This window comes from Pasteurella sp. P03HT (assembly GCF_054052285.1).
Window position 1 is genome coordinate 1 of the sequence record NZ_JBSIUM010000009.1, and the last position, 55,764, is coordinate 55,764.

The following is a 55,764-nucleotide window of genomic DNA, read 5'->3' on the forward strand; positions in this document are numbered from 1 at the left end:
GGCGCGTTATCGATTTGGTCGAATGCACGTGCTGCACCACCAAAGTGTTTTGATAATACTGTAGTGATTGCTGCTGTTAAAGTTGTTTTACCATGGTCAACGTGGCCGATTGTACCCACGTTTACGTGCGGTTTTGTACGTTCAAATTTTTCTTTAGACACGATTAAGTTTCCTCAGTAGATACCACAAGCCATTATAGCTTGTGGTTTGTTAAACAAAATTATTTTTTGCGAGCTTCAATGATTGCATCAGCAACGTTTTTCGGCGCTTCTGCATACTTCAATGGTTCCATTGAGTATGAAGCACGACCTTGAGTTTGTGAACGAAGGTCAGTTGCATAACCAAACATCTCTGAAAGTGGTACTTCTGCATTGATCTTCACAACAAATTCATTTGCTTCTTGGCCGTTAACCATCGCACGACGACGGCTTAAATCACCAATTACATCACCCACGTAGTCTGGTGGTGTTTCTACTTCTACTTTCATGATCGGCTCAAGTAGAACTGGGTTTGCTTTGTTAAATGCTGCTTTAAATGCTAAAGATGCAGCAAGTTTAAACGCAAGTTCAGATGAGTCAACATCATGGTATGAACCGAAGTGTAAACGTACACCTAAATCTACTACTGGGTAACCCGCTAATGGACCAGATTTAAGTTGTTCTTGAATACCTTTATCAACCGCTGGGATATATTCACCAGGAATTACACCACCTTTGATTTCATTCACGAACTCATAACCTGGACCTTCCGGCTCTAATGGGTATAAGTCGATAACAACATGACCATATTGACCACGACCACCAGATTGTTTTGCGTGTTTACCTTCAACATCATTCACGCGAGTACGGATTGTTTCACGGTAAGATACTTGTGGTTTACCGATGTTCGCTTCAACTTTAAATTCACGACGCATACGATCAACGATAATATCTAAGTGTAACTCACCCATACCAGAGATAATTGTTTCACCTGACTCTTCATCTGTATGAACACGGAATGAAGGGTCTTCTTGAGCAAGACGACCTAATGCAATACCCATTTTTTCTTGGTCGGCTTTCGTTTTTGGTTCAACAGCAACAGAAATTACTGGCTCTGGGAACTCCATACGCTCAAGAATGATTGGTGCATCTTGTGCACATAATGTATCACCAGTACCCACATCTTTCAAACCAATTGCTGCTGCGATATCGCCTGCACGAACTTCTTTGATTTCTTCACGTTTATTTGCGTGCATTTGTACGATACGACCAAAACGCTCACGTTTATCTTTAACAGAGTTTAATACTGTATCACCTGAATTAATCACACCAGAATAAACGCGGAAGAACGTTAAGTTACCAACAAATGGGTCTGTTGCAATTTTGAATGCAAGTGCTGCAAATGGTTCATCATCATTCGCGTGACGTTCACCTTCAGTCTCGTCAGGGTTAATCCCTTTGATTGCTGGAATATCTGTTGGTGCTGGTAAATAATCGATGACTGCATCAAGCATTGCTTGAACACCTTTATTTTTAAAGGCAGAACCACAACAAACAGGAATAATTTCGCCTGCTAATACGCGCTGACGTAAACCCGTTTTGATTTCCTCTTCAGTTAACTCTTCACCGCCAAGGTATTTTTCCATTAAGTCTTCTGAAGCTTCAGCCGCTGACTCAACTAAATTTTGACGCCATTCTTCACATGCATCTAACATATCAGCTGGAATATCTTCATAGGTAAATGTCATACCTTGATCTGCTTCATTCCAGTTAATTGCTTTCATTTTGATAAGGTCAACAACACCTTTGAAATTATCTTCTGAACCAATTGGTAATTGTAGAGGAACTGAGTTACCACCTAAACGTGTTTTGATTTGCTCAACTACACGTAAGAAGTTAGCACCTGTACGGTCCATTTTGTTTACGAAAGCAACACGTGGAACTTGGTATTTATTTGCTTGACGCCATACTGTTTCAGATTGTGGTTGAACCCCACCTACTGCACAGTAAACCATCACTGCACCGTCAAGAACACGCATAGAACGTTCTACTTCGATAGTAAAGTCAACGTGTCCTGGAGTATCGATTACATTGATACGGTGTTGTGGGTATTGTTTAGACATACCAGACCAGAATGCTGTTGTCGCTGCAGATGTGATAGTGATACCACGCTCTTGCTCTTGTTCCATCCAGTCCATAGTGGCTGCACCATCGTGCACCTCACCAAGTTTGTGACTCACACCTGTATAAAAAAGGATACGCTCGGAGGTTGTTGTCTTACCTGCGTCGATGTGAGCACTGATACCAATATTACGGTATCTTTCAATAGGGGTTGTACGTGCCATTCTTATTTCCTTGCTGGAATTAAATATGAAATTTTAAATATGTATAAGGCTTCACCACATAATTAAATGAGATGAAGCCTAAAAAACGTAGTTGCTTTAACCAATTACCAGCGGTAATGAGCAAACGCTTTGTTAGCTTCAGCCATACGGTGAACGTCTTCACGTTTTTTCACTGCTGCACCTTTGTTTTCTGATGCATCAGATAACTCGTTAGCTAAACGTAAAGCCATTGATTTGTCACCGCGTTTACGTGCAGCTTCAACAATCCAACGCATACCTAATGCGTTGCGACGAACTGGACGCACTTCAACAGGAACTTGATAAGTTGAACCACCTACACGGCGAGATTTAACCTCAACAGTAGGGCGTACATTGTCAAGCGCTGCTTCAAAAGCTTCTAACGCTTCTTTACCAGTGCGTTGTGATAAAGTATCTAATGCACTGTAAACAATTTTTTCTGCGATAGATTTTTTACCATCTACCATTAACACATTGATGAATTTTGCAAGTAATTCTGATCCGAACTTTGGATCTGGAAGAATCTTGCGTGGTTCAATACTACGACGACGTGGCATTGCGAATTTCTCCGTAATTAATCTTCAGGATTTTCCAAAACTCTACATTTTGCGATAAATATCGCCTTTTGACTGGAGTTTATGGTTTAAATAGTTTTACTAATTTAGACGTTTGGCCTTACTTAACGGAGAACCATTAAGATTTAGGACGTTTAACGCCGTATTTAGAACGACCTTGTTTACGATCTTTAACGCCAGCACAGTCTAATGCACCGCGTACAGTGTGATAACGCACACCTGGTAAGTCTTTAACACGACCGCCACGGATAAGCACAACACTGTGCTCTTGAAGGTTGTGACCTTCACCGCCGATATAAGAAGTTACTTCGTAACCGTTAGTTAAACGAATACGGCATACTTTACGTAATGCTGAGTTCGGTTTTTTAGGTGTAGTTGTGTATACACGTGTGCACACACCACGTTTCTGCGGGCAAGCCTCTAATGCAGGAACGTTACTTTTTACAACCTTTTTCACACGCGGTTTGCGTACTAGCTGGTTGATAGTTGCCATTAAAAAAGCTCCAGTATTAACAATTATTCATAAAAGAATGTTTATATTCAAAATCTATTCTATAGAAGAATAGACGCTGAATTTTAATCTTCAATAAAGATGATGTCAAGAAATAAGCAGCAACTCTTTGGAGATTGCACGTTGAGTGTGCTTTGAATTTACGATAAGAGATCGGGGGTAAATGAGCTTATAGCGCCAGTTGAGGAAAATATCTTTCTGTTAATTGCACAAACTCAAGCAGTGAGATGACAGTGATCGATGCGTGTGGCTCTATTAATGTATTGAGATGACGCGCTTGTAGATCTGGCTCTAAAATAAAAACGCGTGTATTCAATTGCTTAAATAGCATGGGGTATTTTAACGGTAGTAGCACGCCATCTTGCCATAAGACAATCACATCCTTTTCTGTTAGATGTTGAAAATATTGAGTGAGTTGTAACGTGTCATAACTTGCTTGCGAAAAGGTATAAAGCATATATCCTCTTAAAAGGTCAGTACTTTTTCTGCTTGTTGTAATTTTTCTACTAGTTCTGTACGGTCAAGTGTTTCACAGTACAGAATAAGTGGCTGCGTTTCCAATCCTACACGCGCTAAGGATTCACGACAAATATAACGCTGTTCGATGTCATATAATTCGAGTAACTTAAAAGTGCGAATAAAATCTTTTTGTAAAATACATTCTGGCTGCTGCTCGCTGAGTAAGTTAAACACGCCATCATCAAGAAAAAAAACAGCGATGTCTTCTTCATGACAAAATGCTGTTGCCGCTAATAATGCTTCTAAGCCTTCTCGACAACTTGATGTACCATGAGGCGCTGAACGGAAAACAAAAGCAAGCTTAATCATAAAGTCAATACCCGTTCTGCTTCTAAAATCGCTTTAGTAAATTCACCCAAACCCGCAAGAATAAAAGAAGATGCTAAGTTGGCTTGGTTGTGATTTGATGAGGTCTGTTCACTCACGACCCCTCGTCTTTGTGCAGCTGCAATACATAAATGTAAAGGGATGTGATATTGCTGTGCTAACGCTTGCCATGCTTTTTGTAAAGCAAACTCATCATTTGCTGGATAAACAAAGGCATTAGCAGTTGTCACGCCCTCTTGGAAGAAAAAGACTTGCGTGATTTGATGTCCTTGTTGCACGAGCGTTTGTGCAATTTGATAGGCTAAGTAGCCACCTTGTGTGCCATAAACTGACTGTGTTATACAAAGTACATAACGCATTATTTAGGCTCATCTGAATCTTGTTTAACTTGACGGATGTATAAGTAAACGGTATGACGAGAGATCGCTAAACGTTCAGCCACTAAGTTAATCGCATCTTTAATATCAAAAATGCCTTTTTCATATAAAGAAATCACAATTTGGCGATTCTTGTTATTATTCGATACCATGCGATCTGCCGTGACTTCTTCGATAGTTTTTTCTACAGTTTGTGCCACTAATTCTTCTACTGAACTAGCAAAATTTACCACTGAAGTTTCTGTCTGTTCTGAGGCAGGCATAAACGCCTGCATAAACTCTGAGACAGGCACATCTAAGTTAATGTTGATACACAATAAGCCTATAATACGCTGACTTTTATTGCGTATTGCAATTGTGACTGATTTCATTAACCCCTTACTTTTGGCACGTGTAAAGTAAGGTTTGGATACACTTTCAGTTTGCATATTATGCAATGACTTTAGCGCAAGATCCGTGATTGGTGATCCAATTTGTCGATTAGTATTATGCCCATTTGCAATACAAATCGTGGAATGTTCTAAATCCTCTAAAGAATGCAACACAATTTCACAATGACGACCAATAAGTGCGCTAACCCCATCCACTACTGCTGTATAAGAATGTAAAATGGCTTTATCATCATCTGTAAAAGGTTGTTTGTCCGTTAACATGCCCAACTCTCAATTTTTTATCATGACCGCACAGTTTGCTTAAAGCACAAAGTGCGGTCTTTTTTCAATTATTTCTTTTTCACATCAACCACTTCAACTTCAAAATAAAGTGTTGAATTTGGTGCAATTTTACCTGAGCCTTGTTCACCGTATGCTAATTCTGGTGGTAACACTAATTCAATTTTTCCACCTTTTTTGACCAGTTGTAAACCTTCAGTCCATCCAGGCACAACTTGACTTAATTGAAAAGAGACAGGATTACCACGTGAGCTATCAAATACGTCACCATTCGGTAGCTTACCCGTATAATTTACAGTCACGATATCTGTTGGCTTAATTTTTTTACCTTTACCCTGATTTTCAATACGATATAACAGACCTGATTTCGTTTGTTTTACATCAGCTTTTTTCGCAAATTCGGCACGGAAATTATCCCCTTCCTCTTTTGCTTTTTGAGCAATCTCAGCGATTTTTTTCTGTTCCGCCTGTTGAATTTTTTCTTGTACAGTTAATAACGTTTGCATTACGGCTTGGTTTGAAGCTAATTCAACTTTTCCATTCAATACATCTTCAACACCTGTTAATAAACGCGCATGATTATAGTCAATTAGTCCTTTTTGTGATTCAATGACTTCTTTCACATTTGAACCTAATAACACACCCACGGCATAAGAAGCCTCATCATTAAAACTAGGTTGCTCAGGAGCAGTTGTTGTATTCGCTAAAACAGAACCTGAAAACAGGGCACTCATCATGAGTGCGGCAACAGAAAACTTTTGAATTTTAAACATAATGTCTAATCCTTTATAATGAACAAATGAAATTTGAGTTTAAATAGGTTAAAACGGAATGGACAAATTCACAACATTTATTTGGAGTTTATCATGCAAATTGAACAAAAGTTAGAACAGCGAATTGCAGAATTAGAAATGAAAATTACATTTCAAGAGAATTTATTGGATACGCTCAATCAAGCTTTAATTGAACAACAATTTACACTGGACAAAATGCAATTACAGCTACGTTATGTGGTGAATAAATTGAAAGATGTCCAACCTTCTAATATTGCGAGTCAAGCAGAAGAAACCCCACCACCTCATTATTAGACCAATAAAAAAGTGCGGTCATTCACCGCACTTAGATTGTCTCTTTACATTAAGACTAAGCGAAATATTTTTCGAGATCTTCACTACCGCCAATATATTGACCGCCAATAAAGACTTGTGGCACGCTCGTTTTACCTGTGATTGCTCGAACAGAAATAGTACTTGCATCACGTCCTAACACAATTTCTTCAAAAGTATAGCCTTTTGCTTTGAGTAATGTTTTCGCTTTTGCACAGAAAGGGCAACCTGGTTTAGTAATGATTGATACCGAAGGTTTTGCTTTCCAGTCAGGTTTCAAGTATTTGATCATGGTGTCTGCATCAGAAACTTTGAATGGATCGCCTGGCTCTTGTGGTTCAATAAACATTTTCTCAACCACACCATTACGAACTAACATCGAATAACGCCAAGAACGTTTACCAAAACCTAAGTCTTCTTTACCGACAAGCATTCCCATGCCTTCCGTAAACTCACCATTACCATCTGGAATGACAACAACATTTTCACATTCTTGATCAGCTTTCCAAGCATTCATAACGAATGTATCATTCACAGACATACAAATAATGCTATCTACACCTAATGCTTTAAACTCACAAGCTAACTCGTTATAACGTGGTAAGTGAGTAGAAGAACAGGTTGGCGTAAATGCGCCTGGTAATGAGAACAATACGACTGTTTTATTATCAAATAACTCTGCGCTGGTGACATCAACCCATTGATCACCTTGACGAGTATGAAATGTAACTTGGGGAACTTTCTTCCCTTCCATTGTTGACATAAGAATTCTCCTATATGTTAATTAAATTTGTATACCTTGACTAACAGATATGAAATCAATCTTACTACTTTATGAATTATAGTCAAATTTATGATATAGTTTACAACAATCGGTTTGATTTTTTTAATTGTTTCTTTCGATAATGAGGTCAAAATGAATATCCGTGATTTAGAATATTTTGTCGCACTTGCAGAACATAAACATTTTCGTCGTGCCGCAGATTCCTGTCATGTCAGCCAACCTACATTAAGTGGTCAAATTCGTAAGCTAGAAGATGAATTAGGAATCATCTTACTGGAAAGAACAAGCCGTAAAGTACTTTTCACGCAATCTGGGTTACTATTAGTGGATCAAGCACGCGCTGTATTACGAGAAGTAAAACTGCTTAAAGAAATGGCAAGCAACCAAGGAAAAGATATGACGGGTCCAATACATATTGGTGTGATTCCAACGGTTGGACCTTATTTACTTCCTTATATTATGCCTGTCTTAAAAGAGGCGTTTCCTGATTTAGAATTGTTCCTTTATGAAGCACAAACGACCTCTCTATTAGAACAGCTTGAAACAGGTCATTTAGATTGTGCCATCATTGCTTCAGTACGTGAAGCAGAACCTTTTATTGAAGTCCCTATTTTTAAAGAAAAAATGTTACTTGCAGTAAGTGATGCACATAGCTGGGCAGCAGAAAAATCCATTGATATGAATAGCTTGAATGGTTACGAAATGCTCATGTTAGATGATGGTCATTGTTTGCGTGATCAAACTATTGGCTACTGTTTTAGTGCGGGTGCTAAAGAGAATATTCATTTCCAAGCAACTAGCTTAGAAACCTTACGCAATATGGTCGCTGCCAATGCAGGTATCACCTTAATGCCAGAACTGGCTGTCATCAATGATGGTAATCGAACTGGCGTAAAATACATTCCTTGTCACTCTCCCGAACCTGCACGCGATATTACCTTAGTTTATCGCCCTGGTTCACCACTACGTAACCGCTATGAAAAAATAGCCCAAACCATTAGTCTTGCAGTGAATACGATTTTAGCTGAATAGGAATCAAGAGCATATGGCAGGTGTAAGAGCATTACAAAAAGAGAAAACCAGACGGGCGTTAATTGATGCTGCATTTAATCAATTGACTGCGGAACAAAGTTTTTCTAACTTAAGTTTGCGAGAAGTCGCTCGCGAGGCAGGCATCGCCCCGACGTCTTTTTATCGCCATTTTAAAGACATGGATGAACTTGGTTTGACCATGGTTGATGAAGCGGGACTCGTTTTGCGTCAACTCATGCGTCAAGCACGTAAACGTTTAGAAAAAGGTGGAAGTGTGATTGTCATCTCAGTCGAAACCTTTTTTGAGTTTATTAATAATAACCCGAATATGTTTCGCCTGTTATTGCGTGAGAGTTCAGGAACATCACAAGCATTTCGTACCGCTACAGCACGCGAAATAAAGCACTTTGTCGATGAATTAACGGAATATATTGCTTATCGTAATCACTATTCACAACATATTGCTCATGTCCAAGCGGAAGGGATGGTCACAATTGTCTTTACCGCGGGCGCGAATGCGTTGGACATGGGGAAAATAGAGCGTGATCAATTAAAGCAACGCGTCATTTTACAGCTACGAATGTTAGCAAAAGGTGCGGAACAAATTACATCTTGAGTAGCATAAGCTAGATATATGTATGATGATCAATAAGATTCGTAACGCATTAACTTCACTCCTATCACTCTTACTCACTTTCATTGTGATGAGTATCATTGTTGATCAGATAAGAAAACCCAATGTGCCTGACAATGCCATAACTACCGCACTTGTTGACTTAGCACAACAACCCTTTTTTCTTGCGCAATTGAGTCAAACACGCCCCATGATTCTCTATTTTTGGGGAAGTTGGTGTGGTTATTGTCAGTATACCTCGCCTATCATTCATACTCTCGCACAAGAAGGTTACCCCGTAGTATCCGTCGCATTGCATTCTGGCGATAATATGAGCGTGCAAGCCTATTTAGCTCAACATCATTATGAATTTACAACAGTAAATGATCCCGATGGCACCATCGGAAAACAATGGGATGTGTCTGTGACACCGACAATCCTTGTGATTGATAAAGGGAAAATGGATTTTGCTACGACTGGGCTGACAACGTATTGGGGGATGAAAGTGCGGTTGTTTCTCGCAACGTTTTTTTAAATTTATGGTGTTGTAATAAAAGACGTAATCTGCTCTGGGAAGTCCGTAGGTAACGGACGATCGCAAATTAAGAGATCAAAGTCTGATAAATCTGCAATGTACGCTTGTTCAACTTGGTGATACTTATCATGATCAACGACTAAAATTGCTTGTTGCGTTTTTGCCATGGCTTGTTGCTTTACTTTCGCCTCTTCAAAATTGAAACATGTTACTCCTTGTTTCACATCGAGGCCTGCTGCTGAAATAAATGCGCGATTGGAACAAATCATGCTTAATTCTGATTTTGCTTGCATAGGGGTTAAGAATGCATTATGACGAGAATAGCGACCGCCACATAAAATTACGTCACAATTGGGTTTTTCTTGCAAAACAAGAAATACATTAATAGAACAGCAAAGTGCGGTAAACTTTAAATGATGATCAATCTCTGCTGCAATGAACGGGATTGTCGAACCACAATCAAAAAACACAACGTCCCCTTCTTCAACTAAACTGGCTGCTAATTTACCCAGTTTCATTTTTTCCGTCGTATTTTTACCTTGATGCTCAAAAATTTGATACTGCTTTCGACTTTGTTTTTTAGGATCTTTAACGATATAACCACCTAATAAAATAATTGAGCTTGCACAGGAACTCAGATCTCGGCGAATAGTCATTTCTGACACATTTAAAATTTCTGCCGCTTCTCGCAAGTGAATTTTGTCCATTTGCTTCAATAAAAATTCCAATTTTTGAATACGAGAAGTCATCTTTTCCATAGCAAGCTCAATCATTTATTAATAGGTACTACTTACATCCTGTAAACCGTTAATAATTGCAATCCCTGCACTTGCGCCAATACGAGTTGCCCCCGCTTTAATCATTGCTACAGCTGTCTCCGTATCGCGCACCCCGCCAGACGCTTTCACTCCAATGTCGCCCACGGTTTGTTTCATCAGAGCAACATCTTCCACCGTTGCACCACCACTGTTGAAACCTGTTGACGTTTTTACAAACGCCACATTTAATTGTTTACAAATTTCACATGCTTTCACAATTTCTTCTTTGCTCAGTAAGCATGTTTCTAAAATCACTTTCAATGGCGTCCCTGCACAAGCCGTTAATACAGCTGCGATATCCGCTTCTACTGCATCCCATTTATTTGACTTGATTAAGCCAACATTGATTACCATATCAATTTCGTCAGCGCCCGCTTGAATTGCCTCGCGGGTTTCAAATGCTTTAACAGAACTTAAATTCGCACCAAGTGGAAAGCCTACTACTGTACAGATTTTCACGTCTGTTCCCGCTAACTTTTCTTTTGCTAATGGAATGTAGCCAGAGTTAATGCATACAGACCAAAATCTATTCTCAATTGCTTCATCGCATAATTTGAGAATATCTTGTTCTGTTTTTTCTGCGGTTAGCGCCGTATGATCGATAAATTGTGCAATTTCTTTTGCGTTCATGTCTAATCCTTAATAACAACTTGTATATAAAATAAACCATGTGAATATATTATACACTAAAATTATAACAAAAATGTGATGAAGATAACAAAAAAATTTTTTAATGTGAGAAAAGTCACATTTAATGCAGCATTCTAGTTCGTTTTTAAACGTTGGCGAGTAAGCGATATCAAGATAATTTAATCAAAATCATCCAATTCACATCTTGTTGAAGAGAAAAACAGAGTTACACGTAAAATACTTAAACACAACCAATATAAAATCCATTACAATATTCAGAATATTAACCAACAGAGGACATATTATGATTATCGTAACTGGCGGTGCTGGATTTATTGGGAGTAACATTGTCAAAGCCTTAAATGACTTAGGACGTACTGATATTTTAGTGGTAGATAATTTAAAAGATGGAACGAAATTTGCGAATTTAGTGGATCTTGATATTGCAGATTATTGTGATAAAGAAGACTTTATTGCGTCGATTATTGCAGGGGATGACTTGGGTGATATCGATGTTGTTTTCCATGAAGGTGCTTGCTCTGCTACAACAGAGTGGGACGGTAAATATATGATGCAAAACAACTATGAATATTCAAAAGAATTACTACATTATTGTTTAGACCGTGAAATTCCGTTCTTCTATGCGTCATCTGCTGCTACCTATGGTGACAAAACAGCGTTTCGTGAAGAACGCGAATTTGAGGCACCATTAAATGTATACGGGTATTCAAAATTCTTGTTTGACCAATATGTACGTGCCATTTTACCTGAAGCAAATTCGCCAGTATGTGGCTTCCGTTATTTCAATGTATATGGTCCACGCGAAAACCACAAAGGCTCCATGGCAAGTGTGGCATTCCACTTAAATAACCAAATTTTAAAAGGCGAAAATCCAAAATTATTTGCGGGTAGCGAAGGTTTTCGTCGTGATTTTGTGTATGTAGGCGATGTCGCTGCTGTGAATATTTGGTGCTGGCAAAACCACATTTCAGGCATTTATAACTTAGGTACGGGTAATGCGGAATCATTCAAAGAAGTGGCAAAAGCCGTCGTGAAATTCCATGGTAAAACGGAAGCAGATATTGAAACTATTCCTTTCCCAGACCATCTGAAAAGCCGTTATCAAGAATACACTCAAGCGAATTTAGAAAAATTACGCGCAACAGGTTATGACAAGCCTTTCAAAACTGTTGCAGAAGGGGTAGCAGAATATCTGGCGTGGTTAAATCGTAAATAATTTCTGGTCAATTTCCCCTAATAAACAACGTGCGGTTAACATATTTAATTTTTTAACCGCACTTTTTATTATAACAAACTCAACACGGCTTCTTTGGTGATTGCATAACCACTTTTTAAAATAAAGAGGCTTAAAATCAAACTCGCCACGGCATCAACCCATATCCAACCAAACAAAAGCAAACTCAATCCCGCCACAATGGCGACAATCGACCCCAATAAATCTGCTAACACATGTAAATACGCGGCACGAAGATTCAAATTATGCTGATCGCCTTTCAACATGAACCATGCAACTAAGGCATTAACCACCAATCCCATTACTGCCACAAGCAGCATAGGTAAGGATTGAATGGTTTGTGGATGTTGCCAACGTTCAATCGCCTCCCAAATAATGTATAACGCCACGACGATCAACGACAACCCATTCAACACCGCAATACGTTGTTGGTTTTTTTCACTCAAATACAGTGCAATCAACGCAATCAGCAAAGCAAAACTGTCATTTGCCATATGCCCTGCGTCTGCCATTAGTGCTAAACTGTTAAAATAGTAACCGCTTAAAAATTCAATCACCATAAAACTGGTAATCAGTAACACGCTGATAAGCAAGACTTGGCGATTGTCAGTATGCACATGCCGAGATTTATGGGCATGCCCATGAGGAGAATGTTGGTGTGACATAATGCTTTCCTTTTATCCGCTACTTTCATTACAATGGTAAAGTCTGTAGCAACTACAAGGTCAAGCCATATGACAACGTTTTTCAAAATAAATGAATTAAGTCAGAAAGTGGGCATTCACCGTGAAACCATTCGTTATTATGAAAAAATTGGTCTACTTTCCCAACCACAACGAACGGCAAGTGGTTATCGTTTATATGATGAAAGTGCGCTGCAATGTTTAACATTTATTAAAAGCTGTCGTACTCTGGGCTTAAGTCTAGAAGAAATAAAACAGCTTTATCAAATACAAACGACTCCTCAAGCTGATTGCCAAGATGCAGATGAAATGATCCAACATCATTTACAACAAGTGCAAAGCAAAATTCGTCAGCTAAAAAAAATAGAAAAACTGTTAAAAAAGATGGCGCATTGCGGCAAGCATAATGTTGAACAATGTAATGTGATGATAGGATTGCGTCCCAATAACCTCTAAAAAGTGCGGTAAAATCATATAATTATTCTACCGCACGTTTCGACTCTATTAAGGCTATTTAATTTGAGTTTCGATCACTCCCCCACCAAGACAAACTTCCCCTTGGTAGAAAACAGCAGATTGACCTGGTGTGACGGCAATTTGAGGTTCATCAAACACCACGCGAATTGTTTCATCGTCGATAGGCTGAATTTCACAAGGGATATCTTCCTGACGATAACGGGTTTTGACAGTGCAGCGCAAAGGCTGACGAATCACTTGGCGATCGACCCAATGTAACTGACTTGCAATCAGACCAGAAGAAAGCAATGCAGAGTTATCATGCCCCTGAGCAACCACTAATACATTGTTCACTAAATCTTTTTCTACGACGTAAAATGGGTCTTCACTCATTCCTTTTATGCCACCGATGCCCAAGCCTTTGCGTTGTCCAAGGGTGTGATACATTAAACCATCGTGACGTCCTACAACAACCCCATCAACCGTTTTGATTTCCCCTGGTTGAGCTGGCAAATAGCGTGCAAGAAAATCTTTAAATTTGCGTTCGCCGATAAAACAAATGCCAGTTGAGTCTTTCTTCTTCGCAGTAATTAAACCAAGATCTTCGGCGATCGCACGCACAATGGGCTTTTCAATTTCACCAACGGGAAATAAACTTTGTGCCACTTGATCTTTGCTTAAGGTATATAAGAAATAACTTTGATCTTTGTTGTTATCTAAGCCCCGCAATAATTGGCATTCACCATCTTTTTCGCCACGACGTACATAATGACCCGTCGCAATATAATCAGCCCCTAAATCTTCTGCTGCGTACTCTAAAAAGGCTTTGAATTTGATCTCTTTGTTACACAAAATATCTGGGTTTGGTGTGCGCCCAGCTTTGTATTCTTGTAAGAAATGTTCAAATACATTATCCCAATATTCTGCGGCAAAATTGATTTTATGTAATTTGATGCCCAATTTATCGCAGACTGCTTGTGCATCGGCTAAGTCTGCCGCCGCAGTACAATAATCGGTGTCGTCATCTTCTTCCCAGTTTTTCATAAACAAGCCTTCCACTTGGTAGCCTTGTTGTTGAAGAATAAAAGCAGAAACAGAAGAATCTACACCACCAGACATGCCACAGATGACTTTCTTCTTGCTATTTTCACTCAGCTGTTCTGTACTTAACGGAGGGAAATAGGTATCGTAAGTTTTTGATTTCATAGTTATTTCTTTGTATTAATTGATTTCATTATCAAAATAAGAAGACAATCGGGGCGTTGCATCTTCTGATCTCATACAACGCCCCTAATTCTAAATGTCAATTATCAATCGTTGATCATTGAAACTATTTTACTTCATAAAAATGCGGTTCGTTTTTCGCAAATTTTTCATTATATTCTTTCTGTGCGTCTGCATCGCCCGCCTCTAATTTGGCTTTCAGATTATCACAAGGCTCTTCACAGTCACATACTTTCTTTAATCCTAATGCAGAAATCCCACCACAACTCCCTGCAATTGTCTTTTTCTTAAAAATATAACCGATAGCCATCCCAGCAATCACGAGTAAAAAAATTCCAAATGTAATGAAAAACAGTTCCATACTCTTATCCTTAGTGTTGACTCTCTAATAACTGTTTAAATGCAGAAGACATTTTTGCCTCAAATCCTTTGTCTGTTTTCATAATCAAATAGACAAATAAATGATACTTTTCTGCCACTTCCAATGCTTTCTCTTCTCCTAATACATATAACCCTGTCGATAACCCATCTGCTGTCATTGTTGAGTCCGCCAATACGGTAATCGATGCTAAACGGTGTTCAATTGGATAACCAGTCTTCGGATCAATTTCATGGGAAAAACGACGCCCATTTTCTTCAAAATAGTTACGATAGTTACCAGATGTCGCCATGGCAAAATTACGCAAGCCAATAATTTGCGAGACCGCGCGTGAGCCATCGAAACTCGGTTTTTCAATCGCAATTTGCCAATCTTTGCCTTCGATATTGTTTCCGTTAGCTCGTACCTCACCACCGATTTCAACCAAATAATCAGCAACACCCTGTGAGGCAATATAGCTCGCTACTTGATCTACACCAAATCCTTTCGCAATAGAAGAAAGATCGATATACAATTGTGGCACCATTTTTTGTAGAAAGAACTTACCGTCTTGCTGCGTTAGCTTTAATTTTTCAATTCCTACCCAAGCTTTACGTTTTTCAACTTGTTCTTCAATAGACTCTTGCGAATTACGTTTCTCAGGACCAAATCCCCATAAATTCACAATTGGACCGATAGTAACATCTAACGCGCCTTCTGTGACACGATTTAAACGAATCGACTCAGCTAATACTGTGGCTAAATCAGCAGAAATTTCGATCGGTGAATCCGTCTGTGTGCTCTGATTGAACAAGCTCAACTCAGAAGTCGCAATGTAAGTTGACATTTTATTATTAACGTCTCTCAACACCGATTCAATTCCTTTATGCATATTGGTCGCACTGACCTTCAGCTCTCCATGATCAATATATTTTACACTATAGGTTGTCCCCATCGTTTTGCCAGTTAAGGTCACCATTTCAGGTGCTTTATTGCAAGCGAGTAAGAGCAACGTACTGAATGCAACAATTGTACAAGTTATAATAGGTTTTATTTTCACGTGAATTCCTTTATTTTAAAAAGTTTGCAAGTTTGGATTCTGTTATACATTAAACGCCAAAATTTCAAATTTTCCTCAATAGAAGAGCGGTCAGAATTTACAATATTTCGTAAAATCCGACCGCACTTTAAGCCTGTTAAGATGTATATGTATTAACCACCGAAATCATCTAACAAGATGTTTTCGTCTTCAACACCAAGATCTTTTAACATCTTAATGACTGACGCATTCATGATTGGTGGTCCACACATATAGTATTCACAATCTTCAGGTGCTTCATGATTTTTCAAGTAGTTTTCATAAAGCACATTGTGAATGAAGCCTGTGTAGCCATCCCAGTTATCACCTGGTTGTGGATCAGAAAGCGCTACGTGCCATACGAAGTTATCGTTTTCAGCTTGTAACGTATCAAAATCTTCCACATAGAACATTTCACGTTTAGAACGCGCACCATACCAGAATGACATCTTACGTTTTGATTTCAAACGTTTTAATTGGTCAAAGATATGTGAACGCATTGGCGCCATACCTGCACCACCACCGATGAAGACCATTTCTGCATCAGTATCTTTCGCGAAGAATTCACCGAATGGACCCGAAATTGTCACTTTATCCCCTGCTTTTAATGACCAAATGTAAGATGACATTTGACCTGGAGGTGCATCAGGGTTATTTGGTGGAGGCGTTGCAATACGCACGTTAAGCATAATGATGCCTTTCTCTTCTGGATAAGAAGCCATTGAGTAAGCACGAATAATATGCTCATCCACTTTAGACACATAACGCCATAAGTTATATTTATTCCAGTCTTCGTGGTATTCTTCAGGAATATCGAAATCTTTATAGTTAACCACATGTGGATCAGCTTCGATTTGGATATAACCACCTGCGCGGAATGGGACTTCTTCGCCTTCAGGAATTGCCAATTTAAGTTCTTTGATGAAGGTTGCTTTGTTATCGTTAGAGATAACTGTACATTCCCATTTTTTCACACCAAATACTTCTTCTGGTAATTCTACTTTCATGCTGTTTTTCACATTCACTTGGCAAGAAAGGCGATAACCTTCTTTTGCTTCGCGTTTTGAAATGTGTGAAAGTTCAGTTGGAAGAATATCACCACCACCTTCAGTTACTTTCACTAAGCATTGACCACAAGAGCCACCGCCGCCACAAGCTGAAGAGACGAAGATACCTTTACTTGCTAACGCACCTAATAATTTTCCACCCGCTGGCAAGTGAATTGCTTTGCTAGGATCGTCGTTAATTTCAATTGTAATGTCACCTGAGTTTACGAGTTTTGACTTAGCAAATAAGATAATAACTGTTAAAGCCAAAACGATAACGGTGAACATTGCAATACCAAGAGTAATTTCCATTCTGTATCCCCTTTCTTACAACTGAATACCTGAGAATGACATAAAACCAAGTGCCATCAAGCCAACCGTGATGAAGGTAATCCCTAAACCACGTAAACCTGCTGGAACATCAGCATATTTCATTTTTTCAGTAATTCCTGCAAGTGCCACAATCGCTAACATCCAACCTGTACCAGCACCAACACCGTATACAACAGATTCTGCGAAGTTATAGTCACGTTGCACCATAAATGATACACCACCGAAAATCGCACAGTTTACGGTAATGAGTGGTAAGAAGATCCCGAGTGCGTTATAAAGTGCAGGGAAATACTTATCAAGCACCATTTCAAGAATTTGAACTAATGCGGCAATGACACCGATGAAAGTAATGAAGTTTAAGAAACTTAAATCAATACCTTCCACTAATGCGCTGTCTTTTAAAATATGTGCATAAACTAATTGGTTTACGGGTACAGAAATCCCTAATACGACGATTACCGCAATACCTAGACCAAATGCAGTTGACACTTTTTTCGATACCGCAAGGAATGTACACATCCCTAAGAAGAATGAAAGTGCCATATTTTCGATAAATACAGATTTAACGAAAAGGCTAATATAATGTTCCATAGACTATTTCTCCACCTGCTCTGGTTTTAAGGTACGGATACCCCAAATAATAAAACCGATAATAAAGAATGCACTCGGTGCAAGTAGGAATAAACCATTTGTTTGATACCAACCACCATCTTGGATAGTTTGGAAAACCGTCATACCAAATAATTTACCTGAACCAATTAATTCACGGATAAATGCAACTGAAACTAAGATTGCACCATAGCCTAAACCGTTACCAATACCGTCCACAAAACTTTCTACTGGTTCTGATTTCATTGCAAATGCTTCTGCACGCCCCATTACGATACAGTTTGTAATAATCAAACCAACGAAAACAGAAAGTTGTTTTGATAAACCGTATGCATAAGCACGTAAGATTTGGTCAACTAAGATTACCAATGATGCGATGATCGCCATTTGAACGATAATACGCACGCTATTTGGAATATAGTTACGAATCAATGAAATAAATAAGTTAGAGAAAGCTGTTACGAAGGTTACCGCTAAGGTCATTACCACCGCAGTTTCTAACTTTGTGGTCACCGCTAAAGCAGAACAAATACCTAAGATCTGCAATGCGATTGGGTTGTTGTCCATAATTGGAGATAACAACAAGCCTTTTAACTTTTTAGTATCAGCCATTGTTCAACACTCCTGCTTTAAGTTTTGCTAAGAAAGGACCGAAACCTTTTTGACCTAACCAGAACTTAAATGAATTATTCACACCGTTACTGGTTAATGTCGAACCTGAAATTGCATCAATACCGTGTTCAGCATTTGCTGATGCCCCTTTACCAACGAATAAACCAATTTGGTTATCCGCTGTGTAAAGTTTTTTACCTGGGAATTGTGCTTGCCATTTCGGGTTTTCGATTTCACCACCCAATCCTGGGGTTTCACCTTGATCGTAGTAAGTAATGCCGTTTACCGTGTTACCATCTGGTTGAACTGACATAAAGCCGTACATGACAGACCATAAACCCGTACCATAGAATGGTAAAACAACTTGAGTCACATTACCTGCATCGTCTTTCACTAAATACACTTCAGCAAAGTTTGCACGTACACGAATGTTCGCGACATCATCTTCCGCTGAAAGTTGTGTGCTTTGCGCAGGATCTTTTACTGCTTTTGCCGCATCAAAACCTGGTTGAACGGGTGCAAAATCACCTGTATTTAGGTCAACTAAGCGAGCTTCAATATTTTTTGCGTAGATGGTTTTGATTTCACTTGTTTTCGTGCCTTCTTTCAATAAACCAGCAACACTTAAAATATTTTTTTGCTTATCTAATTCTTTTTGTTCAACTTGAGTCGGTTTGAGTAATACCGCAGAACCAGCCACGATAATAGAACAAACTAAACTCAATAACACAATGACGAGAAGTGTTCCGCCAACGCTATCTTTATTCTTAAACATTGCGAGCTCTCCGACGTTTAATATTGGCTTGAACCACTAAGTAATCAAATACTGGTGCGAACAAGTTAGCAAATAAGATCGCTAACATCATCCCTTCTGGGTATGCTGGGTTAACGACACGAATTAACACTGCCATTGCACCAATTAAGATACCGTACCACCATTTACCTTTGTTAGTGAACGCTGCTGAAACAGGGTCTGTTGCCATAAAGAACATACCAAGCGCGAAACCACCTAACACTAAGTGCCAATACCAAGGCATTGCAAATAATGGATTTGTCTCTGAACCAATAAAATTAAAGAGTGTTGATACCGCAACCATACCGATCATGACACCAGCGATGATACGCCAAGATGCAATACGTGCGAATACAATCACAGCAGCACCAATTAATAATGCAAGCGTTGAAACTTCACCGATAGAACCAGGGATATTACCAATGAATGCATCCATCCAAGTGATTGGCTGACCAGTTACAACGTGTTTTAAGCCTGCTTCACCACCAACTGCCCATTGTGAAAGTGCGGTTGCGCCTGAGAAACCATCTGCTGCAACCCAAACCGCATCACCTGAGATTTGAGCTGGGTAAGCGAAGAACAAGAATGCACGTGCAGCTAATGCTGGGTTCATAAAGTTTTTACCTACACCACCAAAGATTTCTTTTGCAACAACAACACCGAAAGTGGTTGCTAATGCAGCTTGCCATAATGGTAATGTTGGCGGCACGATTAATGCTAAAAGAATCGAGGTTACGAAGAAACCTTCATTAATCTCGTGCTTACGAACCATCGCGAATAATACTTCCCAGAAACCACCCACTAAGAATACCGTTAAGTAAATTGGTAAGAAGTATGTTGCACCTAACAACATTTTGCTCGCCCAACCTGCTGATGCGGTTAAATCTGCACCTAATGCGTTGCTTAACGCATATTGCCAGTTATTTGCGATTGATTGTTGTAATGTACCTAATGCATCTGTTGCTAAAATCGCTTGTGCACCCACGTTATACATTCCGTAGAACATCGCTGGGAACAATGCAAGCCAGACTAGCACCATCATACGTTTTGAATCTAACGCATCACGCACATGAGAAGCTTTGTGCGTTACTGTGCCTGGCGTATATAAGAAAGTTGCAGTTGCTTCAAACAACGCATACCATTTTTCATATTTACCGCCAGGTAAAAACGCAGGTTCAATTTTCTCTAAAAAATGTTTTAAACCCATTTTTAACCTTCCTTCTCGATCTTATCTAAAGCTTGACGTAAGAGCGCACCGTATTCATTTTTGCCTGGGCAAACAAACGTACACAGCGCTAAATCTTCTTCATCTAACTCTAAACAGCCTAATGCTTGAGCAGAATCGGTATCACCAGACGCTAAGTCTCGTAACAATAATGTTGGAATAATATCCAATGGCATAACACGTTCGTAAGCACCGATTGGTACCATCGCACGCTCACCACCGTTTACTGCGGTTGTAAAATTGAATAATTTCTTAGAGAAGTGGCCTAATACCGTGCGAGAAACTGAGAATTTATTCGCACCTGGCATAATCCAACCAAGGAACTCTTTCTCACGGCCTTCTTCAATCACAGAGACTTGTAATGCGTAACGACCTAAATAATCTACTGGTCCACATGCTTTCGCACCGCTTAATACAGAACCAGAAATCACACGATTTTCACCGTCTTTTAATTCGTTTGCAGTGAGTTGAGATAAGTTAGCACCGACTACTGTACGTACTAATGCTGGATTTTTCACTTGAGGGCCAGCTAACGCAACTACGCGTGTCACATCAAGCTCACCCGTGGTGAATAATTTACCCATAGCAATCACGTCTTGGTAATTTACATACCAAACAAATTTCGTTGCACTAACTGGATCAATAAAGTGAATGTGTGTACCACTTAATCCTGCAGGATGTGGACCCGCAAATTCTTTCAATTCAACATTTGCGATATTCACATTTGGAACAGATGCGCCCGCGGCTTTACAAAGATACACTTTACCTTCATGTAAACGACTCAATACGGTTAAACCATTTAAGAAATCTGCTCCACGTGATTGTAGGATAACTTGAGGATCCGCGGCTAATGGATTGGTATCCATCGCATTCACGAAAATTGACGCGGGTACCGCATCAACTGCGGGCACTTTGCTGAAAGGACGGGTACGAAGTGCGGTCCATAATCCTGAAGTTTGTAAATTTTGACGAACTTGCTCTGAAGTAAGCTGTGTTAATTGCTCTGTCGAATATTTTTCAAATGTGATCTGATCATCACCTTCGACTTTAATTACAACAGATTGTAAAACACGCTTAGCACCACGATTAATCGCAGTTACAGTACCACTTGCAGGTGCAGTAAACATCACGCCTGGGTTCTTTTTGTCTTCAAAAAGCACCTGACCCTTTTTCACTACATCACCTTCGCGAACCTTCATCGAAGGACGCATTCCCACATACTCTTCACCAAGCAAAGCAACTTCGGTGATAGCATTGCCATCACGGATTACTTGCTCTGGCTTCCCTGCAATAGGAAGATCCAAGCCTTTTTTAATCGTAATCATATTGTTTGCACTACTTTTAGTCAGATTAAAAATACAGCTACAGTTCCAATAACTGTAACCTCGTCTTGAGTAATGATTTCAGCAAGATCATGCAAACATTGTCAAAACAAATACAATCACTCGCTTAATTTCACATAAATTAAAACTCAAATTCTGTTTCGTCCCTATTTTAAATACAACGAGCTTAGCTCCAGTTGTTTAAAATACAAACGTTAAAATTTTGCTAAAATAAAACGCTTTATTTTAACTAAATAATAACGTTGGTGCCACTTTCACGCCTTATTTTTCGTTATTTTTTAGTTAAAAAAGATAATTTTTTTGAAGAAGGTCAAATTTTCAAAAACGAGAAGAACCTTAAACTACTCACGAAGAGGTAATCCTTTATTGACCTACTCCTGCACAATTAGGCGAATTTGGAAACACTTTTCCTAATGTTTCCCATTCTGCGTTGTCATAGAGATGTAACGCAAGTGCATGGATACCCTGTTGAAGATCGTCAGCTAAAAACTGATAGATTTTACGGTGACGAGCAACTTTGGTTAATCCTTTAAACTGCTCACTCACTAAGACAATTTTAAAATGAGAATCTGCACCACGTCCTGAGCTATGCATGTGGCTTTCATTCTCGACATGTAAAAAGTGCGGTGTAAATTCACGAAATAATCGTTCAGTTAACTCTTGCTGTTTTGACATCGCTTTCCCCACAATTTAAATAAATTTGAAGGATAAAGGCTATACATTCAAACACAACTTTGCAAGAATAATATAAATTAATTTGATATTTAGTGTGCTAAACCTAAATATTTGTTTACTAAATGAGGACATTATGAAACGAGTTAAACTCTTATCTCTTACGACACTTATCGCCAGCAGTATTGTGTTGACTGCCTGTCAAACCCTTCCTTCTACTCTAACGTTCACACCACCAGCTCCTACTGCTACGATGGCAGTCAATCAACAAGCTATCGTCTTTGTCAGCGTGCGTGATAAACGTCCACAGCCTGAGGTCGCAAGTTATGTTGCAGATGGAAAATTAATTAAACTTTCTGCGTCACCAACTGTTCAGCAGCTCTTTTTACAAGTAGGTCAACAAGATTTAGTGAGTAAAGGTTTCCGTGTCAGTAACGCACAACAATCAAATGCAGCCGTCACATTAGATGTCAATACGTTTTATGCTAACGTAGAACAAGGCAATTTACGCTACAACATTGACAGTAAAGTGGGCGTGACGATTCATGTACAAGGCGCAAAAGGGCAATTTAGCAAAAATATTAATGCGAACCGTACCTATTCAGGTGCATTCTCAGCTAAAAACCCTGAAATTGAAAAAGTCTTAAGTGAAGCATTTAGCGAAGTCGTGAAAGCCATTTACCAAGACCAAGAAATTGCCAATGCAATTCATGCCGTTCATGCACAATAATTGGTATCAGTAAATTTTCATAACGTGAAAAATCGATCCTCGCCAAAATGGATCGATTTTTTATTTTCCTTGAGAAAATCAGTCAGACAATAAGAAATGAAAAAGCCCGCTAACTAACTTAGCGGGCTCTAAAAATTTGGCTCCTCCTGCTGGACTTGAACCAGCGACATACGGATTAACAGTCCGCCGTTCTACCGACTGAACTAAGGAGGAAAAGTGGTGCCTCGAGGCGGAATCGAACCACCGACACGGGGATTTTCAATCCCCTGCTCTACCGACTGAGCTATCGAGGCAACTCATCAGTGGTGCGTATTAAACGTTTTTTTCAGGTTTAAGTCAACACCTAAATTAAAAAAAATCACTTTTTTTTAATCGGTTGCATATTTAACAAACGAAAAGAATAAAAATAACACAAATTAGCTCGTTTTTTATGTTTTTCTATTAAAAATAAATAATAAAAATGCTCGCTACTTCTTCTCAAGTTAAGCGAGCATTTTCTCGAAACTGAATGAGTCTATCTTCTCACTCGATAACTTTTTTGTGCCTGATCGACTTTTAATAAATAATTTCGCGCTTGCGCAGACGGATGTTGCGTCGTCAAAATACGATACACTTGTTCTGGGTATAGTTTATTGATTTTTGCAATCGCTAAATCACGATCCTGGTCAAACACACGTAAAACTGCCCCAGCGCCACTGTTATAAGCGGAAATCATAGCAAAGCGTTTTGAAGTTGGATTGCTGATACCATCTAAATATTTATTTTGTAACAACCATAAATACGAAGCCCCTGCATCAATATTTTTCTCAGGATCAAATAAATATGACTTGGACGGCTGCCCTCCTTTACCTTTCATTTTGAAAATATCGCGTCCTGCCGTCGTCGGAACAACTTGCATTAATCCAATGGCATTCGCATAACTAATCGCATAAGGGTTAAAACTTGATTCTGTTTGCATGATCCCAAGAATCAGGCTTTCATCCATATTATAACGACGCGCCATTTTACGTACTAAAGGTAAATATTTTTGCGCACGAACTGCAACGTGATTTGCAATCATCGGAATAACAACATACTTCACAGTATGCCCATTACTTAAACGACGCGTTTGTAATTTATTTTGAAGTAAATAGTTTGCAAAATTCCCTGCAATGGTTGTATTTGTTATCGATCCACCGAGGTGGTCAATCACCTGTCCCACTAAAAAAGGACGAGAACTGATCGGTACATCACCTGATGCAAATAAATCAATTCCATTCGCGTCAGAGCCCATTAACAAAATATGAACGATCGCATTATGCAAATGGCGGAGATCACTTTGTGTTTCAACTGTAATTAAACCCTCATCAAAACTCACATGGCTGCGCGTATAAAACTGATCCGTATATTTCACATAATCTTTGCGACTCGCAACAAGTAATTCATTCACGCCCCAAATGCGATCAATATTATGAGAGAACTGCCCTGTTAAAATATCCAAACCACGCGTGTCTTTCGCAAATGCCTCATCAAATTCATCACTTTTATAAGATGATGTACTCCCACAAGCAAATAAAAAAGGGATCAGCGCACAAACTATATATTTTTTCATATTTATGTTATTCCGCAGGTGGCACATAGCCTTCAATATGCACATCTTTACCTTCAAATAAGAAATTCACCATTTCTTCTTCTAGTAATTTTCTGTGCTCCGTATTCATCATATTTAATTTTTTCTCATTCACTAGCATGGTTTGCTTTTTCATCCATTCTCCCCATGCTTGTTTGCTGATTGAATCAAAGATACGCTTGCCTAGCTCGCCAGGATATAATTGAAAATCTAACCCTTCAGCGTCTTGTTTGAGATATTCACAAAATACGGTTCTAGCCATAGTGATTCCTTATAAATTGCGTTAATAAATTTTTTACTGGCGTTGCCAGCCCAATTTGCTCTGGATTTAACGGATCATACCAATATTTGACTTCACTGAATACAATTGATTCATCGTCGCCTTTATTTTCTCCTACTTTTTTCCAGTCCGTGCGATCTTGCTCTGTCTCAACCCAATCCATATCGACATAAATCGGATGAATCACTAAATGAAAGTGGCTAAATGTATGACGAAAACTTGTCCATTCTTGATAATGTGTAATGTGCTTCTGGCGCAAAAATGCAAATAATTGTGCTTGTGTATCGAATTGAGGGAAACAATATAAACCGCCCCACAGCCCTGAATGCTGTCGCTGTTCTAGTGCAACTTTCCCTTTTAATGTGAGAATGAGAAAATAACTTTCGCGTTCTGGTAAGCTCTTCTTCGGTTTTTTACCTGGATAGTCCTGCCATGCTTGCCGTAAGTTTGCTTCGCAGCTGTGTTGTAACGGACACAAATCACATTTCGGCTTGGAACGGGTACATACCATTGCACCAAGATCCATCATAGCCTGATTAAAATTTGCCACTTGAGTTGTTGGTGTCACTTCTTTAGTCAGTTGCCACAATTTATCTTCGATTTTTTTCTCGCCAGGCCAACCCGCAACCGCAAAATAGCGAGCTAATACACGCTTCACATTGCCATCTAAAATTGGATACGGTGCATCTAAACAAGAAGAAAGCACTGCGCCTGCAGTACTTCTGCCGACTCCAGCCAGTGCCCACACCTCTTCAAAGTCTGTTGGGAATTCGCCGTTATAACGATCTCTGATTGTTTGGGCTGCCTTGTGTAAGTTTCGCGCGCGCGCGTAATAACCTAGACCAGTCCATAAGTGCAAAACCTCATCAAGCGGAGCATTCGCCAGTGCGGTCACATTGGGGAAAATTTTGATAAAACGCTCAAAATAAGGAATCACTGTCGCAACTTGAGTTTGTTGTAACATCACCTCAGACAACCAGACACCGTATAACGTTTTGTTTTGTTGCCAAGGTAAATGTTTACGACCAAATTTGTCATACCATGACAGCACAGCCTGTGCAAAAGGTGCGTTAGGAGATGAAGTTGCAAGCATAGTAAAAATAAAGTGTGATTAACATTCTAAATACATTACGCGGTAAAAATTGACTCAAAAAGCCACCGCACTTAAATTGTTGTGAATTAATGTGGTGACATGCTTTTCAAGACATTATCTTTTAAAACAAAATGATGAAATAATGCGGCGCCAGCATGAAGTCCTACGAGAATAAGAAAACTGTGTGCTAATAACTCATGTGCATTTGCTAAAGAGAAGTCTAAACTGAAATAAGGTAATGCCCAACCAAATAACATGAAATCGTCCACATCTGCAGTTAATGTGAAATAGCCTGCAATAGGAGTGAAGATCATTGCTAAATATAACAACACTTGCACTGAAGATGCTGCAAAGTGTAGCAAGAATGGTAAATTATGCTGCGGCAAAACATCACGGTAGACTATACGTAATAACAAACGGAATAAAACTAACCCCATTAATATTATTCCGCTCAAGACATGAATTTCACCTTTCATCCCATCTGCTGGCGGATAATCCCCTGTAAAATAAGCGGTCAGAACCAGTATTAAAGTCGTCCAATGTAAATAAATCATTAACTTAGGGTAGTTAGATGCCATATCTCGCTTTCTCCTGATGAGTAATTTGTGTAAAAGCTGCACGTCTAGCCGTACAAGCTTGGTATTTTTCAGCAAAACCCGTATAATTCGCAGCAAATTGCACCATTATAAACAAAAAATATGTCATTGAATAATCTAGAAACCAATAAAAGCCCAACTTTTGCGGATCAAAAGCGTAAAACCGTTGAAGTTGCCGAGTTCACCGAAGAGGGACGTTATAAGCGAAAAGTTCGTAGTTTTGTCCTACGTACAGGACGCCTAAGTGAATTTCAAAAAAATGCGATGAATCAGAACTGGCATTTTTATGGTTTAGAACACCAGACCACCCCTTTTGACTTTAAGACTATCTATGGCAATGAAAACCCCGTTGTACTCGAGATTGGTTTCGGGATGGGGCATTCTCTTGTCGAAATGGCAAAACAACATCCAGAATGTAACTATTTAGGTATTGAGGTTCACACCCCTGGCGTGGGTGCTTGTATTGCAAACGCGGTTGAAAATCAAGTAACCAATTTACGTGTTATCTGTCATGATGCTACTGAAATTTTGCGAGACTGTATCGCAGATAATAGCTTAGGTGGGTTACAGTTATTTTTCCCAGACCCTTGGCACAAAGCAAAACACCATAAACGTCGAATTGTACAACCCGCATTTATTGAAACAGTACAACAAAAATTAATGTCAGGTGGGTTTATTCATATGGCAACAGACTGGGAGAACTATGCTGAACATATGTTAGCCGTATTGCAACAATATCAAGCATTACATAATACATCTGACACTCATGACTATATTCCTCGTCCTGACTTTCGTCCATTGACAAAATTCGAACAACGAGGACACCGTTTAGGTCATGGTGTATGGGATTTATATTTTAGAAAAAAATAAACAAGCATATTGCAGGTTTTAAATTTTATCAGCCAACAGAGAGGAGAATCCAAATGGCGATCAAACGTAACAGAAGACAACGTAAAAAAATGCATCTTGCAGAATTCCAAGAATTAGGCTTCTTAGTCAATTGGCAATTTGCAGAAGGGACTGCTATTGATCAAATTGATGAAGTTGTTGATCGCTTTATTCGCGAAGTGATCCAACCAAATGGTTTAGCGTACGAAGGTAGTGGCTATTTACATTGGGAAGGCTTAGTCTGTTTAGAAGCACTCGGAAAATGTGATGAAAGTCACCGCACTTTAGTAAAAGAATGGTTAGAGAAAAACGGTTTACAGCAAATCGAAATCAGCCCATTATTTGACATTTGGTGGGAATATCCAGCAAAAGAAGCATAATCATTCTCATAAGGCGGACAAAATGTTCGCCTTTTCATTTTAATTCACGAATAATTGTTTGTGTCAAGCGCATAAACGCTTGACGAATCGCCCTTTCAAGCGTAACATTCGCCGCGATTTAGTAACATGAGGACATACACTTTGGACAGTCACAGTCGATACCGAATTGAGTTTTTACTGTAACTTTCGCTATTTCCCCTGTATCAGCGAAAGTTCGCTGATAGATCTAAAACTATTCATCATTCGGAATCTTTTTGCGGTTGTTGAAATATCAATAACCAATAACAAACGAAAAACTTGACAGCATTTTTAACACAATACGTGATTTTCGTTTGGTTTCTTTTGTTCACTGCGTTGTTCATAATCCAATTAAGGAGTATGACAAAATGATTAATGCTTTCACATTAGAAGATGCGCGCCTCGTCCGCATTGATGAAGCTGAAAATGCTCAATTAAACAATGCTATTTGGCTTGATTTGCTTGAGCCCACCAGTGAAGAGCGTGAAATTCTACAAGACAACTTAGGACAGAGTCTCGCCACGTTTCTTGAATTAGAAGATATCGAAGCATCTGCTCGTTTTTTCGAAGATGAAGATGGGTTACACCTACACTCTTTCTTCTATTGCGAAGATGAAGAGGATTATGCTGACTTAGCTAGCGTCGCATTTACTGTGCGCGATGGACGTCTTTTCACACTACGTGACAGAGAATTACCTGCATTTCGTTTATATCGGATGCGTTCACGTAACCAGCGTTTAATTGAATGCAATGCTTATGAAGTTTTACTGGATTTATTTGAAACAAAAATTGAACAATTAGCTGATGTTATTGAGACGGTGTATTCTGACTTAGAAAAATTAAGCCGTGTCATTCTTGACGGAACACAAGGTGAAGCCTTTGACCAAGCGCTCGCCACACTCACTGAACAAGAAGATAGCAGCTCAAAAGTACGTTTATGCTTAATGGATACACAACGTGCGTTAAGCTTCTTGGTACGCAAAACACGTCTTCCAGCTAACCAGCTTGAACAAGCTCGTGAAATTTTGCGCGATATTGAATCGTTACAACCACATAATGAATCACTGTTCCAACGTGTCAACTTCTTGATGCAAGCGGCGATGGGTTTCATTAGTATTGAACAAAACCGTATCATTAAAATCTTCTCGGTCGTTTCAGTGATCTTCCTGCCACCAACATTAGTGGCATCTAACTATGGAATGAACTTTGAAATGATGCCTGAGCTAGGATTAAAATTTGGTTACCCAATGGCACTTGGGTTAATGGCATTGGCTGCCTTTGCACCTTATTGGTATTTCAAACGTAAAGGTTGGCTATAAAATTGAAGGGAATAAAATGAACTCAGGACAATTATTAATTTTTACACTCATTGATGTATATGGCTTTATTTTAGTTTTACGTGCATGGTTCCAATTTAGTCGAGTGGATTTTTATAATCCACTATCTCAAGGATTGGTAAAAATAACACAACCCGTACTTGCTCCTTTCCGTACTTTTATTCCTACATTTAAAAACATTGATTTCGCTGCATTATTTGTAGCGTTTATTTTATTTAGTGCTAAATTTCCATTAGCCCATTTAGTTGGAAATTTATTCATCGCTAATGCAAGTTTCTTTGATTATTCTGCAATTGGTGGACTCTCCTTGCTTCGTACTTATGGTAAAGCCATTTTTTATGTATTGTTATTAGGGGCAATTATGAGTTGGTTTAATCGTAGCCCAAATCCGATGCAATTCGTCTTGCACCAATTAACCGCGCCTTTATTGAAGCCGATTCAACGCATTTTACCTAACACTGGCATGATCGACTTTTCGCCTATGGTATTAGCCTTTGTGCTGTTCTTCTCAGATAAAATCTTACTCGACTTATTCGGTACATACTGGCTGCTAAGCAGCTATTAAAAGTGCGGATACATTTCGAGGAATTTTGTCCCCATGGTGCTCTCTGCAATAGAAAAACAAGGTGAGAACTTACGGTTGCGGATCTTTCTGCAACCGAAAGCCAGCAAAGATCAAATCCTTGGTATTCATGATAATGAACTCAAAATCATGCTGACTGCCCCACCTATTGATGGAAAAGCAAACGCTCACTTACTCAAATTCTTAAGTAAAATCTTCAAGGTCGCAAAAAGCAGTATTATTTTAGAAAAAGGTGAGCTCAATCGACATAAGCAGGTTTTAATCCCTGCACCAAAAGTGATCCCTGCAGATATCTTAGCGTTACTCAGAGAACAAGTTTGAGCGTTGATGAAAATGAATGAAAAATGTGTACAATAAAAACGACAAAGCGCGTTTTCTATTTTATTCAGTTAGGTCAATTCTGATATCTTGACCTAACCGATTGTGCAAGCACCTCATGCTTATCAAGTGCGGCTTATTTTTTATCTTTTTTTGTTGGACGTTGCCAGCCTTGAATATGACGTTGCGGTACACGACTGATAACAAGCTCACCAGAACTAACATTTTTTGTCACCGTTGTCCCAGCACCAATTGTCGCATCATTTTCGACAGTAACCGGCGCAACAAGCTGTACATCAGACCCGACAAAAACGTTATCTCCAATACAGGTCTTAAATTTATTCGCCCCATCATAATTGCATGTAATCACTCCCGCACCAATATTACAATGTTGCCCAATTTCAGCATCCCCCACATAGCTCAAATGATTGACTTTAGACCCTTTGCCAATCTCTGCTTTTTTAATTTCAACGAAATTACCAATATGGGTTTCTTCTGCCAGTACCGCACCTGGACGTAAACGTGAAAATGGTCCAATTTGAGCTGCGTTTCCAATGACCGTCTGTTCTAAAACGGAGTAGGGTTTAATGTCCACATCATCACCAATTTCACAGTTTTTTAAGATACAACCTGCCCCAATACGAACACGATGCCCTAATTTCACTTGTCCTTCAATGATGACATTAATGTCAATTTCAACATCTTTTCCGTGCGTCAATTCACCTCGTAAATCAAAACGAGCAGGATCGGCTAATCCCACGCCTGCTAATAATAATTTATCTGCTTGCTTACGCTGATAGTAACGCTCTAAGCGAGCTAATTGTTGACGGTTATTAACACCTTCCACTTCCATGAAATCATCCGCTTGAACAGCAATCACTTGGCAGCCTTGTTGATTAGCAAGACCAATGACATCCGTAATATAATATTCTCCCTGTGCATTATTATTAGTCAATTGACTTAACCATTTCTTCAAATTTTTACCATCCGCAACCAAGACGCCTGTATTAATTTCTTGGATTTTCAATTGTTCCGCATTCGCATCTTTTTGCTCAACAATGGCTACGACTTGTCCTTGCTCGCGTACAATACGACCATAACCTGTTGGGTTATCCAATACGACTGTCAATAACGCAATGCCATTGTCAGGTTTTGCCGCAATCAGTTTTTGCAGGGTCTCAGGTGTGATTAATGGACCATCACCATATAGCATTAAAATATTCTCATCATCTGCAAAAAAAGGAGCTGCCTGCTGCATAGCATGACCTGTGCCAAGTTGTTCCGCTTGGAAGACCCAATTAACTGGCTCATCACGCAATCTTGCTTGCATCACATCTCCACCGTGCCCATACACTAAATGGATATTTTTTGCATGAATTGATTTCACTGTATCAATCACGTGTTTCACCATAGGTTTACCCGCAATGCTATGTAGGACTTTGGGCAAATCGGAATACATACGTGTTCCTTTACCAGCAGCCAAAATGACGATGCTTAATGCTTTATTTTCCATAAAAGTCTCTTATTTATTGATGAATGGATAAGTAAGCGAAATTATAATCTAACTTCACAAGAAAAATAAGCGCAGCATAGTGAAAACAAGGAAATTGTCAGATAAGACAAAGCAGTGTATAGTACAGACCCGTTTATTAAGGATAGCAATATAACTTATTATTTAAGGATGAAATTATGAAAAAATTATCATTGAAACTCGGCGCAATATTACTTGCCTCTGTCTATTTAGTTGGTTGTGACCAAGCAACCTCTCCAGCAACCAAAGCAAGCATAGACACACCTGCTGCACATGTCAAAGCGGATCCAAAAGAAGATTTTAAACGACTCACTGAGTTTCAACTTGCACAGAATGAAAAAGTCGGCGTCTTAAATCAGCAGCTGATCGATACAATTCAATCGGGTGATACAACAGCACGAGAAGCTATTTTAATCAAGTTCTCTCAAGAAGTAGACAATATTGTCAAAGCACTTGATGCCTTACCTATTTATAGCCCTGAGATTCACCCACTTAAAGAAAAAGCGAAGCTTTTACTCATTACTTCATCACAATTGATGACAGATAACGTAAAACTACAACAAAATCCATCTGAAGCGGGTGGAAAAGCCCTGCTAATGAAACGTGATGAACTTTTAAAAATATCAGATGAGTTTACACAACTGAATAACGAATTGGCTGAGAAATACGGTGTCACAACAACCCCATAACTTTCCAGATCGTTCCTAAATCAATAACCGCCCGTTTTTTGAAAGAGAAGCGTGCGGTTATTTCATTTCTGCTGAAAACGTTTCTGAAGAGGATTTAGTCAACTCGCCCTCTTGAGAAAGATAGATATCAAAACGATGATTCTTGGTTTCGCGGCTAAACTGTGGTGCAATCTGAGCAAGAAACGCCGCATAATCAGGACGTTTCACAATGACTCGCTTCTTGGCAAGTTGCAAAGCGGGTGCAAGTAAATTTTCTGCATCTAAATCGGCCCCCACTAAGTGCTGAAAAACACGCATTTCTTTCTTAACAAGTGCACTTTTTTGTTTATGAGGGTACATGGGGTCAAGATAAACCACATCAGCAAAATCGCTCATTGGATCCAATTCTGCAATATGCTTTACATCTAATAAACGCATATTTTTTTGCATCATTTCACCGATTTCCGCATCTGCATAAGCACGTTGTAGACCATCTTCCAACAATAAACGAACAACTGGATGACGCTCAACAAGGCGGATTTGACAACCTAACGCGGCTAAAACAAATGCATCGCGCCCTAGTCCAGCGGTTGCATCAATCACACTAGGTAAATAATCTTTCTTAATGCCAACTGCCTTAGCAATTGCTTCCCCCCGTCCACCACCAAATTTTCGGCGGTGAGCCAAAGCTCCGTTAACGAAATCCACATATACTGCGCCTAATTTTGCTTCATCTAATTTACGTAGCTCTATACGAAGTTGTCCTTGCTCATCTTCGCATTGAACTAAAGCTAAAATACTTGCTGGATCTTGTTCTAAACCTGCGTCTACACAACGAGCAAAAAAATGGGATGCGTCATTTGTTTCACAAATCAGCTGAATCTTCATACCTTACTTCCGAATTAACCATACACCCGTTTCCATGTGGTCTGTATAGGGAAATTGATCGAACAATGCCGCTTTCTCAATACGATGGGTTTGACAAAGTGTGTGCAAATTATCGCATAGTGTATGTGGATTACAGGAAATATACAAAATACGTTCATACTGCTGTACTAATTTGACCGTTTCATCATCTAAACCCGCACGTGGTGGATCAACAAAAATCGTATTACATTCGTAAGTTGTGAGATCGATTCCTTTCAAACGATTAAAAGCACGTACGCCATTCATCGCTTGAGTAAACTCTTCTGCAGACATGCGAATAATTTGTAAGTTATTAATCTTATTTGCTGCGATATTAAATTGAGCGGCACTCACTGATGGCTTCGCAATCTCGGTTGCCAATACTTTACGGAAGTTTTGAGCAAGGGCTATTGAAAAATTGCCATTTCCACAATACAGTTCTAATAGATCACCCTGACTTTCCGCCGTGCAGGCAATCGCCCATTCCAACATTTTCTGGTTTACTATTGCATTCGGCTGAGTAAAACTGTTTTCAACCTGACGGTAAATATACGCTTTATTTTGTACCGTCAAGACTTCATCAACAAAGTCATGTTCCAAACAAATTTTCTGTTTACTCGCACGTCCAATAATCTGTAGATCAAACCCTTGCACTTGCAATGTTGCTTTTAATTGTCTGGCTGCAATAGTCCATTGTTCATCCAGTTCCTTGTGGTACAGCAAACTGACTATGATTTTATTACTTAATGTACTTAAATAATCAATCTGAAACAGTCGATGTTCTAATACGGGTTCAAGTTTGATTAATGGCAACAAAGCGTTCATCATTTGATTAATCAACTGGCTCGCGATAGGAAAAGTGTCCACACGATAGCGCTGACGAGTGTCTTGATCAAACATGATGTGGTAAATCTCACCTTTGTCGTGCCAAATTCTAAACTCAGCGCGCATTCTATAGTGTTGCACAGGTGAAGCAAATACCGTTAATTCGGGTGCATGAAAGGGAGCTAAAAGTGCGGTAAGTTTTTGCTGCTTTTCAGCCAGCAATTGATCATATTGTTCGATAGGAAGCAAACTTTGCATGAGATACGTTCTATATTGTGTGATGTTCAACTAAAAATAAAAGGCTCGGTTTCTCTCATTCGCCAAGCCTTTTATTCTTTCAAACTAGATGATTATTCTGCTGAGAAATCGTCGAGATTATCCGTACCCACAACACCTGATAACGTATACACTCGCTTAGTTGTTGAAATACGTGAGCGATATTTATTCCAAGTTTTCTCTAAGAACGTTTCAGGTTGGCGTTCACCACGGCAGAAAGCAACAAATTCTTTTTCCTCTTTTGTTACAGGCGCACGCTCACCTGAATCCAATGCTTTAAATGCTTGACCATATTGCTCAAGTGCTTGTGATTCTTTGATGGTGTAATCGCCGTGACGTGAAAAGCCTCTTGGGTAATTTTTGTCATCGAAAAAACGACGTGTAACACTAAAACTTTCTGCCATAATATCCTCTACGAATAATCTCTGTTATTAAAAACGACGCATTAAACCAATTTTTTATTATTTTTGCAATAAACCTTTTACAGTTTCTACATAATCTTTGACAAAAGCCTCATTACTGTTAGTACTCAGTCCTTCTGGTTTTACACGATAACGATTATTAATGTAAAAATCTGGCACACCACGGACTTTCAATTCTTCTGCGGCATGAATTTGTTTATTCATTAACGCAGTGACAGCAAAGCTGTTAATTCCACCATCGAATTGCTCAGCTGGAATACCTTTATCTAAGAAAATTTGTCGAATATCATCCATTGAACGCAGAGCATTTTTTTGCGCAGCCTGAAATAATGCTTCTTTCACTTTTTCTTCCACTCCTGTTGCCACCGCAAAAGACCAAGCTCGTGTTAAATTTTCACCTTGTGGTCCTAAAAAATTCACATGATATTGTTTTAATTCTACACTTTGAGGTAAGGTAGCTTTAACTTTAGCAGGAATCTTGTGTTCATATTCAAAAGAATAACAATGTGGGCAATAGAATGAGAAAAACTCAACCACTTCAGGTTGTGCCGAATGAGCTGTGGCTAATGCGATATAGTGTTTACCTTCCGTTAAGTTTTGTGCCTGCACAGTCAATACCGAGAAAAATGATGCTAAAACTAAAAACAATTTTTTCATTTGAAATCCTTAACTATTTAATAATTCCGCGGGCTTTTAATAGCGCGGTCTTAAAATCTTCTTCATAATCTTTTTTAATGCCAGGAATAGGTTCATGTTTATCTGTACCATGCATTTTTAACTGATAGATAATCACTTCATCCGTTAATTCTGCAACAGGTTTCTCGAACCCAGCTTCATCGGCAATTTTCTGCAAAATTTGTAATAGATGCAGATCAGGCTCTTTAGACCAATAAGGCTGTAAAAGTTCCAATACTTCGTTTAAACGATGACATTTCATAAAGTTTTCCTTATGATTGAAAAAATTTGTTTGGATCATACTGTAATTAAATAAAGAAGAAAATATGACGATCACAATTAGTGCAGTAATTTTAGCTGGGGGGCAAGCTCGCCGTATGGGTGGAGTCGATAAAGGTTTACAACATTTTCGGCAGCGCCCTCTTTTTGAACATGTCTATCAACGTTTAGCGCCTCAAGTAAGTGATATTGCCATTAGTGCTAATCGTAACCAACACCACTATGCACAATATGGTTTACCTGTTTTTAGTGATCAACTCGACGGTTTTCAAGGACCATTAAGTGGCATCTTAACAGGATTACAACATGCCACCACTGACTTTGTGTTATTCGTGCCTTGCGACTGCCCTTTTTTACCGTCTGATCTCGTTGATAGACTGAAAAGTGCGGTCAATTCTCCCGATGTTTTGCTTGCTTATGCGCACGATGGCGAACGTGAACATCCAACCTTCTGTTTAATATCCACTCACTTGAAAAGCGCATTAGCTGACTATTTGGCACAGGGCGAACGTCGAATGTTGACATTTATGCAACAGCATCATGCGGTTGCAGTTGATTTTTCAGACAAAAAAGCCGCATTTAAAAACATCAATACGCTCGCTGATTTGCAAGCATAAAAAATCCGTAGGTTTTATGATTTTAAGGTAATGAATGGATTGGATAATGTCCCGTTTCACAGTATAATTAAAGACCTATTCTTCTTGGCTAACTCAGGACTTTTTATGTTAAAAAAACTTTCCATTATTACGTTAGTTGCACTTCTTTCAGCTTGCTCATTATCTTCTTATGTTCCATTTATGGATGATAAAAAAGCCGTTATCAACGTAGATAAAGATCAACTTGATCAAAAATCTTATGCGACAGCGTATGAGGCGACCGTTGAAACCTATAAAGGTCGTGTAAACCAAGACTATGACATTCACTCCTTCTCGAGTGGGGTCAATGATTGGTACTTAAACCGTATTTTAGTCCCGATTGAAAAAATTCGAGAAAATTTATACCAAGGCGGCCATGATTCTAGTATTCATGCTTATTATAGTGGTGTGCTTTTTGCCTCTGCTTTACAAACCAATTTCCGCCAGCTCAAGCAAGACTGTTGGTCAAAACTTGATACTGCCAGTCTGACGCAAGGCATCTACGATGCGATGAAAGATTTGCAAAAAGGCAACGTGAGGGAAGAAGATGACCCTTATATTGTGCAAGGTGCAGAGCAAGTTCTCAAACTTTGTACCCATTAACGTGAAAAAACTGTTGATGTCAAAATCAGCAGTTTTTTCCATTTTACCCGCAGCATAAAAGTTAACATCAGATAACAAGGAAGACTGGAGTACCTGTGTTTCAATTAACGGAAAATGACATTCACTTAGCCGCCTACGCTGAAAATAAACAACAAGCAATTGAATTAGTGGCGACATCACTCATCGAATCTGGTTGTGTTGAATCAGGTTACTTACAAGGTATGTTAGAACGAGAAGCACAACTTACTACTTACTTAGGTAAAGGCATTGCGATTCCACACGGTACGATCGCTACACGTTCTATGGTGAAAAAAACAGGAGTAAAAGTCTTCCAATTCCCACAAGGAGTACCATGGACAGATCATCATACTGTCTATGTGGTCATTGGCATTGCGGCAAACTCAGATGCTCATCTCACGCTATTACGCCAATTAACGCATCTTCTTGATAGTGAAATAAGTACACCACAACTGGCTGACACACAAGACCCTGCACAATTTCGTGCGATGTTACTGGGAGAAATGTCAAATACTCTCATAACCGCCCACACAATCCGCTTAGCTGTCGAAACAGAAAGTTTATTAACCCTGACCGCACTTAACGCTGACAACTTGCAACAACAAGATGCAATAGATGATCAGTTTATTCATGAAGTCATTTCGAGTGCAGCACTCCCTCTCGGCAGGGGCATTTGGCTCACTGATGCGACAGTGGGAAACCGCAAAAATGCCATTGCATTTAGTCGTGCTAAGGCGCCATTCAGGCATAATGGCAAAATGGTACATGCGGTGTTAACCATTTCTACTATTGATGAACAGATTAATGATACCTTGGCTAGTTTATTGGATGAGCAAGTACAACAAACGTTATTGACAGGTGATATTGAACAAATCCTCTCCATTTTCAAGCCCGAACAAGGACATAATCCTATTCCCAATGCAACAGTGTTAGTTGGACAAGTACCTGCAGTCGAAGCCATCGTCACGGTCCGTAATGCACATGGATTACATTACCGCCCAGCGGCGACATTAGTGAATTATCTCAAACAATATCATGCTTCTGTGGCGGTACAAAATCTTGACAAGGGAGGTCCATTAATCAGTGCCAAAAGTCTGATTAAAGTCACATCATTAGGAGCACAAAAAGGACATCGCTTGCATTTTGTTGCTACTGGGCAAGACGCTAAACAAGCGATTAAAGGTATCTGTGATCTCATTGAATCTGGCTTAGGAGAGGAAAAATGAGCAAATTACTTACTATCACATTAAATACAGCTTATGATTTAATTGGCTGTCTACCACGTATTGCCTTGGGTGAAGTGAATAAAGTAGAGTACCTTGGTCTGTATCCAGCTGGAAAAGGGATAAATGTAGCGAAAGTCTTACATGATCTTGGTATTCAATCTACGGTAAGTGGGTTTATTGGGCGAGAGAACCAAGGTGAATACCAAAAAATGTTTGCTGAACTCGATTTAATCGATCATTTCCAACGTGTAAATGGCGCAACACGAATGAATGTCAAAATCACCGAAACAGAAGCAGACGTCACCGATCTCAATTTCCAAGGTTATGCGATTAACGAGCAAGATTGGCAGCAATTTGTTGATTATTCGCTCCAAATTAGTTCTCAATTTGACTTCATTGCAATTTGTGGCAGTCTTCCACCTGGGGTTTCACCTACGGCTTTCATGCTCTGGCTACAGAAACTCAATACAGGACGAGCCAAAATTGTCTTAGATACCAGTAATGAAGCACTTACGATGGGAATCCAAGCAAAACCCTGGCTGGTCAAGCCAAATTATCGTGAATTAGAAACGTGGGTCGGTCACCCTCTTCCTCACTTACCCGATATTATCGCCGCCGCTAAAACATTACAGGCTGAGGGAATTGTGAATGTTGTCGTATCACTAGGTGAACAAGGCGCAATCTGGCTGACCCCAGACAATATTCTCTATGCACAACCACCAATGTGTGAACACATCGTTAGCACTGTGGGAGCAGGTGATGCAATGGTTGCAGGATTAATTTACGGCATCCTTCACCAGCATGCCCCTGCCGATACATTGGCATTCGCTAGTGCTGTAGCAGCATTCACTGTTTCGCAAACACACGTGGGTATTCCCGATCGCAGCTTGTTAAACCCAATTTTAGAAAACATAAAAATCACCTCAATTTAAGGATAATTTCATGAATATTTTTCTGACTAAAAATGAAGCTCTTGGTAACGCGAAGTGTTTTTTGTTACGTCAAGTAATGGAAACTGCCGCAAAACAACAAGGACATCAAATCACAGAGATCAATGAAGCAGACTTGGTAATCGCTTTTACTGAACAAGCCGCGACCTCTCCTTCTTTTGCAAATAAAAACATTTTTGTTGTTGACGCCGATGTGGCATTCAATGCACCAGAAACCACCATTCAACAGGCTATTGAACAAGCTGTACCTTATGAAGCAAGAGAAAGTGCGGTCGAATTGACAAATGTTTCTTCACCCTCTTCCATTCACAATCTTGTCGCAGTCACCGCCTGCCCAACGGGTGTCACACAAACCTTTATGTCTGCCGAAGCGATTATGAATTATGCTAAAGCGCAAGGTTGGCAAGTGAAAGTCGAAACACAAGGACAGCTTGTTGCAAAAGATCTTCTCACCGCGGCAGACATAGCGGCAGCAGATTTAGTCTTGGTTGCAACTGATATCGATACTGACTTATCTAAATTTATAGGAAAACGCCTTTATCGTACCTCTACACGTGCCATTTTGACCGATACTGCTGCCGAATTTGAACAGGCTTTACAACATGCGCAATATTACCAACCTCATCATGATGATGAAGTTGAGACGATTACGCCAGCACCGCGCAATTATGCAAATGATTTTGAAACCTGTTTAGGCAGTAAAAAAATTGTCGCACTGACCGCTTGCCCAACGGGCGTGACCCAAACCTTTATGTCTGCTGAAGCGATTATGACGTACGCTAAAGCACAAGGCTGGTGTATTAAAGTCGAAACACATGGACAAATGGGATCAGATAATTTAATCAGCGCGGAAGAAATCGCCGATGCGGATTTGGTGTTTATTGCCGCTGATATTGATGTTGATTTAACTAAGTTCACAGGCAAACCTCTTTATCGTACCTCAACTCGTGCCGTATTAAACAATATTGAACAAGAATTTCACCACGCCTTCGAACAAGCAACACCCTATACTGTTGAACAACCTGAAGATGACATTATCACGCCACCTACACGTGATTTTGCGAATGATTTTGCAACATGTGACAGCAGTAAAAAAATTGTCGCAGTCACTGCTTGTCCAACAGGGATCACACAAACGTTCATGTCCGCCGAAGCAATTATGAAATATGCCAAAACACAAAACTGGTGTGTAAAAGTCGAAACACGTGGACAATTAGGATCGGATAATTTAATCACACCAGAAGAGGTCGCTGCTGCGGATTTAGTCTTTATTGCCGCTGATATTGATATTGACTTAACCAAATTTGTGGGCAAACCCCTTTACCGTACCTCAACCTGTACGGCTTTAAACCACACAGCTCAGGAATTTGAAAAAGCCTTTGCAGAAGCAACAATTTATACTGATAACAAAGCAGAAGATGATAAAAAGGCCACGTGCCCTCACACCACATCGAAAGCTGATTGTTGCCAATTCCAATGCAAAGGGGCACGTTTATTCCCTGTGATTCTCATTGCATTACTGATTGCTGCGGTTGCTTATTTTATGTCTTAGTCTAACCTGCTTAAAAATAATAGCCGCATGTCATTCACCTCACATGCGGTTATTTTTTAGCGATTTATCGCATTTGACGATTATGTGACATCATGAGTCATCAACGCATTCGTATTATCCATTGCCAAATTCATATAACGCTCATATTGTTTTAACACATCGGCAATTAATTCATCTTTCGTCATATATTGCACATCATACCCTTCACGTCCATCAATAAAATACGTGATAGGCTCATACGCCCGCTCTGAATCAATATATGGTAACTTCTCATCCTCTACGACAAGCGTCGACAATTCACGCGGCTGGCAATCAATACCGTATAAAAAATTACGTAAATTTTCTTTCATCACAACAAATTCAATTTTGGGATTTTTACCGACAATGACATCACATTGTGCCACTAAACCATGCTTTTCAAACGCTGTAGCTAAATCTTCAAATGCAGGTTGTGCAATATCATGAATGAAGCTTCTGACATCAGCACGCTTAGATTGAGAAAGGATCTTTTCTAAACGACGTTGCCAATGCTTGCCTGTCCAATTCCCACTCCCTTGCGAAAAGGCTTTGCTGAAATATTGGTTATCGACCATTAAGCCTTTCCATAAACCGAAACATAATAACAACATAATCAATGTGAAAGGCAGTGCAATCACTAAGGTCATCGTTTGTAGTGCGGCTAATCCATCTGAACGCAATAATGCAATGGCTAAAATCGTTAACAGGATCGCCCAAAAAAGACTTTGCCATTTCACCCGTTTTTCTTCACCTTGTGAAGCAATACTGTTGATCACATAAATGCCAGAATCCGCCGAGGTAATAAAAAATAACGCAATAATGGTTATCGCTACAAATGAGGCAATATGTCCAAATGGAAGCTGTTCAAAGAAACCAAATAATAAGGCTTCGGTATGACTTGAAAGTGCGGTCAATTTGCCTGCGGTTTCTCCATCTAACCAAATTGCCGTATTCCCAAATGTCGTCATCCATAAGACATTAAATAACGAGGGAATAAACAATACTCCTAAGATGAACTCACGAATGGTGCGTCCTTTTGAGATCTTAGCAATAAACAAGCCAACAAATGGTGCCCAAGACACCCACCATGCCCAATATAAGACAGTCCATCCACTAAACCAGCCTTGGTTTTCTGGCTCATAAGCAAAAGTACGAAAACTCAAGGCAACTAAATTACTCAAATAATAACCTAGATTTTCTGTAAAACTGGTAAACAATAACAATGTTGGACCTACGATTATCACAAACACGAGTAAAGCAAGTGCTAAAAATAAATTGACTTCACTTAATCGACGTACCCCTTTCGCGACACCGGTAATTGCTGAAATGGTCGCCAGGCACATTACTGCAATGATCAACATCGATAATGTGGAAAAACTGCGAGAGTCAATCCACCCCAAATGGTTCAAACCAGCATCTAATTGCATTGCGCCATAACCTAACGTAGTGGTAATACCGAAAATCGTGCTGCATAATGCACAAATATCAATCAAGTGCCCCCAAAAGCCTGAAATTCGATGTTTTAACAGCGGATAAAATCCTGATCGAATCGTAAGAGGTAACTTATAACGAAAACCAAAGTACGCGAGGGCTAATCCAATCACAGCATAAATGGCCCAAGCATGAATTCCCCAGTGATAAAACGTCATCAACATAGCTTCTTTCACTCGTTCTGCTTGGGTCATCTGTTGATGTAATGGGTTAACATAATGCAACATGGGTTCCGCCACCCCGAAATACATTAAACCAATACCCATTCCTGCCGCGAATAGCATGGCTATCCAAGAAAGGAATGGATACTCAGGCACTTCATTATCTCCTCCTAAACGAATATCCCCTAATCGACTCGAACAAAGTAAGATTAAAAAGAGGATGAAGATCGACACAGCTAGAACATAAAACCAGCTGAAGTGCGTGAAAATGTGGTGTTTAGCCAGATTAAGCACCTGTTGGGACTGGGCTGGGAAAAGCGTGCAATAACCAGTAACAAAAATAATAAATACAAGACTAGGGAAAAAAATAGGTGCTTTTAACGTGCTCGCCGCACGTAATTGCTTTAAAAAAGTCAAAACTTCTCCTTAAATTTGATAAATTGGATATAACATTATGTTATAAATTATGATCGTTTATTAACGGAAGAAAAGGCGTCTTTTAAGACGTATTCGTGGTTGAGTCATACCTTTTAGTCAGATATAACCTTTTTAATATAACAAAAAATTATCAAAATCGCAAAATGCCTTCCATTAAGATAATCATGCAAATCCCTCAACTTTGTTTATTTTGTAATAGATCCTTGATATATTTAATCCCATCAAACCTTACAGGGATATGACATGACAAAATATAATAAATTGAGAATTGAATGGGATTGCCGTCGCGGCATGCTAGAGCTTGACAAAGTCATCATGCCATTCTACCAACAGTATTTTGATCACTTACCAGATGAACAAAAAGACCAATTTATTCGCTTGCTCGCTTGCTCTGACTTGCAATTATTTTCTTGGTTCTTTAATCGTGGGAAAGCAAGCGATCCAGACTTACAACATATGGTTGATTATATTCAACATACCTTGAAATTAGCTGATTAATCACAATATTCTGTCTTTACAAAAAAGATTGAACTTTTTAAATTTCACACCGTCTAACTGATTGCAAGAGCTTGCTGTCTTTGAATATTAAGGCTTGTTAGAGGTGATATAAGAGGTTATATGGCTGAACAGCTAACAGATCAGGCTTTGGTAGAAAGAGTACAGCAGGGAGATAAGAAAGCCTTTAATTTATTGGTTTCACGTTACCAAAATAAAGTGGCTGGTTTGCTGACTCGCTACGTGTCACCTAACGACATTCCCGATGTGGTACAAGAATCATTTATTAAAGCCTATCGCTCTATTGATTCTTTTCGTGGTGACAGTGCTTTCTATACTTGGCTATACCGAATCGCCGTAAATACGGCAAAAAATTATCTTACTGCACAAGGACGCCGCCCGCCAAATGAAGATATTCTAGCGGAAGACGCGGAAAGTTATGATGTAGGAAGTAATTTAAGGGATGTGGATACGCCCGAACATGAAATGTTATCTAGTGAATTAAAGAAAATCGTGTTTGACACTATCAATGGATTACAAGAGGACCTAAGAACAGCAATTACGTTACGAGAAATTGAAGGTCTAAGTTACGAAGAAATTGCTGAAATTATGGATTGCCCAGTTGGTACTGTACGCTCTCGTATTTTCCGTGCACGTGAAATTATTGAAAGCAAAGTACAACCCATGCTAGAACGTTAAAAACACAACCTAAACGAAAAACCAAACGAAAGTTGGAGTGTCAAAATGCAAAAAGAGTTACTTTCAGCCTATATTGATGGTGAACAAGTCAGCGCAGAATTGACAGAACAGTTATGCCAAGATTGTGAATTACAAAAATCTTGGGCAAACTTTCATACAATTCGCGCTGTAATGCGTCAAGAAACTGAAGTGCTATTAGGTGCAGATTTTACCGCAAAAATGGATAAATTAATTGAACAAGAAGAGGTTCATCTTACTCAACCAATAGTATCTCAGCCATTACCAGAAGAGGTTGAACATTTACCATTTATGCAAAAATTAAAAGGTCTATTTACCCCTCTTGCACAAGTGGCTGTCGCAGCGAGTGTCTGTTTAGTTGCTGTATTGGGTACGCAATCATTCATTACGGCTAAAAATGATGTGCCAAATAATATTGATACACCCATTTTACAAACATTACCCTTTAATAATGTTGTGCAAGAAGTCAGCTACAACGCGCCTAAAGATGCCGTTACACCAGAACAGTTGGAGCAGAAAAATAAACGCATTGGCGCAATGTTGCAAAACTATGAAATTCAACGCCGCCTTTATGCTGATTCGTTGATCTTAAATCAACAAGCAAACCAAAAATAATGAGGTAGCACATTTTCTATTTTCACCACCTTTATTGGTGGTGAATTTGTTTTATGGTAATGATTATGTTTAAAACATTGCGAAAATTAACCGCACTTTGCGCGATACTGACTCTACCGTTGTCTGCCTCCGCAGAAAATACGTTGTCAACGAAACAATTTCTACAAAAAATGCTTGAAGCACGCGAAATGCTGAGCTACGAAATGGCATTTGTGAAAACCACTCCTGCTAATATGGATTCACTACGCTACCGCCATCTTCATTTAGATGGGAAATCTTATGCGCAATTAATTTCTCTTGATGGCGTTCAACAAGAAATCATACAACGTGATCATTTGGTCAGTTATTTCCAGCCCAATTTTCAGCCTTTTACCCTGCAAAGTTCACACATTATCGATAGTTTACCTGCAATTATGCGAGCTGATTTTGATCGTTTAGAAAAATACTATGATTTCGTCAATATTGGACGCAATCGTGTTGCAGATCGTATTGTGCAAACTATTCGCATTTTGCCAAAAGATGACTTTCGCTATCAGTATCTGGCTTTTATTGATGAAGAAAATCACCTTCTACTACAAAGTGATATTCTCGATCGTGATGGGAATCTACTTGATCAATTCCGTGTCGTCCATCTTTATGTCGGCGAGGGCTTACAAGGTCTGGCGGAATATTTAGATAATGTGGTTTTTCCGCCCCTATTGATAGATAAAAAAGAAGAAAATTCCCCACCATTAACTTGGCAAACAAGCTGGTTACCACAGGGTTTTGTTAAAATCAATGAAAGTATCGGTCTAGAGGAAGATAACCAAATTGAAAGTCAACTATATAGTGATGGGCTGTTTTCATTCACATTGTACGTTGCTGATCCTGTCACAGAAATTCATGTAGATAATACATGGAAACAGGGACCTTATACGATATATAGCGAAACGATTGACGGCAAAGAGATTACCTTTGTTGGACAACTTCCTATCTCTACAGCAAAACGCATTGTTCAAGATATCCAATTCAAAAAATAGATACAACTATGCTCAAAGAAAATGCCGTAGTCATTGAATATCAATCAGGAATTGCCAAAGTAAAATGTCAATCGCAAAGTGCTTGTGGTGCTTGCGCTGCAAAAAATGCTTGTGGCGCCTCTGCACTTTCTGAACTCACGGGCGAACAAGGTGAGCACATTTTCACAATTGAAACCATTACGCCCTTGAAAATTGGGCAACAAGTTGAAATTGGTTTGGAAGAACGCTCATTGATTTTATCTGCTCTGTTACTCTATATCGTTCCCCTCTCTACTCTGTTAATGAGTACTTTTATCTCAGAATGGCTGTCCTCGCATGAATTAATCCGTGCTGCCTTTATTTTTTTCTGCACTGGCTTAGCTTTTGTTGCTATTCGCCAGTATAGCAAAACGCTCAATCAACGAGCCGCATATAAGCCAATTTTATTAAGGGTTTTGTAATCGGTGCTAATCCCTTTATAATTGATATAAATTTTTTGACAGAAGGACAAGCAGTGTATGGGCTTAATGTTAGGCATTACAGGTTATAGTGGGAGTGGTAAAACGACGCTACTCGAAAAACTCGTTCCTGAACTCATCACCCAAGGATTACGAATTGCTGTCATCAAACATAGTCACCACAATGCACAAGTTGATAAACAGGGAAAGGACAGCTGGCGCATGAAAGAAGCGGGAGCAACGCAAGTCATTATGGCATGTGATAATCGCTGGGCACTCATGACAGAAACACCTCAACAGCCTGTTGACCTGACTTATTTAGCCCAGCAGTTTGATCCCTGTTTAATTGATTTAATTCTCGTTGAAGGTTTCAAGCAGGAACCGATTCCTAAGATTTTGTTGCATCGTCAAACCATGACAAAACCATTACCTGAACTTGATGAGCATGTTATCGCACTCGCAACAGATTATGCCTTACACTCAGACAAACCTTGCCTAGACATAAATAATATTTCCCAAATCGGCGGCTTTGTTTTAAGTTGGTATCAGCAAAAGTGCGGGACAAAATAGGGTAATATGATGACCGAACGTAATAGTTATCGCGGGCTCGCTTGGATCGCAGCAATTGCACTTTTTATGCAAACACTGGATGCCACAATTCTTAATACGGCTCTTCCTGCCATTTCACGTGATCTCAATGAATCACCACTTGAAATGCAACTGACGATTATCAGTTACGCTTTAACCGTCGCATTATTTATTCCTCTCAGTGGCTGGCTCGCGGATAAATATGGGACGCTTAAAATTTTCCGCTTCGCTGTGAGTATCTTTGTATTAGGTTCCATTGCCTGTGCACTCTCAAACACGCTTGATACACTCGTGCTCTCGCGTGTTTTACAAGGTTTTGGTGGCGCCCTCATGATGCCAGTAGCCCGTCTAGCAATTATTAGAACAGTCCCTAAACAGCACTTACTCTCTGTTTGGAACTTAATGGCAATGTCTGGTTTACTCGGTCCTATTCTTGGACCGATTCTTGGTGGGTGGTTAGTCACTTACGCAACATGGCATTGGATCTTCTTTATCAATATCCCTATTGGTATTTTAGGCGTCTTGATTGCAGGCAACTATATGCCCAATGCTACCGCAGCAGTCAATAAACTCGACTGGCGAGGTTTTTTTCTATTTGCGGGTGGATTAGTTGGGTTAACCTTAGGGCTTGATCTCGTGGCAGAGCGCAGCAGTGATAAAATTAATGCATTGAGTATTCTAAGTTTGGGGTTAGCTCTCTTATCCGCTTATTATTTTCATGCAAAACAATCTTCAACATCATTATTGCCTTTATCACTGTTCAATATCAGAACATTTAGCATTAGTATCATCGCCAACTTACTTATTCGCTTATGTGGTTCTGGTATCCCTTTTTTACTGCCCCTCATGCTGCAAATTGTATTCAATTATAGTGCGGAACTCTCTGGGTGGTTACTTGCACCAATCGCAATCAGCTCAGTTCTCATGAAGCCCCTTATTCCTAGAATCTTAACATGGTGGGGGTACAAAAAAACCTTAATCATCACAGCAATACAGCTAACTCTCTCTATTGCCGCAATGACATTTGTCACTATAAACACACCAATTTGGTTACTCATCATCGCATTATCTTGGTACGGTGCTTGCATGTCTGTGATTTTTACAGCAACAAATACCCTGGCAGTCAGCGAACTTTCTGAACAAAATGCGAGTGCTGGCTCAACAATTCTGAGTGTTGCACAACAAATGGGTATTGGTATTGGTATCGCGGTATGTTCAGTCATTCTCGGGTTTTATCGAGACACTATTGGTGAAACGGGGGAACAGCTACAACAATCTTTTAGCTATACTTTTCTGAGCGTCGCCTTATTTGGTCTCGTATTAATTTGGTTGCTCAACTATTTAAAAGCACAAGATGGTGCAAGCTTACAGCACTCTGGAAAGCGTTAAACCTCAACAAACGCCAAACTAATTTGCTTGGTGTTGAAAAATTTCAAGAGGAAAAGATGATGGTATCTCAATAGCGCTTTCCCCTATACCTGACAAAAAATAGGTGGCTCAACGATAGGTATATCGATTTCCCGTCATTCTTATGTTGCCCATCATCATATTTACTCGATAATACGTTCATCTCATTAAAATCCTTTTCTAACCGTCTTTTATTGAAAATGTCAGAACGTTAGACATAATCCTCATCAATATTTCCTACAAAAGAAAACTGCGTTAGAAAAGGCATAAAAGTAGGCTATTTTTTGATGAGAATTTCAACGAGAAAAAGATTACAGGGAATAATAATTAGGATTACGAGAATGAGAGTCTGGTTTTCAATATAACCATTTGAATATAAAAAATTTATTTTTGAATTAATAAGCCCCCTAATTTTGATTATTTTTACACTTCATTTCTGTTTTATTTACCCTTTCTAAAAATGAGTTTCTTTACATTATAAAAAAAGGACTAATTAAAACTTGTTAAGAGAGTATCTGCTATTGGCTGATACCTATCGCGTATACGTTAGGATAATTTTCATAACATCTCACTTATGCTTAATGATTCGCTGTATATCACATTGTTTTTAGGGAAAATAAATATTAATTAGCGTTGAAAAATACCCCCCAAGCAATCTCACTTGGGGGAGAATTTAATTAATGTTCTTTTTAAGGAGTAGGTACATCTTGTTTACCGCCAAATGCTTCATAAAAAAATAGGTGCTATTGTTATACCTGAACTTGAACGTAATGGTTCATAAACAATACCTATCGCTTCTTCAGCAGAAGGACCTACAAAACGAACCTCATATTCTAACTTATATCCTCCTTCATTAAATTGATAATCAGTTTTCCCTCTAAAGAAATTATAATCCTCTTCATAATTAGCTTCTTTCAAAATGATATCAGGTAGCGTTTCACCGTTGTTATTTCTCCGCTCATAAAGCTAACCAGATAAGATTTTTTTAGCAAAGTCCATATCTAAATGCATTTTCCCCGCAACATTTAGACTGCCTGAATAACCACTATAAGTGACTGTATGTCTTGGCATATGATCTTTATCAGTATCAGGTACTGCTTCAAAAAATAGATCTAATCTGCCCTTAGCAATGGTTTTAGACGACCCAAAAGCTGCTACAGAATAGGGCAGGTTAATTATTCTAAAGTTTTTACCACCAATTTCTTTAGTCATTACCCCTTTTGGCAAAGACCCCATATCAAAATTATGTCCAGAGAAGGACAAAAACCACTTATCTTTCTCAGCAGCCACTTGTTTTCTTACATCTTCATCTGGAATACTATCAATTGCTTTAACTTGTGGATAAGGAACAATATCGATAGATGATAGGTTCTTGCTCAGATTAGCGTCCCCCCCACTACTACCACAAACACCCAACACCATACTCATTAATACAACTAATAAGGACTTTTTCATATTTACTCCTAGTATGTTTCAATTATTAGTTTATAGTGTATTTTTTTCTGTTAATCCGTTCACAAAATGAAACAATAAATTACGTTATATGGCGTCAGAAGACCTATTTTTTGACCTTATAGGTAAAACAGAAGATAAAAGTTTGATTAAAATTGCACTATATAAAATGTAAAAAGTCTTGATTTTATTGATTATTTTGGTGAGGTTTGATGAAGATTGATTTATGGATTGGCGGAGAGAATGGGAGTCCAATTCACCATATAACATATTGATTTTTAAAAGACTAAATTTCAACACCTTAAAATATAGTACTATTCCTAGTACTATTTTTGTTTGCCACCCCTATTTTTGATTGTTTTTTATACTTTATTTGTGCCTAATATCCCTCTATAAAAATGAGTTTCTTTACATTATAAAAAAGGACTAATTAAAACTTGTTAAAAGGGTGTCTGCCATTGGCTGATACTTATCATATATACGTTAGGATAATTTTCCTAACGGTGAAGTGCCTCACTCTTATCTATTTGCTAATAAGCGTTGTGTAAATTTACATATCGGACAATAACAATACGGATTATCTTCGTATGAGTACGGATAAAAAACTAGTTATTAATGATCATTTACATGGGGTTGTTTTTAAAAATGACATTTTAAGTACACTGAAGAAAATAGAGAGTTGATACATCAAAACAAAGCACAAAGTGATTATTGAATCGAAAATAGGGGGAATTTGGTTGGCTAATGAATTGAGGGTAAAGAAGAACCGCTAAAAAGCGGTTTAGCTTTTTCTTCTAAAGCTTTTTCTTCTAGATGTTCCTTTTTCTTGTATTTTAGTTCCTTTAGGTCTGGTTTTATATTCTTCCCACCAAGTAGGATTACCTTCTGGACAACATTTCAAAATTTCTGCTAACGCCACACCAAAACTAAATGACTGAATACCATCTACATGCTCAGCAAGTTTAGGTGATGTAGTTTGATGTAAGGGATTTAAAATAAAATCAATACCTTTGATTCTTGCCTGTTTTGCAGCAGGAACAAAATCAGCATCTCCAGCCACAAGGACTATAACATCTACTAATTTTTCATAAGATAATATTGTTATATCCATTCCTAATTTAACATCAACTGATTTTTGAGTTATTTGATAAAACCAATCATCGTTAGTTAAATCCTCCCACTTTTTGATCCCTTTTCTTAACTCCTTTAATGTGTGCCCTTTTATTTGCCAATCATTATCTTGAGTTGTCCCCATTCGTAATGCTGTTTTACGAGTTTCTTTAAGCTTCTGATGAAATTCTAAACGTAGCTTATACATAGGATCATCCTTGAAATTTTTATTTCTTGGGGTCTTTTCTCCATTCTCACAGAGAGGATATTTTACCTGCTTATCAAGAGGTGGACTATCGTAATAGTATATCCTATAAAGCTCAAGTGGCTCACGTTCAATATGTTGACCATGCTTTTTTTCAATATGAAACTTAACGAGTTTCCATAATAAGTCAATGAGGTGATCTGAGGTTAATTCTTTAGTTGAAAAATGCTTTCGGTAAAAATACCCAACTCTTGCAAAAAAAAATCCACCATCAATCAATACGGCTGTTTTTTTCATACCATGTTTCCTTAACATAAAAAAAACCCATAACCGCCGTACAGATAGTAAATATGATCTGTGAGCTGCTACAGGTTCGCATGGGTTAATAATAATAATTCATTTTAAATAAAGCAAACTTTTTTTAGTTAAAAATTAATATTAAACATTGAATACACTATATGTAGTATCAGAACATAAAATAAAACACAACTACCAGTGTAAATTTTAATCAACCATATCATTACTAAGTTTTCTTATACTCATAAATAGCCCTCCTAAGGTGTCAAAAAAAGGTCAAAAAACTGGAATAGCGATTTAAGGAGTTTTTAGGAGCGGTAGCCCAAGCCTTTCTTCTGAACTCTTTACCCACCCTCCCCCATATCTGAAAATTTTAATTTTGCGGTTGTAAAAATTGAGTTAGTGGAGCGGTTTCTAAAGTGAAAAGTTGTAGAGATTTAGCCCCCCCTTCCCTTTCTCTAGATTGATAGATATGGATACTTTAAGAGTATTTTTTACATAAGATGATGATGGCTGAAAATTCGAAAAACTGCCGAAAACCGCGCGCGTCCAGCCCCGTGGAAAGCCCACTCCCATCAGGAGTACCTTTTAATCTAATTCCTTGTTATATCAGTCTTTATCTATGCCACAATCACTGGTAAATAATTCAATCAATATCAATTCCTTTTCTATCGACATCTTTAGGCAATAAAAAGCACCGTTTAGGTGCTAGTCTGTCAAGATAATTGTTTCTGTTATTTGATAATTATCTGCACTATACGCTGTACTAGCCTGTAACTCATTTCTTCTCAGCTTGTGAAATTCCTCAGCCTTCTGAATTAAATTAGGCAGCAATTTATCAATTCTTTTATGTGCCTCAGGGTGAACAATGTCCAAAATCAGATAATAATCATCACAAAAGAAATGCTTAGCATAAATGACAAAATTGTCACTTGTTCTATTATGCCCATTTCTATTTTTCCACTTTCTAAAATTCCAATCTGCACTATATAACGCAATATGAATTTTATGTAAAAGGCTATCCATTGCTTGAGGGTTATTTTCAAACTGCCCAAAATGCCCTAAGAAGTCAGGATATTTCCCTGTATCGTGAAAAAGTGCAATTCCGACTGCAATGCGTTCAATGTAGGGAATATGATGTAAACCAGTGTGAACTAAAACTCTAGAGTTCATAAATCAGCCTCTAGCGTTCATTATTTCTTCAATATTAGATTGGCTAAGTGTTAGTTCAGGATTTCTTACTATTTCAATGCCGTCTTTTTGTTCTTGGATGCGTCTTAAGTATATTTCTAATGTATTTTTTGCACTAGCAAGTGCTTTAAACTCATTAAAAAATTGCTCGTAAATTTCATTTTCATAACGTTCTTTAATAAGACTAATACCAAAATCTAATGCCTGATTAACTAACAGTAGGCTAGCTCTATTATTTGGATCGATATGAGTAAGGTGAGTTTTGATGAGTATATTTAGCTTATGTAAAGATTGAGCAAGCGCATCAACTTCCCTAAATACATCCTGAGCCGTTGCTTTTACACTTGTCATTGTTCTAATTTCTTCAACACTATGAGAAATGTTATTGATAAGGTTTGGTTCTGAATGACCATTAAAAGCGATACCCAAGCCTAGCATAAGTGCTTTTGCTGTACTTGCCTTTTTCATAATAGCCCTCAAAGTGTAAACAAGTTATTAGATAAAATGGACTGCCATTGTACTTCTAGAAAAGCTATTTTGTAAACTAGGCAAAATTAATTAATTTTATGCAAATTACGACAATATATTGTTATAAACTGATTTAAGTCAATTCATTCCCCTAACATCCACCATTGGTGGATGTAAATATCCTCAATGTTTTATGTAGCATAAAATCCCTCATTCTTCATAAATCCACCACCACGATTTTTATCAAGAAAAAAAGCAATGTGTATATATAAGCAAAAAACTATAGGACCAATAGGACCATAGGACCAATTCAGTATTGGCGCGGGTTGAAAGCCTGTTTTTTGGTCCTATTCGATTTTTAAAAATAGGACCAGTAGGACCAAAATAGGACCAGTTTTAAAAATGGTTGTTTTTTGAGCTTTAAAAAATAGGACCAAAACAAGCAAAAATAGGACCAAAATCATTAAAAATAGGACCAAAACAACTAAAAATAGGACCAGATTTTACTTATATTTTCATATAACTTATTGTTTTTTATCTATATATTATTTTCTGGTCCTATTGGTCCTATAAAAAAACTGTTATCTACACGAAAAAAACTTTTTATCTAATTTTTTAATTCTGTGCTCATTTCATAATGTAAATTAAATGCTACATATTTTGCCATATTTGAACAGCAATCCAATTTGTATGCCACAAATTAAACAATAAAAAAGAGGGCGTTTGCCCTCTTGTTTATACTGGATAAGTTATGTATTTTCTTCCTCGTCCTCGCTTTCCACCAGCGTATAGAGTAAATAGCATCTTGTGCGATCTCCTTTTATTTGGCGTGGGAGTTTGATTGTAAACCCGTAACCCTTCTCCTTTCCTCTCTTTAACATTCCTTTCTCCGCTAGAATTTGGCAAGCCTGTTTTTTAGGATGCCCTTTTATTGCCTCGTCAAATGCCATTGGGTACAAGTAAAAATGCTCTTGCTCCTCGCTCTTACTATCTGGTATTACACGAAAGCCAGCGATATTGTTTACTTCTCTTTGCGTTGGATCTATTGGGTATCTAATAAAACGCCCTTCCGCATTTGCTAAAAGCCAGCCATTCACTTGCTCAATAACCTGTAATTCCTCTCGGCTATGATAACCAAAGATATTCACCCACTCATTAAAAGCCTTGGTTATCGCATTTTCACATTCGCCCACATCCCACCCTGTGAAGTTTAAGGAAAGTTTTAATGTTGTTTCTAATATCGTAAAACGGCTCATCACACGCTTAACCTGTGAATGACAATCATTCGGTAGGGTATTTAATCTACTCTCTAAAATAGCTCGATATAACGGCTCTATGGCGTTGTTATGGTGCAATTCAATAAGGTGCTTAATCCACTCACGCCCTATAACGCCATAATGCAATTTTGAGGCTTGGTTTAAATGGTCAGCGTGCGCTTTTCCGTCTTTGTGGTGGTGGAATTGATTTGCCCTTTGTAGTGGAATATTCAATAAGCGGACTAACTGCCCTACATTGGTTTTTATCCCTACGTTAGTTAAATAGGTTTCTAAATCAATCTCCCCCGTAGAAAAAGCCACCGTGCGCCAGCGTGCTAAATCTCGGTTGCCTCCCTCTTTTGCGCCTTGTATCTTGCCTACACCATTAAATAGACTATAAGCAATGTCGCCAACGTGCTTACGATTAGTGCTTTGCCCTATCTCATCCAACGGTATAAAGCCATCATTTCGGGCTTGTGCCTCGTTGCTAATCCCTAACGGTGTAGTTAGCCAGCTTAAACGGATTTCATCAGGATGCCCATAAATCGAGCTTGCAATATTGGCGATTGTTGTTTTACCTGTCGAACTACCGCCAAAGATATGTACACCAAAGCTCTCGGCGTTGATCAAATGAATAATAGGCGCACTTAACGCAACGGCTACACCTAACATCATAAACGGATTTCCAGCCACATTGTTGGCGATTTCCTGTTGCCAGCTTTCAATGCTGCCACTTACGCCATAACCTCTATTATTGGCGGACTGCCCTACAAAGAATACTGGCGTTTTAGGTTCTCCAACCACCTCACCATTAGGCAAAATATATGCGCCTGATTGCCACCCTGTCGCATTCACTACACGATAAAAGCCCTTTTGATAATAGTCCTGTAAATAATCGGCTAAGAAAGGGCGTAAGCGTTGATTATTCGTGATATTTAAGCCATTTTTACGCAATAATTGCCAGCCTGTCCGCTCGCCAACGTCTTTTAATGGCAAAGCGATAATTTTACTTTTCTCACTACGGTTAGGCGTAAAGCGTAACATTGTGTAAAACTCATCTTCACTTTGCCCCATTCCAACAACCTCAACCGCATCACAAAGCCACTCTATTTTGTCCTCGTAGATTTCACCCGTTGAGCTATTAGTCTTTAATGTAATGCGATATAGCCCCCTTTTCCCTCGTTCTGTGCGTTCTTCGATAAAAGGTAAGGTGTTAGCTTGGTTATTCTCTTTGTGTGCCTCTGTGATGCTATCGCTCACGATTTCAGCCACACTATCGCCCTCTCTTATTCGTTTAATATGACTGCTAAGGTTCTCTTTGTGTTGTCCAAGCATATCGCATAGCTCAATGATTTTGGCTTTCGTATTTTTTGCGATACTTAAACAAAGTGTGGTCATTTCTGTTTCAGAAAGCTCATCAAATTGGATTAGCTTAATATATTGCTGCTCTGGATGAGCAATGCGGATGTGAGAAA

64 protein-coding genes, 2 tRNA genes and 1 pseudogene (1 of these 67 only partly in view) are annotated in these 55,764 nt (G+C 38.8%); 25 read left to right on the forward strand and 42 right to left on the reverse strand.

Translation table 11 applies throughout. The annotated features are described in order from the left end of the window. From ACWIT3_RS08065 to ACWIT3_RS08105, 9 genes are all read right to left on the reverse strand, one after another. Window positions 1-161: GTP-binding protein (locus ACWIT3_RS08065; protein WP_457162299.1), on the reverse strand; the 161-nt coding region annotated here is incomplete at its 3' end. A 59-nt stretch (window positions 162-220) separates the two neighbouring features. Beyond that, window positions 221-2,323, reverse strand: coding sequence for an elongation factor G (gene fusA / locus ACWIT3_RS08070; protein WP_457162228.1), 2,103 nt, complete (start codon window positions 2,321-2,323; stop codon window positions 221-223). A gap of 104 nt (window positions 2,324-2,427) precedes the next feature. Next, window positions 2,428-2,898 carry a 30S ribosomal protein S7 gene (gene rpsG, locus ACWIT3_RS08075; RefSeq protein WP_046339161.1) on the reverse strand — a complete coding sequence of 157 codons (471 nt, stop codon included), beginning with the start codon at window positions 2,896-2,898 and terminating at the stop codon, window positions 2,428-2,430. 136 nt (window positions 2,899-3,034) lie between these two features. Beyond that, window positions 3,035-3,409 (reverse strand): 30S ribosomal protein S12, encoded by a 375-nt coding sequence (gene rpsL / locus ACWIT3_RS08080; RefSeq protein ID WP_005717858.1) that lies wholly within the window; start codon window positions 3,407-3,409, stop codon window positions 3,035-3,037. A 187-nt stretch (window positions 3,410-3,596) separates the two neighbouring features. Then, window positions 3,597-3,884, reverse strand: coding sequence for a DsrH/TusB family sulfur relay protein (locus tag ACWIT3_RS08085; protein ID WP_457162229.1), 288 nt, complete (start codon window positions 3,882-3,884; stop codon window positions 3,597-3,599). A gap of 8 nt (window positions 3,885-3,892) precedes the next feature. Continuing rightward, window positions 3,893-4,252 carry a sulfurtransferase complex subunit TusC gene (tusC, locus tag ACWIT3_RS08090; RefSeq protein WP_457162300.1) on the reverse strand — a complete coding sequence of 120 codons (360 nt, stop codon included), beginning with the start codon at window positions 4,250-4,252 and terminating at the stop codon, window positions 3,893-3,895. Then, entirely contained in the window at window positions 4,252-4,632 is a 381-nt protein-coding gene (gene tusD / locus ACWIT3_RS08095) for a sulfurtransferase complex subunit TusD (RefSeq protein WP_046339164.1), read from the reverse strand. Before tusD ends, tusC begins: the two co-directional genes overlap by 1 nt. Continuing rightward, window positions 4,632-5,303, reverse strand: coding sequence for a helix-turn-helix transcriptional regulator (locus tag ACWIT3_RS08100; RefSeq protein WP_457162230.1), 672 nt, complete (start codon window positions 5,301-5,303; stop codon window positions 4,632-4,634). Before ACWIT3_RS08100 ends, tusD begins: the two co-directional genes overlap by 1 nt. Before the next feature lie 68 nt (window positions 5,304-5,371). Beyond that, on the reverse strand, window positions 5,372-6,094 hold the full coding sequence (locus ACWIT3_RS08105; protein WP_457162231.1) for an FKBP-type peptidyl-prolyl cis-trans isomerase: 723 nt from the start codon (window positions 6,092-6,094) through the stop codon (window positions 5,372-5,374). 93 nt (window positions 6,095-6,187) lie between these two features. On the opposite strand from ACWIT3_RS08105, the gene ACWIT3_RS08110 reads away from it, so the two are divergent. Further along, the gene (locus ACWIT3_RS08110; RefSeq protein WP_046339167.1) at window positions 6,188-6,409 is read left to right on the forward strand and encodes a SlyX family protein; all 222 of its coding nucleotides are present in this window, start codon (window positions 6,188-6,190) and stop codon (window positions 6,407-6,409) included. A 55-nt stretch (window positions 6,410-6,464) separates the two neighbouring features. Here the strand turns inward: ACWIT3_RS08110 and ACWIT3_RS08115 are convergent, their stop codons facing one another. Continuing rightward, complete coding sequence (locus ACWIT3_RS08115; RefSeq protein WP_457162232.1) at window positions 6,465-7,190, reverse strand: glutathione peroxidase; 726 nt, start codon at window positions 7,188-7,190, stop codon at window positions 6,465-6,467. Window positions 7,191-7,343: 153 nt separating this feature from the next. Here ACWIT3_RS08115 and oxyR point away from each other — a divergent pair, with 153 nt between their 5' ends. From oxyR to ACWIT3_RS08130, 3 genes are read left to right on the forward strand one after another with little or no spacing between them, the layout of a single operon-like run. Continuing rightward, complete coding sequence (oxyR, locus tag ACWIT3_RS08120; RefSeq protein ID WP_457162233.1) at window positions 7,344-8,243, forward strand: DNA-binding transcriptional regulator OxyR; 900 nt, start codon at window positions 7,344-7,346, stop codon at window positions 8,241-8,243. Between the two features lie 13 nt (window positions 8,244-8,256). Then, window positions 8,257-8,859: an HTH-type transcriptional repressor FabR gene (gene fabR, locus ACWIT3_RS08125; protein WP_457162234.1), complete on the forward strand. Its 603-nt coding sequence runs from the start codon at window positions 8,257-8,259 to the stop codon at window positions 8,857-8,859. Window positions 8,860-8,881: 22 nt separating this feature from the next. After that, window positions 8,882-9,391, forward strand: a complete 510-nt coding sequence (locus ACWIT3_RS08130; protein WP_457162235.1) for a protein disulfide oxidoreductase — start codon at window positions 8,882-8,884, stop codon at window positions 9,389-9,391. A 2-nt stretch (window positions 9,392-9,393) separates the two neighbouring features. Here ACWIT3_RS08130 and deoR read toward each other — a convergent pair whose 3' ends face one another. Further along, window positions 9,394-10,149, reverse strand: coding sequence for a DNA-binding transcriptional repressor DeoR (gene deoR, locus ACWIT3_RS08135; protein ID WP_457162236.1), 756 nt, complete (start codon window positions 10,147-10,149; stop codon window positions 9,394-9,396). 18 nt (window positions 10,150-10,167) lie between these two features. Beyond that, window positions 10,168-10,839 carry a deoxyribose-phosphate aldolase gene (gene deoC / locus ACWIT3_RS08140; protein WP_457162237.1) on the reverse strand — a complete coding sequence of 224 codons (672 nt, stop codon included), beginning with the start codon at window positions 10,837-10,839 and terminating at the stop codon, window positions 10,168-10,170. A 304-nt stretch (window positions 10,840-11,143) separates the two neighbouring features. Between deoC and rfaD the strand changes: the two genes are divergently transcribed. Then, window positions 11,144-12,076 (forward strand): ADP-glyceromanno-heptose 6-epimerase, encoded by a 933-nt coding sequence (rfaD, locus tag ACWIT3_RS08145; RefSeq protein WP_457162238.1) that lies wholly within the window; start codon window positions 11,144-11,146, stop codon window positions 12,074-12,076. A gap of 68 nt (window positions 12,077-12,144) precedes the next feature. Here the strand turns inward: rfaD and ACWIT3_RS08150 are convergent, their stop codons facing one another. After that, window positions 12,145-12,759 carry a cation diffusion facilitator family transporter gene (locus ACWIT3_RS08150; RefSeq protein ID WP_457162239.1) on the reverse strand — a complete coding sequence of 205 codons (615 nt, stop codon included), beginning with the start codon at window positions 12,757-12,759 and terminating at the stop codon, window positions 12,145-12,147. A 69-nt stretch (window positions 12,760-12,828) separates the two neighbouring features. On the opposite strand from ACWIT3_RS08150, the gene ACWIT3_RS08155 reads away from it, so the two are divergent. Then, window positions 12,829-13,233, forward strand: a complete 405-nt coding sequence (locus ACWIT3_RS08155; RefSeq protein ID WP_457162240.1) for a MerR family transcriptional regulator — start codon at window positions 12,829-12,831, stop codon at window positions 13,231-13,233. A 54-nt stretch (window positions 13,234-13,287) separates the two neighbouring features. On the opposite strand, the gene mnmA is transcribed toward ACWIT3_RS08155, so the two are convergent. The 10 genes from mnmA to ACWIT3_RS08205 form a co-directional block, all read right to left on the reverse strand. After that, window positions 13,288-14,439 carry a tRNA 2-thiouridine(34) synthase MnmA gene (gene mnmA, locus ACWIT3_RS08160; RefSeq protein ID WP_457162241.1) on the reverse strand — a complete coding sequence of 384 codons (1,152 nt, stop codon included), beginning with the start codon at window positions 14,437-14,439 and terminating at the stop codon, window positions 13,288-13,290. Window positions 14,440-14,563: 124 nt separating this feature from the next. Beyond that, a complete protein-coding gene (nqrM, locus tag ACWIT3_RS08165; protein WP_457162242.1) occupies window positions 14,564-14,818 on the reverse strand; it encodes a (Na+)-NQR maturation NqrM in 255 nt (84 codons plus the stop codon). Window positions 14,819-14,828: 10 nt separating this feature from the next. Continuing rightward, window positions 14,829-15,869, reverse strand: a complete 1,041-nt coding sequence (locus ACWIT3_RS08170; protein WP_457162301.1) for an FAD:protein FMN transferase — start codon at window positions 15,867-15,869, stop codon at window positions 14,829-14,831. A gap of 158 nt (window positions 15,870-16,027) precedes the next feature. Further along, window positions 16,028-17,251: an NADH:ubiquinone reductase (Na(+)-transporting) subunit F gene (nqrF, locus tag ACWIT3_RS08175; protein ID WP_457162243.1), complete on the reverse strand. Its 1,224-nt coding sequence runs from the start codon at window positions 17,249-17,251 to the stop codon at window positions 16,028-16,030. A gap of 15 nt (window positions 17,252-17,266) precedes the next feature. Next, complete coding sequence (gene nqrE / locus ACWIT3_RS08180; protein WP_457162244.1) at window positions 17,267-17,863, reverse strand: NADH:ubiquinone reductase (Na(+)-transporting) subunit E; 597 nt, start codon at window positions 17,861-17,863, stop codon at window positions 17,267-17,269. A gap of 3 nt (window positions 17,864-17,866) precedes the next feature. Then, window positions 17,867-18,493, reverse strand: coding sequence for an NADH:ubiquinone reductase (Na(+)-transporting) subunit D (locus ACWIT3_RS08185; RefSeq protein ID WP_049214743.1), 627 nt, complete (start codon window positions 18,491-18,493; stop codon window positions 17,867-17,869). Further along, window positions 18,486-19,268 (reverse strand): Na(+)-translocating NADH-quinone reductase subunit C, encoded by a 783-nt coding sequence (locus tag ACWIT3_RS08190; protein WP_457162245.1) that lies wholly within the window; start codon window positions 19,266-19,268, stop codon window positions 18,486-18,488. The genes ACWIT3_RS08185 and ACWIT3_RS08190 overlap by 8 nt, the downstream gene beginning before the upstream one ends. After that, the gene (locus ACWIT3_RS08195) at window positions 19,261-20,493 is read right to left on the reverse strand and encodes an NADH:ubiquinone reductase (Na(+)-transporting) subunit B (protein ID WP_457162246.1); all 1,233 of its coding nucleotides are present in this window, start codon (window positions 20,491-20,493) and stop codon (window positions 19,261-19,263) included. The genes ACWIT3_RS08190 and ACWIT3_RS08195 overlap by 8 nt, the downstream gene beginning before the upstream one ends. A gap of 2 nt (window positions 20,494-20,495) precedes the next feature. After that, complete coding sequence (locus tag ACWIT3_RS08200; RefSeq protein ID WP_457162247.1) at window positions 20,496-21,836, reverse strand: Na(+)-translocating NADH-quinone reductase subunit A; 1,341 nt, start codon at window positions 21,834-21,836, stop codon at window positions 20,496-20,498. Window positions 21,837-22,217: 381 nt separating this feature from the next. Then, complete coding sequence (locus tag ACWIT3_RS08205; RefSeq protein ID WP_457162248.1) at window positions 22,218-22,529, reverse strand: BolA family protein; 312 nt, start codon at window positions 22,527-22,529, stop codon at window positions 22,218-22,220. A 133-nt stretch (window positions 22,530-22,662) separates the two neighbouring features. On the opposite strand from ACWIT3_RS08205, the gene ACWIT3_RS08210 reads away from it, so the two are divergent. Continuing rightward, entirely contained in the window at window positions 22,663-23,256 is a 594-nt protein-coding gene (locus ACWIT3_RS08210; protein WP_457162249.1) for a YajG family lipoprotein, read from the forward strand. Between the two features lie 137 nt (window positions 23,257-23,393). Here the strand turns inward: ACWIT3_RS08210 and ACWIT3_RS08215 are convergent. The 6 genes from ACWIT3_RS08215 to ACWIT3_RS08240 form a co-directional block, all read right to left on the reverse strand. Then, window positions 23,394-23,469: transfer RNA gene (locus tag ACWIT3_RS08215), tRNA-Asn, on the reverse strand. A 4-nt stretch (window positions 23,470-23,473) separates the two neighbouring features. Next, window positions 23,474-23,549 (reverse strand) — tRNA-Phe (locus ACWIT3_RS08220). 221 nt (window positions 23,550-23,770) lie between these two features. Next, window positions 23,771-24,847: a membrane-bound lytic murein transglycosylase MltC gene (gene mltC, locus ACWIT3_RS08225; RefSeq protein WP_457162250.1), complete on the reverse strand. Its 1,077-nt coding sequence runs from the start codon at window positions 24,845-24,847 to the stop codon at window positions 23,771-23,773. Window positions 24,848-24,854: 7 nt separating this feature from the next. Further along, on the reverse strand, window positions 24,855-25,127 hold the full coding sequence (locus tag ACWIT3_RS08230; protein ID WP_457162251.1) for an oxidative damage protection protein: 273 nt from the start codon (window positions 25,125-25,127) through the stop codon (window positions 24,855-24,857). Next, a complete protein-coding gene (mutY, locus tag ACWIT3_RS08235; RefSeq protein WP_457162252.1) occupies window positions 25,120-26,238 on the reverse strand; it encodes an A/G-specific adenine glycosylase in 1,119 nt (372 codons plus the stop codon). Before mutY ends, ACWIT3_RS08230 begins: the two co-directional genes overlap by 8 nt. Before the next feature lie 86 nt (window positions 26,239-26,324). Next, window positions 26,325-26,816 carry a cytochrome b gene (locus ACWIT3_RS08240; RefSeq protein WP_457162253.1) on the reverse strand — a complete coding sequence of 164 codons (492 nt, stop codon included), beginning with the start codon at window positions 26,814-26,816 and terminating at the stop codon, window positions 26,325-26,327. A gap of 120 nt (window positions 26,817-26,936) precedes the next feature. Here ACWIT3_RS08240 and trmB point away from each other — a divergent pair, with 120 nt between their 5' ends. From trmB to yggU, 5 genes are all read left to right on the forward strand, one after another. Further along, on the forward strand, window positions 26,937-27,704 hold the full coding sequence (gene trmB, locus ACWIT3_RS08245) for a tRNA (guanosine(46)-N7)-methyltransferase TrmB (protein WP_457162254.1): 768 nt from the start codon (window positions 26,937-26,939) through the stop codon (window positions 27,702-27,704). Window positions 27,705-27,757: 53 nt separating this feature from the next. Beyond that, the gene (locus tag ACWIT3_RS08250; protein WP_457162255.1) at window positions 27,758-28,102 is read left to right on the forward strand and encodes a YggL family protein; all 345 of its coding nucleotides are present in this window, start codon (window positions 27,758-27,760) and stop codon (window positions 28,100-28,102) included. A 386-nt stretch (window positions 28,103-28,488) separates the two neighbouring features. Continuing rightward, a complete protein-coding gene (gene corA, locus ACWIT3_RS08255) occupies window positions 28,489-29,439 on the forward strand; it encodes a magnesium/cobalt transporter CorA (RefSeq protein ID WP_457162256.1) in 951 nt (316 codons plus the stop codon). Between the two features lie 16 nt (window positions 29,440-29,455). Next, window positions 29,456-30,022, forward strand: coding sequence for a YggT family protein (locus ACWIT3_RS08260; RefSeq protein WP_457162257.1), 567 nt, complete (start codon window positions 29,456-29,458; stop codon window positions 30,020-30,022). 33 nt (window positions 30,023-30,055) lie between these two features. Continuing rightward, complete coding sequence (yggU, locus tag ACWIT3_RS08265; protein WP_457162258.1) at window positions 30,056-30,361, forward strand: DUF167 family protein YggU; 306 nt, start codon at window positions 30,056-30,058, stop codon at window positions 30,359-30,361. Between the two features lie 133 nt (window positions 30,362-30,494). Here yggU and glmU read toward each other — a convergent pair whose 3' ends face one another. Beyond that, a complete protein-coding gene (glmU, locus tag ACWIT3_RS08270) occupies window positions 30,495-31,871 on the reverse strand; it encodes a bifunctional UDP-N-acetylglucosamine diphosphorylase/glucosamine-1-phosphate N-acetyltransferase GlmU (RefSeq protein ID WP_457162259.1) in 1,377 nt (458 codons plus the stop codon). 176 nt (window positions 31,872-32,047) lie between these two features. On the opposite strand from glmU, the gene ACWIT3_RS08275 reads away from it, so the two are divergent. Further along, complete coding sequence (locus tag ACWIT3_RS08275) at window positions 32,048-32,578, forward strand: hypothetical protein (protein WP_457162260.1); 531 nt, start codon at window positions 32,048-32,050, stop codon at window positions 32,576-32,578. 57 nt (window positions 32,579-32,635) lie between these two features. Here the strand turns inward: ACWIT3_RS08275 and ACWIT3_RS08280 are convergent, their stop codons facing one another. The 5 genes from ACWIT3_RS08280 to ACWIT3_RS08300 form a co-directional block, all read right to left on the reverse strand. After that, window positions 32,636-33,445, reverse strand: a complete 810-nt coding sequence (locus ACWIT3_RS08280; RefSeq protein WP_457162261.1) for a class I SAM-dependent methyltransferase — start codon at window positions 33,443-33,445, stop codon at window positions 32,636-32,638. Between the two features lie 3 nt (window positions 33,446-33,448). Further along, entirely contained in the window at window positions 33,449-34,546 is a 1,098-nt protein-coding gene (trmA, locus tag ACWIT3_RS08285; RefSeq protein WP_457162262.1) for a tRNA (uridine(54)-C5)-methyltransferase TrmA, read from the reverse strand. A gap of 92 nt (window positions 34,547-34,638) precedes the next feature. Continuing rightward, window positions 34,639-34,968 carry a DUF413 domain-containing protein gene (locus ACWIT3_RS08290; RefSeq protein WP_046339197.1) on the reverse strand — a complete coding sequence of 110 codons (330 nt, stop codon included), beginning with the start codon at window positions 34,966-34,968 and terminating at the stop codon, window positions 34,639-34,641. Between the two features lie 57 nt (window positions 34,969-35,025). After that, entirely contained in the window at window positions 35,026-35,643 is a 618-nt protein-coding gene (gene dsbA, locus ACWIT3_RS08295; RefSeq protein WP_457162263.1) for a thiol:disulfide interchange protein DsbA, read from the reverse strand. Between the two features lie 13 nt (window positions 35,644-35,656). Next, window positions 35,657-35,923 (reverse strand): YihD family protein, encoded by a 267-nt coding sequence (locus ACWIT3_RS08300; RefSeq protein WP_457162264.1) that lies wholly within the window; start codon window positions 35,921-35,923, stop codon window positions 35,657-35,659. Between the two features lie 64 nt (window positions 35,924-35,987). On the opposite strand from ACWIT3_RS08300, the gene mobA reads away from it, so the two are divergent. The 5 genes and pseudogenes from mobA to ACWIT3_RS08325 all read left to right on the forward strand — a co-directional run. Beyond that, window positions 35,988-36,557 (forward strand): molybdenum cofactor guanylyltransferase MobA, encoded by a 570-nt coding sequence (gene mobA, locus ACWIT3_RS08305; protein WP_457162265.1) that lies wholly within the window; start codon window positions 35,988-35,990, stop codon window positions 36,555-36,557. Window positions 36,558-36,662: 105 nt separating this feature from the next. Next, window positions 36,663-37,178: a hypothetical protein gene (locus tag ACWIT3_RS08310; RefSeq protein ID WP_457162266.1), complete on the forward strand. Its 516-nt coding sequence runs from the start codon at window positions 36,663-36,665 to the stop codon at window positions 37,176-37,178. A 95-nt stretch (window positions 37,179-37,273) separates the two neighbouring features. Then, window positions 37,274-38,422, forward strand: coding sequence for a fused PTS fructose transporter subunit IIA/HPr protein (gene fruB, locus ACWIT3_RS08315; RefSeq protein WP_457162267.1), 1,149 nt, complete (start codon window positions 37,274-37,276; stop codon window positions 38,420-38,422). Continuing rightward, window positions 38,419-39,354: a 1-phosphofructokinase gene (gene fruK / locus ACWIT3_RS08320; RefSeq protein ID WP_457162268.1), complete on the forward strand. Its 936-nt coding sequence runs from the start codon at window positions 38,419-38,421 to the stop codon at window positions 39,352-39,354. The genes fruB and fruK overlap by 4 nt, the downstream gene beginning before the upstream one ends. 10 nt (window positions 39,355-39,364) lie before the next feature. After that, window positions 39,365-40,771: pseudogene (locus tag ACWIT3_RS08325) on the forward strand (PTS fructose-like transporter subunit IIB); the annotation flags it as partial. A gap of 233 nt (window positions 40,772-41,004) precedes the next feature. Here ACWIT3_RS08325 and ACWIT3_RS08330 read toward each other — a convergent pair. Further along, window positions 41,005-43,011 carry a BCCT family transporter gene (locus ACWIT3_RS08330; RefSeq protein WP_457162269.1) on the reverse strand — a complete coding sequence of 669 codons (2,007 nt, stop codon included), beginning with the start codon at window positions 43,009-43,011 and terminating at the stop codon, window positions 41,005-41,007. 264 nt (window positions 43,012-43,275) lie between these two features. Here ACWIT3_RS08330 and ACWIT3_RS08335 point away from each other — a divergent pair, with 264 nt between their 5' ends. The 7 genes from ACWIT3_RS08335 to ACWIT3_RS08365 all read left to right on the forward strand — a co-directional run bounded on the left by ACWIT3_RS08335 (window position 43,276) and on the right by ACWIT3_RS08365 (window position 48,292). Next, window positions 43,276-43,530: an FAD assembly factor SdhE gene (locus ACWIT3_RS08335; RefSeq protein ID WP_046339204.1), complete on the forward strand. Its 255-nt coding sequence runs from the start codon at window positions 43,276-43,278 to the stop codon at window positions 43,528-43,530. Between the two features lie 120 nt (window positions 43,531-43,650). Continuing rightward, window positions 43,651-44,226 (forward strand): RNA polymerase sigma factor RpoE, encoded by a 576-nt coding sequence (rpoE, locus tag ACWIT3_RS08340; protein WP_046339205.1) that lies wholly within the window; start codon window positions 43,651-43,653, stop codon window positions 44,224-44,226. 45 nt (window positions 44,227-44,271) lie between these two features. Beyond that, window positions 44,272-44,859 carry an RseA family anti-sigma factor gene (locus ACWIT3_RS08345; RefSeq protein WP_457162270.1) on the forward strand — a complete coding sequence of 196 codons (588 nt, stop codon included), beginning with the start codon at window positions 44,272-44,274 and terminating at the stop codon, window positions 44,857-44,859. Between the two features lie 65 nt (window positions 44,860-44,924). Further along, window positions 44,925-45,878: a sigma-E factor regulatory protein RseB gene (rseB, locus tag ACWIT3_RS08350; RefSeq protein ID WP_457162271.1), complete on the forward strand. Its 954-nt coding sequence runs from the start codon at window positions 44,925-44,927 to the stop codon at window positions 45,876-45,878. A gap of 8 nt (window positions 45,879-45,886) precedes the next feature. Next, window positions 45,887-46,318 carry a SoxR reducing system RseC family protein gene (locus tag ACWIT3_RS08355; RefSeq protein WP_457162272.1) on the forward strand — a complete coding sequence of 144 codons (432 nt, stop codon included), beginning with the start codon at window positions 45,887-45,889 and terminating at the stop codon, window positions 46,316-46,318. Window positions 46,319-46,375: 57 nt separating this feature from the next. Further along, window positions 46,376-46,885 carry a molybdopterin-guanine dinucleotide biosynthesis protein MobB gene (gene mobB, locus ACWIT3_RS08360; RefSeq protein ID WP_457162273.1) on the forward strand — a complete coding sequence of 170 codons (510 nt, stop codon included), beginning with the start codon at window positions 46,376-46,378 and terminating at the stop codon, window positions 46,883-46,885. A gap of 9 nt (window positions 46,886-46,894) precedes the next feature. Further along, window positions 46,895-48,292: an MDR family MFS transporter gene (locus tag ACWIT3_RS08365; protein ID WP_457162302.1), complete on the forward strand. Its 1,398-nt coding sequence runs from the start codon at window positions 46,895-46,897 to the stop codon at window positions 48,290-48,292. A 744-nt stretch (window positions 48,293-49,036) separates the two neighbouring features. On the opposite strand, the gene ACWIT3_RS08370 is transcribed toward ACWIT3_RS08365, so the two are convergent. From ACWIT3_RS08370 to ACWIT3_RS08395, 6 genes are all read right to left on the reverse strand, one after another. Continuing rightward, window positions 49,037-49,228 carry a hypothetical protein gene (locus tag ACWIT3_RS08370; RefSeq protein WP_457162274.1) on the reverse strand — a complete coding sequence of 64 codons (192 nt, stop codon included), beginning with the start codon at window positions 49,226-49,228 and terminating at the stop codon, window positions 49,037-49,039. A 48-nt stretch (window positions 49,229-49,276) separates the two neighbouring features. Then, entirely contained in the window at window positions 49,277-49,765 is a 489-nt protein-coding gene (locus ACWIT3_RS08375; RefSeq protein WP_457162275.1) for a hypothetical protein, read from the reverse strand. A gap of 778 nt (window positions 49,766-50,543) precedes the next feature. Next, on the reverse strand, window positions 50,544-51,374 hold the full coding sequence (locus ACWIT3_RS08380; RefSeq protein ID WP_457162276.1) for an NYN domain-containing protein: 831 nt from the start codon (window positions 51,372-51,374) through the stop codon (window positions 50,544-50,546). A gap of 708 nt (window positions 51,375-52,082) precedes the next feature. Next, complete coding sequence (locus tag ACWIT3_RS08385) at window positions 52,083-52,547, reverse strand: type II toxin-antitoxin system YafO family toxin (RefSeq protein ID WP_457162277.1); 465 nt, start codon at window positions 52,545-52,547, stop codon at window positions 52,083-52,085. Window positions 52,548-52,550: 3 nt separating this feature from the next. Further along, window positions 52,551-53,033, reverse strand: a complete 483-nt coding sequence (locus tag ACWIT3_RS08390) for a hypothetical protein (protein WP_457162278.1) — start codon at window positions 53,031-53,033, stop codon at window positions 52,551-52,553. A 749-nt stretch (window positions 53,034-53,782) separates the two neighbouring features. Then, window positions 53,783-55,764: the 3' portion of a DUF927 domain-containing protein gene (locus ACWIT3_RS08395; RefSeq protein ID WP_457162279.1), read on the reverse strand. 199 nt of this gene lie beyond the right edge of the window; only the last 1,982 of its 2,181 coding nucleotides appear in the window; its start codon lies beyond the right edge, outside the window; the stop codon is at window positions 53,783-53,785.

What these genes read in the sequence shown, in the direction of transcription:
- ACWIT3_RS08150 (WP_457162239.1), bottom strand. Translation starts at nt 12,759, where the DNA reads ATGTCACACCAACATTCTCCTCATGGGCATGCCCATAAATCTCGGCAT.
- dsbA (WP_457162263.1), bottom strand. Translation starts at nt 35,643, where the DNA reads ATGAAAAAATTGTTTTTAGTTTTAGCATCATTTTTCTCGGTATTGACT.
- deoR (WP_457162236.1), bottom strand. Translation starts at nt 10,149, where the DNA reads ATGGAAAAGATGACTTCTCGTATTCAAAAATTGGAATTTTTATTGAAG.
- rfaD (WP_457162238.1), top strand. Translation starts at nt 11,144, where the DNA reads ATGATTATCGTAACTGGCGGTGCTGGATTTATTGGGAGTAACATTGTC.
- ACWIT3_RS08355 (WP_457162272.1), top strand. Translation starts at nt 45,887, where the DNA reads ATGCTCAAAGAAAATGCCGTAGTCATTGAATATCAATCAGGAATTGCC.
- oxyR (WP_457162233.1), top strand. Translation starts at nt 7,344, where the DNA reads ATGAATATCCGTGATTTAGAATATTTTGTCGCACTTGCAGAACATAAA.
- ACWIT3_RS08210 (WP_457162249.1), top strand. Translation starts at nt 22,663, where the DNA reads ATGAAACGAGTTAAACTCTTATCTCTTACGACACTTATCGCCAGCAGT.
- ACWIT3_RS08110 (WP_046339167.1), top strand. Translation starts at nt 6,188, where the DNA reads ATGCAAATTGAACAAAAGTTAGAACAGCGAATTGCAGAATTAGAAATG.
- ACWIT3_RS08250 (WP_457162255.1), top strand. Translation starts at nt 27,758, where the DNA reads ATGGCGATCAAACGTAACAGAAGACAACGTAAAAAAATGCATCTTGCA.
- rseB (WP_457162271.1), top strand. Translation starts at nt 44,925, where the DNA reads ATGTTTAAAACATTGCGAAAATTAACCGCACTTTGCGCGATACTGACT.
- tusD (WP_046339164.1), bottom strand. Translation starts at nt 4,632, where the DNA reads ATGCGTTATGTACTTTGTATAACACAGTCAGTTTATGGCACACAAGGT.
- mobB (WP_457162273.1), top strand. Translation starts at nt 46,376, where the DNA reads ATGGGCTTAATGTTAGGCATTACAGGTTATAGTGGGAGTGGTAAAACG.
- trmA (WP_457162262.1), bottom strand. Translation starts at nt 34,546, where the DNA reads ATGCAAAGTTTGCTTCCTATCGAACAATATGATCAATTGCTGGCTGAA.
- fruK (WP_457162268.1), top strand. Translation starts at nt 38,419, where the DNA reads ATGAGCAAATTACTTACTATCACATTAAATACAGCTTATGATTTAATT.
- ACWIT3_RS08300 (WP_457162264.1), bottom strand. Translation starts at nt 35,923, where the DNA reads ATGAAATGTCATCGTTTAAACGAAGTATTGGAACTTTTACAGCCTTAT.
- ACWIT3_RS08185 (WP_049214743.1), bottom strand. Translation starts at nt 18,493, where the DNA reads ATGGCTGATACTAAAAAGTTAAAAGGCTTGTTGTTATCTCCAATTATG.
- yggU (WP_457162258.1), top strand. Translation starts at nt 30,056, where the DNA reads ATGGTGCTCTCTGCAATAGAAAAACAAGGTGAGAACTTACGGTTGCGG.
- ACWIT3_RS08260 (WP_457162257.1), top strand. Translation starts at nt 29,456, where the DNA reads ATGAACTCAGGACAATTATTAATTTTTACACTCATTGATGTATATGGC.
- ACWIT3_RS08365 (WP_457162302.1), top strand. Translation starts at nt 46,895, where the DNA reads ATGACCGAACGTAATAGTTATCGCGGGCTCGCTTGGATCGCAGCAATT.
- ACWIT3_RS08105 (WP_457162231.1), bottom strand. Translation starts at nt 6,094, where the DNA reads ATGTTTAAAATTCAAAAGTTTTCTGTTGCCGCACTCATGATGAGTGCC.
- nqrE (WP_457162244.1), bottom strand. Translation starts at nt 17,863, where the DNA reads ATGGAACATTATATTAGCCTTTTCGTTAAATCTGTATTTATCGAAAAT.
- fabR (WP_457162234.1), top strand. Translation starts at nt 8,257, where the DNA reads ATGGCAGGTGTAAGAGCATTACAAAAAGAGAAAACCAGACGGGCGTTA.
- ACWIT3_RS08380 (WP_457162276.1), bottom strand. Translation starts at nt 51,374, where the DNA reads ATGAAAAAAACAGCCGTATTGATTGATGGTGGATTTTTTTTTGCAAGA.
- ACWIT3_RS08280 (WP_457162261.1), bottom strand. Translation starts at nt 33,445, where the DNA reads ATGAAGATTCAGCTGATTTGTGAAACAAATGACGCATCCCATTTTTTT.
- rpoE (WP_046339205.1), top strand. Translation starts at nt 43,651, where the DNA reads ATGGCTGAACAGCTAACAGATCAGGCTTTGGTAGAAAGAGTACAGCAG.
- ACWIT3_RS08240 (WP_457162253.1), bottom strand. Translation starts at nt 26,816, where the DNA reads ATGGCATCTAACTACCCTAAGTTAATGATTTATTTACATTGGACGACT.
- mltC (WP_457162250.1), bottom strand. Translation starts at nt 24,847, where the DNA reads ATGAAAAAATATATAGTTTGTGCGCTGATCCCTTTTTTATTTGCTTGT.
- nqrM (WP_457162242.1), bottom strand. Translation starts at nt 14,818, where the DNA reads ATGGAACTGTTTTTCATTACATTTGGAATTTTTTTACTCGTGATTGCT.
- ACWIT3_RS08335 (WP_046339204.1), top strand. Translation starts at nt 43,276, where the DNA reads ATGACAAAATATAATAAATTGAGAATTGAATGGGATTGCCGTCGCGGC.
- ACWIT3_RS08275 (WP_457162260.1), top strand. Translation starts at nt 32,048, where the DNA reads ATGAAAAAATTATCATTGAAACTCGGCGCAATATTACTTGCCTCTGTC.
- trmB (WP_457162254.1), top strand. Translation starts at nt 26,937, where the DNA reads ATGTCATTGAATAATCTAGAAACCAATAAAAGCCCAACTTTTGCGGAT.
- ACWIT3_RS08115 (WP_457162232.1), bottom strand. Translation starts at nt 7,190, where the DNA reads ATGTCAACAATGGAAGGGAAGAAAGTTCCCCAAGTTACATTTCATACT.
- ACWIT3_RS08155 (WP_457162240.1), top strand. Translation starts at nt 12,829, where the DNA reads ATGACAACGTTTTTCAAAATAAATGAATTAAGTCAGAAAGTGGGCATT.
- mutY (WP_457162252.1), bottom strand. Translation starts at nt 26,238, where the DNA reads ATGCTTGCAACTTCATCTCCTAACGCACCTTTTGCACAGGCTGTGCTG.
- nqrF (WP_457162243.1), bottom strand. Translation starts at nt 17,251, where the DNA reads ATGGAAATTACTCTTGGTATTGCAATGTTCACCGTTATCGTTTTGGCT.
- rpsL (WP_005717858.1), bottom strand. Translation starts at nt 3,409, where the DNA reads ATGGCAACTATCAACCAGCTAGTACGCAAACCGCGTGTGAAAAAGGTT.
- ACWIT3_RS08100 (WP_457162230.1), bottom strand. Translation starts at nt 5,303, where the DNA reads ATGTTAACGGACAAACAACCTTTTACAGATGATGATAAAGCCATTTTA.
- ACWIT3_RS08205 (WP_457162248.1), bottom strand. Translation starts at nt 22,529, where the DNA reads ATGTCAAAACAGCAAGAGTTAACTGAACGATTATTTCGTGAATTTACA.
- ACWIT3_RS08230 (WP_457162251.1), bottom strand. Translation starts at nt 25,127, where the DNA reads ATGGCTAGAACCGTATTTTGTGAATATCTCAAACAAGACGCTGAAGGG.
- fusA (WP_457162228.1), bottom strand. Translation starts at nt 2,323, where the DNA reads ATGGCACGTACAACCCCTATTGAAAGATACCGTAATATTGGTATCAGT.
- corA (WP_457162256.1), top strand. Translation starts at nt 28,489, where the DNA reads ATGATTAATGCTTTCACATTAGAAGATGCGCGCCTCGTCCGCATTGAT.
- ACWIT3_RS08310 (WP_457162266.1), top strand. Translation starts at nt 36,663, where the DNA reads ATGTTAAAAAAACTTTCCATTATTACGTTAGTTGCACTTCTTTCAGCT.
- ACWIT3_RS08390 (WP_457162278.1), bottom strand. Translation starts at nt 53,033, where the DNA reads ATGAAAAAGGCAAGTACAGCAAAAGCACTTATGCTAGGCTTGGGTATC.
- ACWIT3_RS08290 (WP_046339197.1), bottom strand. Translation starts at nt 34,968, where the DNA reads ATGGCAGAAAGTTTTAGTGTTACACGTCGTTTTTTCGATGACAAAAAT.
- ACWIT3_RS08195 (WP_457162246.1), bottom strand. Translation starts at nt 20,493, where the DNA reads ATGGGTTTAAAACATTTTTTAGAGAAAATTGAACCTGCGTTTTTACCT.
- glmU (WP_457162259.1), bottom strand. Translation starts at nt 31,871, where the DNA reads ATGGAAAATAAAGCATTAAGCATCGTCATTTTGGCTGCTGGTAAAGGA.
- ACWIT3_RS08130 (WP_457162235.1), top strand. Translation starts at nt 8,882, where the DNA reads ATGATGATCAATAAGATTCGTAACGCATTAACTTCACTCCTATCACTC.
- ACWIT3_RS08375 (WP_457162275.1), bottom strand. Translation starts at nt 49,765, where the DNA reads ATGAAAAAGTCCTTATTAGTTGTATTAATGAGTATGGTGTTGGGTGTT.
- ACWIT3_RS08385 (WP_457162277.1), bottom strand. Translation starts at nt 52,547, where the DNA reads ATGAACTCTAGAGTTTTAGTTCACACTGGTTTACATCATATTCCCTAC.
- rpsG (WP_046339161.1), bottom strand. Translation starts at nt 2,898, where the DNA reads ATGCCACGTCGTCGTAGTATTGAACCACGCAAGATTCTTCCAGATCCA.
- deoC (WP_457162237.1), bottom strand. Translation starts at nt 10,839, where the DNA reads ATGAACGCAAAAGAAATTGCACAATTTATCGATCATACGGCGCTAACC.
- ACWIT3_RS08200 (WP_457162247.1), bottom strand. Translation starts at nt 21,836, where the DNA reads ATGATTACGATTAAAAAAGGCTTGGATCTTCCTATTGCAGGGAAGCCA.
- mnmA (WP_457162241.1), bottom strand. Translation starts at nt 14,439, where the DNA reads ATGAAATCAAAAACTTACGATACCTATTTCCCTCCGTTAAGTACAGAA.
- ACWIT3_RS08085 (WP_457162229.1), bottom strand. Translation starts at nt 3,884, where the DNA reads ATGCTTTATACCTTTTCGCAAGCAAGTTATGACACGTTACAACTCACT.
- ACWIT3_RS08345 (WP_457162270.1), top strand. Translation starts at nt 44,272, where the DNA reads ATGCAAAAAGAGTTACTTTCAGCCTATATTGATGGTGAACAAGTCAGC.
- mobA (WP_457162265.1), top strand. Translation starts at nt 35,988, where the DNA reads ATGACGATCACAATTAGTGCAGTAATTTTAGCTGGGGGGCAAGCTCGC.
- ACWIT3_RS08190 (WP_457162245.1), bottom strand. Translation starts at nt 19,268, where the DNA reads ATGTTTAAGAATAAAGATAGCGTTGGCGGAACACTTCTCGTCATTGTG.